The organism is Pseudomonas sp. 2(2015) (assembly GCF_000955865.1).
Taxonomy (GTDB): domain Bacteria; phylum Pseudomonadota; class Gammaproteobacteria; order Pseudomonadales; family Pseudomonadaceae; genus Aquipseudomonas.
Map to the genome: position 1 here is coordinate 279,200 of NZ_JYOF01000011.1, position 57,216 is coordinate 336,415.

At 64.7% G+C, this 57,216-nt stretch carries 48 protein-coding genes (1 of these 48 running past the window's edge); 20 read left to right on the forward strand and 28 right to left on the reverse strand.

Translation table 11 applies throughout. The features are described 5' to 3' along the window. Positions 1-100: 100 nt before the first annotated feature. The 11 genes from UB48_RS16290 to leuA form a co-directional block, all read right to left on the reverse strand. Positions 101-2,488, reverse strand: a complete 2,388-nt coding sequence (locus tag UB48_RS16290) for a DUF3772 domain-containing protein (RefSeq protein WP_045198873.1) — start codon at positions 2,486-2,488, stop codon at positions 101-103. 147 nt (positions 2,489-2,635) lie between these two features. Further along, complete coding sequence (locus UB48_RS16295; RefSeq protein ID WP_045198875.1) at positions 2,636-3,103, reverse strand: SRPBCC family protein; 468 nt, start codon at positions 3,101-3,103, stop codon at positions 2,636-2,638. Between the two features lie 19 nt (positions 3,104-3,122). Next, positions 3,123-6,590, reverse strand: coding sequence for an amino acid adenylation domain-containing protein (locus UB48_RS16300; protein ID WP_045198877.1), 3,468 nt, complete (start codon positions 6,588-6,590; stop codon positions 3,123-3,125). Positions 6,591-6,610: 20 nt separating this feature from the next. Beyond that, positions 6,611-7,540 (reverse strand): diiron oxygenase, encoded by a 930-nt coding sequence (locus tag UB48_RS16305; protein ID WP_045198880.1) that lies wholly within the window; start codon positions 7,538-7,540, stop codon positions 6,611-6,613. Between the two features lie 17 nt (positions 7,541-7,557). Then, on the reverse strand, positions 7,558-7,905 hold the full coding sequence (locus UB48_RS16310) for a DUF4437 domain-containing protein (protein ID WP_045198882.1): 348 nt from the start codon (positions 7,903-7,905) through the stop codon (positions 7,558-7,560). Next, entirely contained in the window at positions 7,902-8,678 is a 777-nt protein-coding gene (locus UB48_RS16315; protein ID WP_045198884.1) for a DUF3050 domain-containing protein, read from the reverse strand. The genes UB48_RS16310 and UB48_RS16315 overlap by 4 nt, the downstream gene beginning before the upstream one ends. A 370-nt stretch (positions 8,679-9,048) precedes the next feature. Next, positions 9,049-10,563 (reverse strand): DHA2 family efflux MFS transporter permease subunit, encoded by a 1,515-nt coding sequence (locus UB48_RS16320; RefSeq protein ID WP_045198886.1) that lies wholly within the window; start codon positions 10,561-10,563, stop codon positions 9,049-9,051. Then, positions 10,553-11,707 carry an HlyD family secretion protein gene (locus tag UB48_RS16325; RefSeq protein WP_045198888.1) on the reverse strand — a complete coding sequence of 385 codons (1,155 nt, stop codon included), beginning with the start codon at positions 11,705-11,707 and terminating at the stop codon, positions 10,553-10,555. The genes UB48_RS16320 and UB48_RS16325 overlap by 11 nt, the downstream gene beginning before the upstream one ends. Then, positions 11,704-13,197, reverse strand: a complete 1,494-nt coding sequence (locus tag UB48_RS16330) for an efflux transporter outer membrane subunit (protein WP_045198890.1) — start codon at positions 13,195-13,197, stop codon at positions 11,704-11,706. The genes UB48_RS16325 and UB48_RS16330 overlap by 4 nt, the downstream gene beginning before the upstream one ends. A 143-nt stretch (positions 13,198-13,340) precedes the next feature. Continuing rightward, positions 13,341-14,075: a helix-turn-helix transcriptional regulator gene (locus UB48_RS16335; RefSeq protein WP_045198892.1), complete on the reverse strand. Its 735-nt coding sequence runs from the start codon at positions 14,073-14,075 to the stop codon at positions 13,341-13,343. A gap of 10 nt (positions 14,076-14,085) precedes the next feature. Then, on the reverse strand, positions 14,086-15,783 hold the full coding sequence (leuA, locus tag UB48_RS16340) for a 2-isopropylmalate synthase (protein WP_045198894.1): 1,698 nt from the start codon (positions 15,781-15,783) through the stop codon (positions 14,086-14,088). A 390-nt stretch (positions 15,784-16,173) separates the two neighbouring features. On the opposite strand from leuA, the gene UB48_RS16345 reads away from it, so the two are divergent. Further along, complete coding sequence (locus UB48_RS16345) at positions 16,174-16,584, forward strand: hypothetical protein (protein ID WP_045198895.1); 411 nt, start codon at positions 16,174-16,176, stop codon at positions 16,582-16,584. 19 nt (positions 16,585-16,603) lie between these two features. Beyond that, the gene (locus UB48_RS16350; RefSeq protein ID WP_045198897.1) at positions 16,604-17,710 is read left to right on the forward strand and encodes an alkene reductase; all 1,107 of its coding nucleotides are present in this window, start codon (positions 16,604-16,606) and stop codon (positions 17,708-17,710) included. Here UB48_RS16350 and UB48_RS27735 read toward each other — a convergent pair. The 3 genes from UB48_RS27735 to UB48_RS16360 form a co-directional block, all read right to left on the reverse strand. Further along, positions 17,694-17,894: a hypothetical protein gene (locus UB48_RS27735; protein ID WP_143013286.1), complete on the reverse strand. Its 201-nt coding sequence runs from the start codon at positions 17,892-17,894 to the stop codon at positions 17,694-17,696. The two genes, UB48_RS16350 and UB48_RS27735, sit on opposite strands and share 17 nt — an antisense overlap. A 186-nt stretch (positions 17,895-18,080) precedes the next feature. Beyond that, positions 18,081-19,382: an MFS transporter gene (locus UB48_RS16355; protein ID WP_045198899.1), complete on the reverse strand. Its 1,302-nt coding sequence runs from the start codon at positions 19,380-19,382 to the stop codon at positions 18,081-18,083. Between the two features lie 67 nt (positions 19,383-19,449). Beyond that, complete coding sequence (locus UB48_RS16360; RefSeq protein ID WP_045198901.1) at positions 19,450-20,763, reverse strand: L-fuconate dehydratase; 1,314 nt, start codon at positions 20,761-20,763, stop codon at positions 19,450-19,452. 101 nt (positions 20,764-20,864) lie between these two features. On the opposite strand from UB48_RS16360, the gene UB48_RS16365 reads away from it, so the two are divergent. The 5 genes from UB48_RS16365 (at position 20,865) to UB48_RS16385 (ending at position 27,439) form a co-directional block, all read left to right on the forward strand. After that, the gene (locus tag UB48_RS16365) at positions 20,865-21,812 is read left to right on the forward strand and encodes a LysR substrate-binding domain-containing protein (protein ID WP_045198903.1); all 948 of its coding nucleotides are present in this window, start codon (positions 20,865-20,867) and stop codon (positions 21,810-21,812) included. 34 nt (positions 21,813-21,846) lie between these two features. After that, positions 21,847-22,812 (forward strand): LysR family transcriptional regulator, encoded by a 966-nt coding sequence (locus UB48_RS16370; protein ID WP_045198905.1) that lies wholly within the window; start codon positions 21,847-21,849, stop codon positions 22,810-22,812. Positions 22,813-22,977: 165 nt separating this feature from the next. After that, a complete protein-coding gene (locus UB48_RS16375) occupies positions 22,978-24,525 on the forward strand; it encodes a UxaA family hydrolase (RefSeq protein WP_045198906.1) in 1,548 nt (515 codons plus the stop codon). 33 nt (positions 24,526-24,558) lie between these two features. Beyond that, positions 24,559-26,145, forward strand: coding sequence for an aldehyde dehydrogenase (NADP(+)) (locus tag UB48_RS16380; protein WP_045198907.1), 1,587 nt, complete (start codon positions 24,559-24,561; stop codon positions 26,143-26,145). Positions 26,146-26,221: 76 nt separating this feature from the next. Beyond that, positions 26,222-27,439: a fumarylacetoacetate hydrolase family protein gene (locus tag UB48_RS16385; protein WP_045198908.1), complete on the forward strand. Its 1,218-nt coding sequence runs from the start codon at positions 26,222-26,224 to the stop codon at positions 27,437-27,439. A 146-nt stretch (positions 27,440-27,585) separates the two neighbouring features. Here UB48_RS16385 and UB48_RS16390 read toward each other — a convergent pair whose 3' ends face one another. The 6 genes from UB48_RS16390 to UB48_RS16415 all read right to left on the reverse strand — a co-directional run bounded on the left by UB48_RS16390 (position 27,586) and on the right by UB48_RS16415 (position 34,069). Beyond that, positions 27,586-28,512, reverse strand: a complete 927-nt coding sequence (locus UB48_RS16390; RefSeq protein WP_230090851.1) for a class I SAM-dependent methyltransferase — start codon at positions 28,510-28,512, stop codon at positions 27,586-27,588. A gap of 100 nt (positions 28,513-28,612) precedes the next feature. Further along, entirely contained in the window at positions 28,613-29,866 is a 1,254-nt protein-coding gene (locus UB48_RS16395) for an OprD family porin (protein ID WP_045198910.1), read from the reverse strand. 85 nt (positions 29,867-29,951) lie between these two features. After that, positions 29,952-31,340, reverse strand: a complete 1,389-nt coding sequence (locus UB48_RS16400) for a tripartite tricarboxylate transporter permease (protein WP_045198912.1) — start codon at positions 31,338-31,340, stop codon at positions 29,952-29,954. After that, positions 31,337-31,813: a hypothetical protein gene (locus tag UB48_RS16405; protein ID WP_045198914.1), complete on the reverse strand. Its 477-nt coding sequence runs from the start codon at positions 31,811-31,813 to the stop codon at positions 31,337-31,339. Before UB48_RS16405 ends, UB48_RS16400 begins: the two co-directional genes overlap by 4 nt. A 58-nt stretch (positions 31,814-31,871) precedes the next feature. Then, positions 31,872-32,783 carry a hydroxymethylglutaryl-CoA lyase gene (locus UB48_RS16410; protein WP_045198915.1) on the reverse strand — a complete coding sequence of 304 codons (912 nt, stop codon included), beginning with the start codon at positions 32,781-32,783 and terminating at the stop codon, positions 31,872-31,874. Next, the gene (locus UB48_RS16415) at positions 32,783-34,069 is read right to left on the reverse strand and encodes a hydroxymethylglutaryl-CoA reductase, degradative (RefSeq protein WP_045198916.1); all 1,287 of its coding nucleotides are present in this window, start codon (positions 34,067-34,069) and stop codon (positions 32,783-32,785) included. The genes UB48_RS16410 and UB48_RS16415 overlap by 1 nt, the downstream gene beginning before the upstream one ends. A 138-nt stretch (positions 34,070-34,207) precedes the next feature. On the opposite strand from UB48_RS16415, the gene UB48_RS16420 reads away from it, so the two are divergent. Both UB48_RS16420 and UB48_RS16425 read left to right on the forward strand, forming a co-directional pair. Further along, positions 34,208-35,578 carry a PLP-dependent aminotransferase family protein gene (locus UB48_RS16420; RefSeq protein WP_045198917.1) on the forward strand — a complete coding sequence of 457 codons (1,371 nt, stop codon included), beginning with the start codon at positions 34,208-34,210 and terminating at the stop codon, positions 35,576-35,578. Further along, positions 35,579-35,911 (forward strand): hypothetical protein, encoded by a 333-nt coding sequence (locus tag UB48_RS16425; protein ID WP_045198918.1) that lies wholly within the window; start codon positions 35,579-35,581, stop codon positions 35,909-35,911. It abuts the gene before it with no gap. A gap of 33 nt (positions 35,912-35,944) precedes the next feature. On the opposite strand, the gene UB48_RS16430 is transcribed toward UB48_RS16425, so the two are convergent. Further along, positions 35,945-36,829, reverse strand: a complete 885-nt coding sequence (locus tag UB48_RS16430; protein ID WP_045198920.1) for a LysR family transcriptional regulator — start codon at positions 36,827-36,829, stop codon at positions 35,945-35,947. A 124-nt stretch (positions 36,830-36,953) separates the two neighbouring features. Here UB48_RS16430 and UB48_RS16435 point away from each other — a divergent pair, with 124 nt between their 5' ends. From UB48_RS16435 to UB48_RS16485, 11 genes are all read left to right on the forward strand, one after another. Continuing rightward, entirely contained in the window at positions 36,954-37,859 is a 906-nt protein-coding gene (locus tag UB48_RS16435; RefSeq protein WP_045198922.1) for an amidohydrolase, read from the forward strand. 9 nt (positions 37,860-37,868) lie between these two features. Next, positions 37,869-38,756 (forward strand): oxaloacetate decarboxylase, encoded by an 888-nt coding sequence (locus UB48_RS16440; RefSeq protein WP_045198924.1) that lies wholly within the window; start codon positions 37,869-37,871, stop codon positions 38,754-38,756. A 238-nt stretch (positions 38,757-38,994) separates the two neighbouring features. Continuing rightward, positions 38,995-40,332, forward strand: coding sequence for a KamA family radical SAM protein (locus tag UB48_RS16445; RefSeq protein ID WP_045198925.1), 1,338 nt, complete (start codon positions 38,995-38,997; stop codon positions 40,330-40,332). Next, positions 40,329-41,465 carry an FAD-binding oxidoreductase gene (locus tag UB48_RS16450; RefSeq protein WP_052676531.1) on the forward strand — a complete coding sequence of 379 codons (1,137 nt, stop codon included), beginning with the start codon at positions 40,329-40,331 and terminating at the stop codon, positions 41,463-41,465. The genes UB48_RS16445 and UB48_RS16450 overlap by 4 nt, the downstream gene beginning before the upstream one ends. A gap of 52 nt (positions 41,466-41,517) precedes the next feature. Beyond that, positions 41,518-42,876 (forward strand): lysine N(6)-hydroxylase/L-ornithine N(5)-oxygenase family protein, encoded by a 1,359-nt coding sequence (locus UB48_RS16455; RefSeq protein ID WP_045198927.1) that lies wholly within the window; start codon positions 41,518-41,520, stop codon positions 42,874-42,876. A gap of 11 nt (positions 42,877-42,887) precedes the next feature. Further along, positions 42,888-44,177 carry an acetyl-CoA carboxylase biotin carboxylase subunit family protein gene (locus tag UB48_RS16460; RefSeq protein ID WP_045199087.1) on the forward strand — a complete coding sequence of 430 codons (1,290 nt, stop codon included), beginning with the start codon at positions 42,888-42,890 and terminating at the stop codon, positions 44,175-44,177. After that, positions 44,170-45,714: a methionine--tRNA ligase gene (locus tag UB48_RS16465; protein WP_052676532.1), complete on the forward strand. Its 1,545-nt coding sequence runs from the start codon at positions 44,170-44,172 to the stop codon at positions 45,712-45,714. Before UB48_RS16460 ends, UB48_RS16465 begins: the two co-directional genes overlap by 8 nt. Further along, positions 45,711-46,880 carry a CaiB/BaiF CoA-transferase family protein gene (locus UB48_RS16470; protein ID WP_045198930.1) on the forward strand — a complete coding sequence of 390 codons (1,170 nt, stop codon included), beginning with the start codon at positions 45,711-45,713 and terminating at the stop codon, positions 46,878-46,880. Before UB48_RS16465 ends, UB48_RS16470 begins: the two co-directional genes overlap by 4 nt. Then, on the forward strand, positions 46,877-47,227 hold the full coding sequence (locus UB48_RS16475; RefSeq protein ID WP_052676533.1) for a cupin domain-containing protein: 351 nt from the start codon (positions 46,877-46,879) through the stop codon (positions 47,225-47,227). Before UB48_RS16470 ends, UB48_RS16475 begins: the two co-directional genes overlap by 4 nt. Beyond that, positions 47,217-48,269, forward strand: coding sequence for an FAD-binding oxidoreductase (locus UB48_RS16480; RefSeq protein WP_045198933.1), 1,053 nt, complete (start codon positions 47,217-47,219; stop codon positions 48,267-48,269). Before UB48_RS16475 ends, UB48_RS16480 begins: the two co-directional genes overlap by 11 nt. Before the next feature lie 5 nt (positions 48,270-48,274). Further along, positions 48,275-49,204 carry an AEC family transporter gene (locus UB48_RS16485; RefSeq protein ID WP_045198935.1) on the forward strand — a complete coding sequence of 310 codons (930 nt, stop codon included), beginning with the start codon at positions 48,275-48,277 and terminating at the stop codon, positions 49,202-49,204. On the opposite strand, the gene UB48_RS16490 is transcribed toward UB48_RS16485, so the two are convergent. The 7 genes from UB48_RS16490 to UB48_RS16520 form a co-directional block, all read right to left on the reverse strand. Continuing rightward, positions 49,105-49,884: a YcxB family protein gene (locus UB48_RS16490; protein WP_275559977.1), complete on the reverse strand. Its 780-nt coding sequence runs from the start codon at positions 49,882-49,884 to the stop codon at positions 49,105-49,107. The genes UB48_RS16485 and UB48_RS16490 overlap by 100 nt on opposite strands. 73 nt (positions 49,885-49,957) lie before the next feature. Further along, positions 49,958-50,683 (reverse strand): hypothetical protein, encoded by a 726-nt coding sequence (locus tag UB48_RS16495; protein WP_045198937.1) that lies wholly within the window; start codon positions 50,681-50,683, stop codon positions 49,958-49,960. Between the two features lie 42 nt (positions 50,684-50,725). Next, a complete protein-coding gene (locus tag UB48_RS16500) occupies positions 50,726-51,757 on the reverse strand; it encodes a hypothetical protein (RefSeq protein ID WP_045198938.1) in 1,032 nt (343 codons plus the stop codon). Positions 51,758-51,866: 109 nt separating this feature from the next. Beyond that, the gene (locus UB48_RS16505) at positions 51,867-52,169 is read right to left on the reverse strand and encodes a DUF3077 domain-containing protein (protein ID WP_052676534.1); all 303 of its coding nucleotides are present in this window, start codon (positions 52,167-52,169) and stop codon (positions 51,867-51,869) included. A gap of 360 nt (positions 52,170-52,529) precedes the next feature. Beyond that, entirely contained in the window at positions 52,530-53,318 is a 789-nt protein-coding gene (locus UB48_RS16510) for an SDR family NAD(P)-dependent oxidoreductase (protein ID WP_045198941.1), read from the reverse strand. 31 nt (positions 53,319-53,349) lie between these two features. Further along, positions 53,350-55,461 carry a 3-hydroxyacyl-CoA dehydrogenase NAD-binding domain-containing protein gene (locus UB48_RS16515; protein WP_045198943.1) on the reverse strand — a complete coding sequence of 704 codons (2,112 nt, stop codon included), beginning with the start codon at positions 55,459-55,461 and terminating at the stop codon, positions 53,350-53,352. A 40-nt stretch (positions 55,462-55,501) separates the two neighbouring features. Further along, positions 55,502-57,216 carry the 3' portion of an acyl-CoA dehydrogenase gene (locus tag UB48_RS16520; RefSeq protein ID WP_045198945.1) on the reverse strand. 88 nt of this gene lie beyond the right edge of the window, so the window shows 1,715 of its 1,803 coding nt (coding positions 89-1,803); the start codon falls outside the window, past its right edge — the gene reads right to left on this strand; it ends in the stop codon at positions 55,502-55,504.

Here is a 57,216-nt window from a genome sequence, read left to right on the forward strand (position 1 = left end):
GAAGGCGCCGGCAGCGCCTCATCATCAAATGGATCAACTCAAAAACAGCCTGGCCGCCCCAACACTTGTAAGCCTTCCAAGGCAGTTGCTCCCACAATGTTCAGCTTGCCGGCGCCGCCGGCTTGGCCAGTTCGATACCCGCCGCGCCCAGGCGCTTGAGGATCTCGAACAGCAGGTCGCTCTTGGTGGTACCGACAATCCGCGGGCTGCTGACGTAACCGGTCACGGTCAGGGTGATGCCGTCGGCCGTGAGCTTGCTGAAGCGCACGAACGGCGCCGGTTTGTCGAGGATGGTTTCGTGCTCGCAGTAGGTATCGTAAAGCAAGGTCTGCACCTGCTCGGGGTCGATATCCAGCGGGAACACCAGCTCCAGGCTCGCCACGCCCTGGGCGCTGCCACCGAGGGTGACGTTGCGCAGGTTCTGCGAGATCAGTTGCGAGTTGGGCACGATGACGATCGAGCGGTCGCTGAGCTGGATCTCGGTGGCGCGCACATTGATGCGGCGGATATCACCCTCGACCCCGCTGATGCTGATCAGGTCGCCGACCTTGACCGGGCGCTCGGTGAGCAGGATCAGCCCGGAGACGAAGTTCTTGACGATTTCCTGCAGGCCGAAGCCGATACCCACCGACAGCGCACTGACGATCCAGGCCAGGTTGGTCCACTTCACCCCTAGCGACGACAGGGTCAGGAGGATCACCAGGGCATAGCCGATGTTGGCGAACAGGGTGCTGAGCGAGGCGCACATGCCCGGGTCCATGTCGGTCTTGGGCAGGAACTCGTTGTCCAGCCAGCGGCGCAGCGTGCGGATCAGGTAGATGCCCAGCACCAGCGCCAGCACAGCATTGAACAGGTGCCCGGGGATGATGTTGAACTGGCGCAAACCGGCGCCGCCCAGAAACGCCGCGATATTGCTGATCAACTGCCCCAGGGTGGTGCCGATGCCGCCAACGAACAGGGTGATTACCGCCAGCAGCAGCAGCGCGGCGCGGCCGAAGCCGGAGACCAGGGTCTCGATCTGGTCCAGGCGCCGGTCGCCGATGCCCAGCAGTTCCTTGAGCGCCTTGCCGCTGGCCTGACGCGGTGAGAAGACATATTCGCAGCCGTCCTTGAACACCTGGATGAGCACATAGAAGCCGGCCAGCAGGATGAACACCCAGACCACCTCGTAGGTCACAAAGCGCGCCAGCGACACGTAGCCGGTCAGCAGGGCAATCACCGAGATGACCATGGCCATGCTGGCGATGCTGTAGATCAGCCCGGCCATGGTCGAGGCGGCTTCCGGTGCATCGCCGGCGGCGGCCATGACCCGGCGCGCGCGGCTGGTGCGCACCAACAGGGCGATGATCAGGGCGCTGATCACCAGCGCGGCGATTCCCCGCCCGGCGATCACCAGCTGGCTGCTCATGCCGGCGGCGTTGGAGATCTGCACCAGGGCCACCAATACCAGCAAGGTACTGGCCAGCCAGCGGGCGAAGGGCTGCAAGGCCAGCGCCACCGGGTCGGCGATGTCCGGCAGCCGCCAGGACGGATGCGAGGTCGACAGCAGTGCGCGGCTCAAGCCGGTGATCAGCACGCAGGTATAGGCAAGCTTTTCGAACTCTTCAGAAAACGTCGCCAGCATCGACGGCAACGGCAGGTGGTGGGTGCAGGCGTAAAACAGCAGCTCCAGGGCTACCCCGGTGGCCAGCAGGGTGGCCATTACCGAGGCCAGAGCCAGCGAGCTACGGCGCAGGCGGCCTTCAGGCACGCGGTTCATGCATAACCAGGCCAGCCAGCGCTCCAGCAGCCGGCGGCCGAGGGTCCAGGCCAGTATGGCAAGCAGCACCAGCAGCAGGGTGGCGAAGCGCTGGCCGGGCTGCCAGACCGCGTTGGCGGTATCGTTGACCTCGTCGAAGAACGCCTGCAAGCGCTGGCGGTCGTCTGCCGAAGGGGTGAGCACCGGCGACCAGAATGCCGGGTTGAGCAAGCTGTGGGTGCTCAGGGTCAGCTCGCTTTCGAGCATGGTGCGGCGAATGGCGGAAATCTGCGTCAGCAGGTTGCTGGCGTTTTCCTTGAGCGCCGCCAGGGCTTTGAGGGTGGTGTCGAGGCTGTTTTTCTGCTCGGTAAGCGCCGTGCGTTGCGCGGCGATGTCCGAGGTGCCCGGCACCAGGGCTTCGACCGGCGCCGGGCCGAGCACTTCCAGTTGTGCGCGCAACTGCGCCTGTTCGGGCAACAGCGCCGCGCTCAGCCGGTCGATATCGACGATCAGCGCCTGCAAGCGGTCTTGCGGGCCTTCGAGCTGGTTGTAGTTGTTGGCCTGGGAAATCTGCTGCTTGAGGCTGTCCAGGCGCAGTTGCAGGGCTTGCAGGTCTTGCTGGGTGACCTTGACCACAGGCGCGGCAGCACTGGCGGGTGCTGGCGCAGGGGGTTGTGCGGCCTGCCCGGGAGGGCTGGACAGCAGCAGGGTGAGGGCAATGAAGCCGATGATCTGCAAAGCACTGCGCATGGTTATGCCCGGTTCGGTTATTGATCTCCCAGCTTATGAGGGTAGGACATCGGCGGGCATTTGCCCGGCTGCGCTTGTGCGTTGTGTAGTGAACCGCGAGGCAAAGCCCGCGCCTACCGGGCGGTGGGAGCGGGCTTGCGCTGCGGCTTAAGCGAACATCTGCTTGACGTTGTTCATGGCGCCATCGGCAAAGCCCTGGAGGAACGCCTGGAACGCCGGCAGGTCTTGCGCGCCGCCGGTCTGCGGCTCGCCAATGATGGTCCAGGTGGCCAGTGACTGATTGGCGCCCTGGGCCTTGACCTCCATGCGCGCCCAGAGGTTGCCGATGTTCAGCGAGGTGTAGATCAACGACCAGGTCATGACCATCTGCTGGTCATCATGGCTATTGAGTTGCTCCATCACCACGTTGCCATCCTTGAACAGCTTCTTGCGCACCGAGCGCACGCCGCTGCCGGTCATTTCAATGTGCGACAGCGCCGGGATAAACAGCGGAAAACCGGCGAAGTTGCCGACGATGTTCCACACGCTGCGGGCGTCGGCATTGACGGCCACCGTGGCAACCACGGGCTCGCCAACAGGGTTTTTGATCAGGGTATCGGGTTCCAGATGTGACATGTCGAGCTCCTTTGAGGGGTTAGATGAAGTCGATTTCTTTGAGGAATTCACAACCCCGGCGCAGCAGGGTCGGGCTTTTGGCGGGGTACTCCTCGCCCATGTTGTCGATGCCGTGACGGGCATTGCCGTGCTCGATCATCGAGATGTCGCCGATGTCTTCCTCAAAACCGTTGAGGTAGAAACCGACTACGCCGAACAGGGCGTTGTCGCTGCCGATGGTCGACAGCCGCTGCTGCCAGCGGCTGACCGGCACCAGCTGGAAGTCGTGGCCCATGTGGCGGAACGCCTCGACGTAGTTGTCCCAGCTCAGCGGCGTCGGGTTGTGCAGGTTGAACACCGCGCGGTTGATGGTGTGGCGGCTGGCATGAAAACCGATGAAGCGCGCGAGGAAATCCACCGGCATCAGGTCGAAGTTCAGCGACAGTTGCGGCACTTCCTTCAGTTGCAGCGAGCCCTTGAGCATCAGCATCAGGCGGTTCTGGTGCGGTTGGCAGACGCCGGTGCGGGTATTGAAGGCAATGTTCCCGGGGCGATAGATATTGACCCGCACGCCACGCTCGCAGGCGTTCCAGAGAATCCGCTCACCGACCCACTTGGACAGGTTGTAGCCATTGCGGATGTAGATCGGCGGCGTCGCCGCGGGCGGGGTTTCCAGCACCCGGCCCTGGGCATCGATGCTGCTGGAGGCCGACAGGGTGGAGATGAAGTTGAAGATCTTCTTGCTGCGCCCCTCGCACAGTTTCAGGCATTCAAGCAGCGGCGCCACGTTGTCCTTGATCAGCGACTCGTAGTCGAGCACGTGGTTGACGTTGGCCGCGTTGTAGATCAGCGCGCCGTAGTCGCGGTCCAGGTGTTCGTACTCTTCGGCGCTCAGGCCCAGCAGCGGCTGGCTGATGTCGGCGGCCAGCACCCGCACACGGCTCATGTCCAGGTGTTCGAGGCGGTTGTCGACCAGGGCCTGGGCAAAACGCTGCTGCGCCGATTGCCCGGGGGATGCGCGAACCAGGCAGGCGACTTCGCTGGAGCCCAGTTCGAGCAGTGCCTCGACCAGGTGCACACCAAGAAAGCCATTGGCGCCGGTGACGATGACCTTGTGCACGTCACCCTGGCGGCTGAGCGGCAGCACCTCAAGGTCGACACTGAGGTTGGCGTCGGCCAGGGCCCGGGCGCTGACCACGGCATCGGCGGTGTCGTCCTGCTCGAGCAGGCGCGCCAGGTTGGTCAGGGTTGGCTGCTCGATGAAGCGGTTGATCGACACGCCCTTGGCGAAGGTCTCGCGAATGTCCATGAGCATGCGCGAGAGCAGGATCGAATGGCCGCCGAGGTTGAAGAAGCTCTCGTCCAGGCCGATGTCGTCGGCGTCGATTTCCAGCAGCTTGGCCCAAATCGCCAGCAGGCTTTGCGTGGCCGCGCTCAGCGGCTGGGCGCGCACCTGGCGTTGACGGCTGTCGTCGGGCATCAGGCGCAGGGCCTTGCGATCGATCTTGCCGTTGGTGGTCGCGGGCAGGGTCTCGAGCAGGCGCCAGCGGGCAGGGCGCATGTAGTCCGGCAGGTGCTGCTGGGCATGGGCCTTCAAGGCTTCGGTGGCGCTGTGCGCATCACCGTTGCGCGGTTCGGCGAAGAACGCCAGGATGCGCCGCTGCTCATCGATCACCACGGCCTGCTGGCCGAACAGGTTGCTGCTGCGCAGCACGTGCTCGATCTCTTCGGGCTCGACCCGAAAGCCGCGGATCTTCACCTGATTGTCCAGGCGGCCGATGATTTCCACGCCGGCGCGGCCCCAGCGCGCCAGGTCGCCGGTGCGGTACAGGCGCTCGCCGTGCAGGCCGCCGCTGCCGTTCAGGTAGCGCTCGGCGCTGGCGGCGGGGTTGTGCAGGTAGCCGGCACCGACGCCGGGCCCGGCGATGTAGATCTCGCCGCTCTGGCCTTCGGACACCGGCAGGCCTTGCTCGTCGAGCAGGTACAGGCGGGTATTGGCGATCGGCAGGCCGAGCAGGCGGTTGGAGTCTCCGGCGCGCATCACCCGGCTGGTGGCCAGCACCGTGGTTTCGGTGGGGCCGTAGATGTTGTGCAGATGGCAGTGCTCGGCCAGGGCGTCGATCACGTGAGGCTCGCACACATCGCCACCGGTGATCAGGTGGGTCATGCCGCGCAGGCTGTGCAGCGGCAGGATGCTCAGCAGCGCCGGTGGCAGGAAGGCATGGCTGACTTCGGCCTGGACCACCAGTTGCGCCAGGGCCAGCGGGTCGCGGCGCTGGTCCTCGTTGGGCACCACCAGGCAACCGCCTTCGAGCAGGGTCGGGAAGATGTCCAGCAGCGAAGCATCGAAGTTGATGGTCGAGAACTGCAAGGCGCGGGTCTTGGGCCCGACCTCGACATGCTCGGCGTACCAGGCACAGAAGTGGCTGAGGTTGGCAACGGTCAACTGCACGCCTTTGGGCGTTCCGGTGGTGCCCGAGGTGTAGATCGCCACGCACGGCCGCGCACCTTCCCAGGTGCCGCGCAGCAGCGACTGATGCTGGGCCAGGGCAATGCCCTGGTGGCCATCGGCGCCCTGGTGCACGGCGCTCAGGTGGCTGACATCCAGGCCGATGCAGCCGGCGGGGATGGCCAGGTTATCGTCGTGGATGACGATCCGCGCCCGGGCATGTTCGACGATCAGCGCCCGGCGTTCGGCAGGGTGGCTGGGGTCCAGCGGCAGGTACAGGGCGCCGCAGCCGAGCACAGCAAGGATCGAGGCGTAGAGGGCCACGCCTTTGCCCAGGGCGATGGCCACCACCGGCTGCTGCCGGTCTTCACCCAGCAGCGGCACCAGGCGCTCCTGGATCGCCACGCTCAGGGCATGCAGCTCGCCATAGCTGACGCTGCGGCCTTCGACCAGCAAGGCCGGGGCGTCATGGTGCTGGCGCAGGCTGGCGGCCAGGCGCTGGATGAACGGCACGCTGGCCGCCTCGCTAATGGCCGGCGCTGCCGTGCGGTTGCAACGGTGGGCGAAGGCCAGGGTGTCGAGCACGCCCAGCCCGGCGCTGGGCACCTGGCCCAGGGCCTGGAAGCGGTACTGGCTGAAGTAGTCGTCATGGCGCGAGTAGCCGCTGACATGCGCCGCTGCCGCCTCGACCAGTTCCTGCACGGCCCTGTTCACCAGGTCGGCGCCGTTGCCCGAGGCCTCTGCAGGTACATCCTGGCGTTCCAGGCATTGCCAGGGCTGGCTGCCCTGGCGGCCCAGCAGGTGCAGTTGCAGGTCTTGCAGCGGGTCGCTGAGGTCGCTGCCGCTGACCTGCAACGAGACTTGCCAGGTGTTGCCCGTTTCCGGCCACGGCGCCAGGGTCGCGTCGTCGATGACCAGGTCCGAGGCGTGGAGTTGCCAGTGATCGTAACTGGCCGGCGTGTCGAGCAAATGGGCACCATGGCCCATTCGCCGCAACTCGTCCGCCAGGCAGGCCAGCCCGCGGCTGCTCCCGCACAGCAGAATTTCAAGACGTCTCATCGGCATTGATTCCTTTGATGTCAGATCAGGTAGGCGGCCAGGGAAGACTGCACGGCCGGATCTTCGAGCATTGCGCTGGCGCGGAAAAACCGCATGATGTTGCCCACCAGGGGATGCCCCGGGGTGATCGGGAAGTCCATGGCTTCAACTTCCAGGCGCAGCGCTGCCTTGACCTGCTCACTGGTGTCCAGGTGGGCAATCAGCGCCAGGTCGAAGGCTTTCTGGATGTCGTTGGTCAGGTAGTGGCTGAGGAACACCGGCATGATCGAAGCGAGGATCTGCCGGTCTTCAGCCGGCGCCGCACTCCAGTAGATGCGCGTCAGCCGCGCCCAGAAGCTCGAATGCCGGCCTTCGTCGGCCAGGTGGTCAGCCATCAGGCCCTTGACCGATTCCTTGACCGTGTCGTCGCGGGCGAAGGCGGCGACATCATTGGTCAGGGTGTTCTCGGCAACCGCCACGCATATCAGCTCGACCGCCGCTTTCAGGTGTTCGGGGGCCATCTCCATGGCTTTGGGGATCGAGCGGCTGAGCTCGATTTCCCGCGGCAGGGCGATGGGCTCGATACCGGTCAGCTCGATGGTCTGCTGCAGGTAGTCCATGGCCACCAGGGCGTGGTAGTCCTCATCCACCACCACGGTCATGGCGTCGTAGCGGCAGGCAAACGGAAAGCGGATCGCAAAGCTGTCCTTGGCAATGCTGCGTGCGGTTTTGTCGACAATCTCGGTTTCGAAGATCACCACGTCATTAATGAACTTGTAGAGACTTTGCACCAAAGCAAAGTCTGTCAAGTGCGGGCACTGTTCCATAAAGACGGCGCTGGTCACCAGGGGTTGACGGCTGGTCGGGTAAATCAACTTGCCGTCATCTTCCACAGTGCGCCGCGGACGCGTGCGAATGGTCGCTCGCCGCTCCCAGGAGTCGGCGAAAGACTGATACTCATGTGCGTTCATTTAACCTTGCCCACCGTTCAATAGTAATGAACTTCAAATAACAGGCAGCCCTGCTCCGAATGAAACGGACCATGTTCCGTGTGCGCCGCGCGAAAGAAGTAACTGCCTTGCCCGTAGGTCTTTTGTGCACGTCCCGGCGCGGCCTGTTCGGTTTGATCACCTTCGATCAAATACACTTCTTCGTGGTAATCATGGGTATAGATTTCACGCGTGCCGCCGCCGGGGTTAAAGCGCACCAGGCGTGTGCGGATACCGGTACGGGTGTTGGCATCGAGGGTGTCCTTGAACACCGTGAGGGTGATGCCGCGCTCGCTGCTGACCGCTTGCCAGGTGGCCTGGTCGTGCTCGATGACTTCGAACTTCATGCGACACACTCGGCGATCTGCACGGCCATTTCGGCGCGCAGTTCGTCCCACAGCACGCGGCGGCTTTCGACTGCGGCAATGGCGGCGGCGTAGACTTCCTGCTGGCGCTGCGGGTCGCCCTGGACCAGGCGATCGAGCAGTTTTTCGGCGGCCGGGCCATGGTCGTCCGAGTCAACGTCGATATGGCGCTGCAGGTAGTAGCGGAAGGTCGGGGCCTGGTCGGTACCGATGTCCCAGTCATCGAGAATGGTCTGGAACATCCGTGGGATCACGCTTTCACGCCCGTGCAGAAAGGCTGCGGCGACTTCATGAGGCTTGGCGTTGATGGCGGTGTCGAGGGTGTTGCTGACAAACCGCACCGCTGCCGGCGAGGCATGGCAGTGCTGCAGGGCTTCGTCAAGCTCGACGCCGCCGCGCAGCAGACGGACAAAATGCTCGATACGGTCGGTGCTCGCGCCAATCTCGCGCATGGCGTGCAGGTACAGTTCGAAGTGGCTGTAGTGGCCGCCTTGCAGGTTCTGGTCGGACTCTTCACCGAGGACGATTTCGTTGATCAGGTGGGCGGCGGCGGGGTCCAGCGGTGGTAGCCACGGCAGGCGGGTGCAGGTCAGTTCCTGCTGCAGGCGCTTGGTCAGCGACATGAAGTCCCAGACCGCAAAAACATGGGTCTCCATGAACGTGCGCAATACCTGCAAAGAACCGATTTCAGCGAAGATCGGGTGGTTGCCAAGTTCGGTTTTGTTGTGTTCAAGAACGGCTTTTTGATTGTGCATGTTTTCCTCGGTTATCAGGTTTTTTGTCGGGATATAAAACAGCGTTATCGTTTTTAGGGCAGCCGCACAGGTGGCCAGAAACTGGCCTGTTGGCGCGTTTGCGTCATGCAGTGGCCGGAACCGTTATGGCGTCAGGCAACGGAAAGCTAAGACATAAGAAGTTACAAATCAAGACTTCGCAAACATAAAATTTATCCGCCGATTAATAAGTTGCAGGCACGCGAAAAAGGCAACTTCATTGCTGAAGTTGCCAAGCGGCAAGAGACTGTTAATAGCGATTTTTATCGCTATTTAATTGGGTTTAGTGCATGCCATGTCATTGAACTCCCTGTTCGCTTATACCGTTATAACTATTAATTACATGTAAACTTCAGGCCGCCCGCTGGGTGCGCAGCACCAGCGCTGCTACTGCGCAGCCAATCAGGGCCAGGCAGGCGACATAAAACGCATCGCTGTAGGCCATCAGGTACGCCTCGCGGCGTATGGTTGCAGCCAGACCCTCCAGTATCTGCTGCTGTTGCGGCAGCCAGGTGTGCACCGCCTGGTTGAGGCGCTCCTGCAAACCTGGCGAAAACACCGTGACATGTTCGTGAATACGCTCGCTGTGGTAGCGCTCGCGGGTGGCAACGATCTGCGTCAGCCCGGCGGTACCGATGGCGCCACCGAGGTTGCGCAGCATGGAAAACACCGCCGATGCCGAGCCCGCTTCGCGCTTGTCCAGGCCCGCCACCGCCAGCACCGACAGCGCCACCATGATGAACGGCTGGCCGATGCCGCGAACCACGGTGGAGGGGATGATGACGTTGTCGGCGCTGTCGACATTGAGGCTGGCGCCCAGCCAGCAGCCCAGGGCCATGATCAGAAAGCCGCTGGCAACCATGAACTTGGCGCTGGTCCAGGCCATTAACCGCGGCATCAGCGGCGCCAGCAGCAATTGCACCAGGCCATAGGCGATCAGGCTGACGCCGACATCGCGGGCGCTGAAACCCTGCAACTGCGAGAGGTAGTTGGGCACCAGGAACACCAGGCCGAAGGTGGCGCCGCCAAAGATGAACATGGCGACGCTGGCCACGCCAAAGTTGTAGCGCCCGAGCAGGCGCAGGTTGATGAAGGCGCGGCTGCCGTACAGCTGGGTGACCACAAACACCACCAGGGCGATGCCGGCGGCCACCGACATGCCGAGGATATAGCCCGAGCCGAACCAGTCCAGGCGCCCACCTTCCTCGAGCACGATCTGCAGGCCGCCCAGGCCCACGACCATGGCGAAGATCCCCAGCCAGTCGCCGCGGCGCAGCAGTTCAAGCTTCATCGGCTTGGCCTCGATCGACCAGGCGATGGCAATCAATAGCGCCACCCCGGGGAACAGCTGCAGGTAGAAAATCCAGCGCCAGGAGTAGGCATCGGTCAACCAGCCGCCAATCGACGGCCCCGCGGCCTGGGCGACACTGTTGGCGAGGCTGAACAGGGCCATGCCCATGGCCATCTTGCTGGCCGGCAGTTCGGTGATGATCAGCTGGAACGACAGCGGGATCAGCACCGCGCCGGCGGCGCCCTGGATCACCCGGATGATGATCATCGCCTCGAGGTTGGGCGCCCAGGAGCAGGCGATCGAGGCCAGCAGGAAGATGAACGAGCCGGTCCACATCACCCGGCGCATGGAGAATACTTCGACCAGCCAGGCCGTGAGCGGAATCATGACGATCTCCGCCACCAGGTAGGCGGTGGAGATCCACGAGCCTTCCTCGAAACTGGCGCCCAGCGAACCGCGGATTTCCGGCAGCGCAGCGCTGGTGACGTGGACGTTCATGCCGGCCATGAAACAGCCGAACAAGCCGCCGATCACGGCCACCCAGGCCCGCAACGAGACCGGCTGTTCACTGCTCATCGGCAGGCTCCCCACGGGTGTCGACGGTGGTTACCACCGACATTCCCGGCAGCACCTGCACGCCTCCCTCGGCCTGGTCGAGCAGGATGCGCACGGGAAAACGCTGGACGATCTTGGTGAAGTTGCCGGTGGCGTTGTCCGAGGGCAGCAGGGCAAAGACGTTGCCCGAAGCCGGCGAGAAGCTGGCCACCCGGCCGCGCAGGTGCTGGCTTGAGAAACTGTCGATGCTGATCTCTACCGGCTGCCCCGGGCGCATGTGGGCCAGCTGGGTTTCTTTGTAGTTGGCGACCACGTAGGTCTGGTGCAGCGGCACCACCGCCAGCAGCGGCTGGCCGGGCACCACGTATTGCCCGGCGCGCACCCGGCGCTGGCCGACCACGCCATCGATAGGGGCGCGGATCACCGTGTCCTGGGTGTCCTGGTCGGCCAGGGCGTGGCGGGCCTTGGCGCTGGCCAGGGCTGCCGAACGTTGTTTGATCTGCGCCTCGGCCAGCAGCGCCTGGGCCTTGGCCATTGCCAGTTGCGACTGCTGCTCGCGCTGGCGGGCCTGGGCGCTCTGCAAGGCGGCGCGGGCCTGGATGGCATTGGCGTTGGCCGATTCCAGGCGCTGCACGGTGGCGGCGTTGTCGCGCACCAGGCCCTGGTAGCGCTGCATGTCCAGTTCGCTGCGGCGCCGCTCGGCCTCGGCGCTGTGCACGGCCGATTCGGCCTGGAGTATGGCTTGCTGCTGCTGGTTGATGCGCTCCACTGCCACCTGCTGGCTGGCCTGGGCGGCGGTCAGCGCCGCCTGGGCCTCGGCCACCCCGGCTTCGGCCTGGTCGCGGCGGGCCTGGTAGTCGCGGTTTTGCAGGCGTACCAGCACGTCGCCAGCTTTTACCGCCTGGTCGTCATCGACTTCAACCTGGGCGACATAGCCGGCCACGCGCGGGCTCAAGGCCACCCAGTCGGCGCGCACGTAGGCGTCATCGGTGGTCTCCAGAAAGCGCCCGGTGCTAAACCAGTAGCCGCCGAACACCAGCACCGCCACCACGCTCAGGCCGCCTGTGGCGTACAGCGCCAGGCGCCGCCGGGTGAGGGTGGGCAAAGGGGCTTTGCGCTGCTGCTGATCGGCAGCCAGCGGTGGTTTTTCAACGGCAATATTCATGGTTGGATTCCAGTGTCGGTAGGTGCGCTCTGCACCAGGGTCGCGGCCGCGGCCGGTGGCGTTTGCCAGCTGCCGCCCAGGGCCCGGAACAGATTGATTTGTGCCCGCGCCAGGCGTCCCTGGGCCTCGACGTGGCGAGCGCGGACGCTGATCAGGTCGCGCTCGCTGTCGAGCACCTCGAGGGCATCGACGGTGCCGGCGCGGTAGTTGTCCTGGGCCAGGGCAAAGCCGCGCTGGCTGTGCGCCAGGGCCGCATCCAGGGCTTGCGCCCGCTGGCGTTCGCCGTCGTAGCCGGCCAGGGCCTGGCGCACATCCTTGAGCGCGCCTAGGGCCACGCCGCGGTAGTGGGCGATCTGCGCTTGCTGCAGGGCCCGGGCCTTGCTGACCCGGGCGCGGTTGGCCTTGATGTTGGGGAACTCCCAGCTGATCAGCGGGCCGACGGCGAACATCACCGCCTGGCTGTCACCGAGGTTGGACAGGTGATGGTCCGAGGACGTCAGCGAGGCGCCGAAGCTGACCTTCGGGTACAGGTCGGCCTTGACGATGTCGACTTCAAGGTCGGCGGCGCGCAGGTCGCGCTCGGCCTTGCGCACATCCGGGCGGCGGGCCAGCAGTTGCCAGCCATCGCCGCCAGGCAACGCTGCTTTCAGGGTCGGGATGCTTCGGCAGCTGGCGGCACCGGCGCTGATTGCCGCAGGCGGCTGGCCACTGAGCACGCTGAGTTCGAACAGCGCCATTTGCCGCCGCGCTTCAAGCATCGGCAGTTGCGCGCGGACCTGCTCGCGCAGCCCGCGCAGGCGCACCGCATCGAGTTCGGTGGCGATCCCGGCCTGGCGCTGGCGGTCACTGAGCTGCACGCTGCGCTCCAGGGTCTGCAGGGATTGTTCGGTTTCCTGCAGGCGCGCGCCGTAAACGCACTGGTCGATGTAAGCGCGGCTGGTCTGGGTCACCACCTGCAAACGCACCAGCTCCATGGCCTCGCGGGAGGCGTCGGCCTGGGCCCGGGCGCGCTCGATGGCAGCCCGCACCTGGCCCCAGACATCGACCTGATAGGCCAGCTCGATGCCCGGGTTGAATTCCCATTGCGACGGCGCATGGCTGTCGGTGGCCTGGGCCAGGGTCTGGTCGTCGGCACTTTTGCCGTAGCTGGCACCGAACTCGACGCTGGTCGAGGGCCAGCGTCTGGCGTCGTACTCGCCGATACCGGCTAGCATGGCCTGCACGTTGGCCTCGGCCTGGGCCAGGTCCTGGTTATGCGCCAGGGCTTGCTGGACCCAGGTGTTGAGCTGCGGGTCCTGGTACAGCTCCCACCAGCGCTCGGGCAAGGCCTGCTGGCTGACGCCGGCGGGCAGGCTGGCCAGTGGATCGGCTTGCAGTGCCAATGGCGCCGGGGTCGTTACGGATTGGCCGCTGCAAGCGCAGAGCACAGCCAGGAGGCTGGTGGCGGCGAGAAGCCGGGCGGGGAACGGCGGGGATCGAAGTGCACGCATCACGAAAGTCACATCTAGGGTCGTGATGCCAGATTAACGAGGGGAGGGCAGCGCTTCTGCCGCGAGCGGGACAACCATGGCCGTGACCGGGACAACCTGGCCCGGCAGCGAGGAGGGCGTGGCCGCCATCCTCGCTGCGGGTCTCAGTGGCTGCGTGTGGCGCTGCCTTCCAGGGCGCTGACCTGCCAGTCGCGTGGGGTGTAGCCGAGGATGCGCTTGAACATCGCGGCAAAGGCGCTGGCACTCTGGTAGCCGTGTTCGAGCGCCACGTGCAGGATCGGCATGCCACCGGCCAGGCGCTGCTGGCTGAGAATCATGCGCGTGCGGGTGCGCCATTCACCGTAGGACATCCCCACCTCGCGCTGGAACAATCGCGCCACGGTGCGCGCACTCATGTTCAACTGCGCGCCGCATTGCTCCAGGGTGAGGTCTTGCGCAGGGTCTTCGAGAAAGCGCTCGCACCAGGCCCGCAGGCGTGGATGCTGCGGCACCGGCACATGCGCCTCGATGCGTTCGGCCGCCTCCAGCTCGCGGTGAATCAGCGCGCGCACATGCTCGCCCAACGACTCGTCGCGCTGCTCCTGCATGCGTGATGAGGCCAGGATCAGCTCGCGCAGCAGCCCCGAGACCACGATCACCTGACAGCGGTCGACGTGGGCGCTGAGCAACAAGGTGCGCATGCTCACTTCGCCGCTCATGCGCACCTCGTGGCTGACCCCTGCCGGCACCCAGAGGGCGTGCCCGCAGGGGATCACCCAGTTGCCTTCGTCGCTGCACACGCGCATGACCCCGCTGGTAGCGTAGATCAACTGGTCCTCGGCATGGCAGTGGCTGCCCACGACCTCGCCATGTTCATAGTCCATCGCTAATGGTTCCATGCCTTTCTCCTCAGGCAGAAACGCTGGCGGCGTGCAGGGGTTTGAGCAAGCCCTGGCGGGTGGCCCGCGACACGGCACCGACCACGGCCTTGAGCGATGCCTGGAGGATGCTGTTGTCTTTGCCGACGCCGAACAGCAGCTGGCTGTTGACGCGGATTTCGACATAGGCGATGGCTTCGGCCTGGGCACCGTCACGAATGGCGTGCTCGTGATAGTCGGCGATATCGAAGTTCAGGCCCTGCTGGGCGAAGGCATTGACCAGCGCCGCCAACGGCCCGTTACCTTCGCCGCTGAGCGCCAGGCGCGCGCCGGCGATGTCCAGCTGGGCATCGAGGTAGGTGCAGCTGTCTTCGCTGGCAAGCCGAGGTTGCTGCAGGGTGTAGGGCTTGCCTTGCTCAAGGTAGTTGTCGGTGAAGCACGACAGGATCATGTCGCTGGTGATCTCCTGGCCGGCCTCGTCGGCCACTTGTTGCACCAGGCCACTGAACTCCATCTGCAGGCGCCGCGGCAGGACAATGCCGTGTTGCTCGAGCAGATAGGCAACACCGCCTTTGCCGGACTGGCTGTTGACCCGGATCACTGCCTCGTAGCTGCGGCCCATGTCGGCCGGATCGATCGGCAGGTAAGGGATCTGCCAGTAGCCCTCGGGGTTGTTGCGCCGGTGGGCGAAGCCTTTCTTGATGGCGTCCTGGTGCGAGCCGGAAAACGCCGTGAACACCAGTTCGCCGGCATACGGGTGGCGCGGGTGGGTCGGCAACTGGTTGCAGAACTCGACTTCGCGCTGCACGTGGATGATGTCCGAGAAGTCCAGCTGCGGGCTGATACCGCTGGTGTAGAGGTTCATCGCCAGGGTCAGGATATCGACGTTGCCGGTGCGCTCACCGTTGCCGAACAAGGTGCCCTCGACCCGCTCGGCGCCCGCCAGGCAGGCCTGCTCGGCGGTCGACACGCCGGTACCGCGATCATTGTGTGGGTGCACGCTGATGACCACGCTGTCGCGGCAGCTCAAGTGGCGGCAGAACCACTCGATCTGGTCGGCGAAGACGTTGGCGGTCGAGACCTCGACGGTGGTCGGCAGGTTGAGGATCATTTTGTTGCTTGGCGAGGGCTGGAACACCTCGGTCACCGCCTCGCAGATCTCCAGGGCGAAATCCAGCTCGGTAAAGCAGAAGGTCTCGGGCGAGTACTGGTAGGTCCACTGGGTGTGCGGGTTGGCCTGCATGTGGGCCTTGATCTCGCGGGTGGCCTGGGTGGCGATCTCGATGCAGCCGGCGCGGTCGACCCCGAACACCACCTCGCGAAACACCGGCGCGGTGGCGTTGTAGACGTGGACAATCGCCCGGGGCACGCCCTTGAGGGCTTCGAAGGTGCGCTCGATCAGGTGGCTGCGGGCCTGGGTCATCACCTGGATGGTAACGTCGTCAGGGATCGCGCCGCTCTCGACCAGCTCGCGCACGTAATCGAAGTCGGTTTGCGACGCCGCCGGGAAACCCACCTCGATCTGCTTGAAGCCGACCTTGACCAGCAGGTCGAAGAAGCGCCGCTTGCGCTCGGCGTTCATCGGTTCGATCAGCGCCTGGTTACCGTCGCGCATGTCCACACTGCACCAGGTCGGGGCGACCTGCTGGACCCGGTTCGGCCACTGGCGGTCCGGCAGGTCGACGGTGGTGAAGTGACGGTACTTGGTAGAAGGATCCTTCAACATCATGGCGGCGTTCTCCTGTGCCTACGGTTTTGCGCAGCGCCGGTTGCCCGCAAGCAACCGATGCCAATCGCAGATGGGATCCAATTCTAGCGCTGTTACATCTAGAAATAATTGCTAATTTTGCCAGTGACTGGTGAAGAAGCCTTTGCTGATCGCCTTAAAGTTGAAATTATTGGTGATTTATTGCGATTAAGGATTTTTATAAGCATATTCTCACCATTTGAACGCCTGCCTGCGACGCTCAGCCGCAAATTGCACCTGGCCTCAGCCGGCACCTAGTGGCGGGTTTCAACTCATCTATAAAAATTGCTAACAAGTCATTGCAGTCCAGCCCTGTTTATCAGCGACTTTCAATCAAACATCATGCTGACACCCCACACAGAGGTGCTCAGCATGACCCTTGACCTGCAGTTCGATCACCTGGCCTTCACCACCGCCGCCGACGGCGAGCTTCAGGCTGCGCTGCAAACCCTGCTGGGCGTCGAGCCCGGGCCGAGGCCGGCGTTTCCATTTCCCGGGCAATGGCTGTACCAGGGCGACCAGGCCCTGGTGCATCTGATCCAGGGGCCGCACACCGAGCTCAGCCATCTGGCCCTGCGTACCCGACAGCCGGCGTCGGCAGTGCTCGAACGCGTCCGCGCCAGTGGCCTGGCCTACCAGGTCGCGCTGGTACCGGAGCAACGCATCTGCCAACTGTTTGTCAGCCTGCCCGGCGGCCTGGTCCTGGAACTGGACTGCCCGCTCGATCGCGACGACCTCGGCATTACCCACGACTACCAGCAGTGCGACCACGCACCTGTCTGACTTCAGGAGAGCCACACGCATGTCTACTTCAGCTTCGTTGTTCACACCCTTTGAACTGGGCCCACTGCAGTTGCCCAACCGTATCGTCATGGCGCCGATGACCCGCTCGCGCAGCAGCCAGCCCGGTGATGTGCCCAACGCCATGATGGCGGCCTATTACGCCCAGCGCGCCAGTGCCGGCCTGATCATCAGTGAAGCCACGCAGATCAGCCCGCAGGGCAAGGGCTATAGCTTCACCCCTGGCATCTACAGTGCCGGGCAGGTAGCCGGCTGGCGTCAGGTGACCGACGCCGTGCATGGCCAAGGCGGGCGGATTTTCCTGCAGTTGTGGCATGTCGGGCGCATGTCCCATGCGAGCTTCCATGCCGATGGCCAGCCGGTTGCGCCGTCAGCGCTGCGTGCCGATGCCCAGGTGTGGGTGGTGGGCGATGATGGCGTCGGGCGCATGGTCGAGGTCAGCCCGCCACGGGCCCTGAGCCAGGCAGACATTCAAGCGGTGATCGAGGATTATCGGCTTGCCGCCCGGCATGCCCGCGAGGCGGGTTTTGATGGCGTCGAGATTCACGCGGGCAACGGTTACCTGATCGACCAGTTCTTGCGCACCACCTCCAACCTGCGCAATGACGCCTACGGCGGCAGCCGCGAAAACCGTACCCGCTTTCTGCTGGAAGTGGCCGCGGCGGTGGCCGACGAAATCGGTGCACAGCGCACCGGCGTGCGCCTTGCGCCCTACATCACCGCCCGCGGCATGGACTGCACGGACGTCATCCCGACCATCCTCCAGGCCGCCAAGGCCCTGGGCGCCCAAGGCATTGCCTACCTGCACCTGGCCGAAGCCGACTGGGACGATGCCCCGCAGATCCCCGAGCCGTTCCGCCATGAGCTGCGCCAGGTGTTTGCCGGCGCCATCATCGTTGCCGGGCGCTACGACGAGGATCGCGCGCAGGCCTTGCTCGAGGCCGGGCTGGTCGACCTGATTGCCTTCGGCCGGCCCTTTGTCGCCAACCCGGACTTGCCGGCGCGGCTGGCAAACGGCTGGCCGATGGCGCAATTCGATGGCAGCCGCTTGTTTGGCGGAGATGAGCTGGGCTACAGCGATTATCCAGCCTTTATGACAGGCAAGTGAAGTGGCTGGGTTCCTGGGCTGCAAGCATCAGCTCCAGCGGTACCGGGACTACCCCGTCAAGGCCGGCGGGGGCCTGCAAGCCCACCACCAGCAGCGCCGGGCGCTCGCTCGGTTCGCTCGTGCCGGCGGCCACGGCGTTGATCATTCTGGCGTGGTTGGCTGCAATTTCAGTGAGGGTAGACACGTGACTTCTCCGGTGACCGAGCAAGGCGATTGCTGGCGTCCATAAGCGTTGGGGGGCTGGCCGTCGCGTCAGTATTACGTCACTGCCCGACGGTGATTGCCAGCCTCTGCAATCCGCAGGCCAAGCCTTGTCAAAAAATGGACAGGCCTGGCCGGTTTGCGATGGACGGAGTCACCTCGGGCTGTGCTAGGGCTCCTGACCCTGGCGCAAGCGCGTGCTGATCAGCGCCGCCAGCACCAGCAGCGCGGCGATCAGCCACAGGCCGTTGCGGGTATTGCCGGTGGTCTGTTCGATCAGGCCCATCACCGACGGCCCGACAAAACCGCCGAGCAGCCCGCAGGTGGTGACGAAGGCCAGGCCCGCCGCCAGGGCATTGCCGCTGAGGCGGCTGGAGGGGAAGACGAAGATGATCGACTGCACCACGAACAGCATCAGCGCGGTCAGCGAGAAACCGATCAGGCCGATGAACGAGTTCGACAACGACGCCAGCAGCAAGCCGGCGGCCATGGTCAGCAAACCGAAGAACAGCAGGGTGCGGCAGCGCCCCGGCGAAGTGGCCAGGCGCGGCAGGGTGGCGGCGCCGATGGCGGCGGCAATCCACGGCACCGAGGTCAGCAGGCCGATCTGCAACGGGGTCAGGGCGGCGTAGGTGCCAATGATGCCCGGCAGGAAGAAGATCACTGTATAGATGGTGATCTGGTGCACGAAGTACACCGCGATCGCCAGCCAGATCTGTTTGTCGGCGAACATCTGGCTGAGCCGGCTCTGTTGCGGCGCCAAGGCTTTTTCGGCGTTCAGGCGCTGCTCGATGTCGCGGGCATCGGCCGCCGACAGCCAGGGCGCGGAAGCGGGCCCGTCCGGCAGTTTCTTCCACACCACATAGGCCAGGGCCACCGCCGGCAGACCTTCGATGACGAACAGCCACTGCCAGCCGTGCCAGCCCAGCAAGCCGTCGAGTTCGAGCAAGGCGCCGCCCAGTGGGCCGCTGAGAATATTCGCCAGGCACACCCCGAGCAGAAAATAGCCGGTAGCCCGCGCCCGTTGCTCGCGGTCGAACCAGTAGGTCAGGTAGAGCATCACCCCGGGGAACAACCCGGCCTCGGCCACGCCCAGCAGCAGGCGCATGATGTAGAACGAGGTTTCGCCCTGGACGAAGGCCATGCCCGCCGACAGCAGGCCCCAGGTGATCATGATGCGGGTGATCCAGAAACGCGCGCCGACCCGGTGCATGATCAGGTTGCTCGGCACTTCGGCCAGCGCGTAGGTCAGGAAGAACAGCCCGGCACCCAGGCCATAGGCTGCGGCCGAAAGGCCCAGGTCGATGCCCATGCTGGCCTTGGCCAGGGCAATGTTGGTGCGGTCCAGAAAACTCATTACATAGACCACGATCAGCAGCGGCATCAGCTTGCGCAGCAGCAGACGGTTCAGGCGCTGGTCGTCGGCGACGGCAGGCGCGGCGGCCGCTGTCGCGTTAGTGAGGATTGTCATTGTTTTTTCCCCGTTCAAATGTACGTACTGCGCGCCGCAAGTGCTGCGGCGCGCAGGCTCAGGTCAGTCAGTCACGGTTGATGTCCAGCCACACGGCGCCATCGGGATACTGGTAGCGCTCCAGGGTTTGCGCGTGCATTTCGATGCTGTAGCCAGGGCGTTGCGGCGGCATGTAGCGACCGCGGCGGATCACCACCGGGTCGATGAAGTGTTCGTGCAGGTGGTCGACGTACTCCAGCACGCGGTTGTGCAACGAGGCCGAGACGGCGATGTAGTCGAACAGGGCGATGTTCTGCACATATTCGCACAGGCCGACGCCGCCGCCATGGGGGCACACCGGCACATCGTACTTGGCCGCCATCAGCAGCACGATCAGCACCTCGTTGAGGCCACCCAGGCGCGCGGCATCGAGCTGGCAGAAATCCAGCGCGCCGGCCTGGAACATCTGCTTGAACATCACCCGGTTATGGCAATGCTCGCCAGTGGCGACGCCGATCGGCGCGATGCGCTGGCGAATCGCGGCGTGGCCGAGAATATCGTCGGGGCTGGTTGGCTCTTCGATCCACAGCGGCTCGAAGACCGCCAGGCGGCGCATGTTGGCCACCGACTCATCGACGCTCCAGACCTGGTTGGCGTCCATCATCAGCGTGCGCTCCCAGCCCATTTCGTCGCGCAGGATGCTGGCGCGGCGCATGTCGTCTTCAAGGTTGGCGCCGATTTTCTGCTTGATGTGGGTCCAGCCGTCAGCGATAGCCTCGCGGGTCAGCTGGCGCATTTTCTCTTCGCTGTAGCCGAGCCAGCCGGGCGCGGTGGTGTAGCCGGGGTAGCCTTCGCGCAGCATCTGCGCCTCGCGCTCGGCCTTGCCTGGCACCTGACGGCGCAGCAGGGCGATGGCTTCTTCGGGGGTGAGCACGTCGGTGACGTAGCTGAAGTCCAGGCAGCCCACGAGCTGTTCGGGGCTCATGTCGGCGAGCAGTTTCCACACCGGCTTGCCTTCGTGCTTGGCCCACAGGTCCCAGACCGCATTGACGATGGCGGCGGTGGCCAGGTGAATCACGCCTTTTTCCGGGCCGAGCCAGCGCAACTGGCTGTCGCCTGCGGTAAAGCGGTGCCAGAAACCGCCCATGTCGGCGGTGATGTCTTCAAGGGTCAGGCCGACAATCAGTGGCGCCAGCGATTGCACGGCGGCGGCGCAGATCTCGTTGCCGCGCCCGATAGTGAAGGTCAGGCCGTGGCCTTCGAGGCTGTCGGCATCGGTGTGCAGCACGACATAGGAGGCCGAATAGTCCGGGGCGCTGTTCATCGCGTCGGAGCCGTCCAGCGACAGCGAAGTAGGGAAGCGGATGTCGCGAACACTCAAGTGGGTAATACGTATGCTCATGGCGGGCTCTTGTTCTGGGGTGGCACAGGGAGGCCTGACTGTAGGTTGTCGAGCGATACAGGCATAATCGCCAATTCCTAAGTAGGGATACCGGATTTGATATGCCTCCTAAGCCCGACGTCGCGCTACCGACCCCTGCCAGCCTGGGGGCGCTGAAGATCTCCAGCCGGCAGATCACCTTGCTCAACGCCCTGGGCGAGTTCGGCAATTTGCGCCGCGCCGCGGCGGCGATGCACACCACGCAACCTGCGGCCAGCCTGTTGCTGCAGCAACTGGAAGAGCGCCTTGGCGTGCGCCTGTTCGAACGTTTGCCCCGGGGCATGCAGCCGACCCTGTATGGCGAGGTGATGATCCGCTACGCCCAGGGCGCCCTGCACGAATTCGAGCACGCCCAGGCGCAGATCGCTGAACTGGCCCGCGGCGCCTCCGGCCTGGTGCGGGTCGGTAGCGTCATGGGCCCGGTGCCGGGGCTGCTGACCCAGGCGGTGCTGGCTTACAAGCGCGAGCACCCCAAGGTACGCATTTCGCTGGAGGTCGGTACCAGCGACACCTTGCTGCCGTCGCTGCTGCGCGGCGATTTCGACCTGGTGGTCGGGCGCCTGCCGGATCAGAGCGACAGTCACGAGCTGAACATCGAACTGTTCGACAGCGACGAGCAGATGCGCGTGGTCGCCCGTGCCGGGCATCCACTGGCCAGCGCCGCACGCCTTGCGCTGGCCGACCTGGCCGAGCTGACCTGGATCCTCCACCCGATCGGCAGCCCCATGCGCCGGCGGGTCGAGAACGCTCTGCAGGCAGCCGGCATGGTGCAGTCGCTGGACATCGTCGAGACCGCCTCGATCCTCGCCACCACGGCCATGCTTGAGGCCTCGGACATGATTGCAGTGGTGCCCAAAGACGTCGCCGAGCATTATGCCCGTTACGCCATGGTTGCCATTCTGCCGGTGGAACTGCCGATCTCGATGGTCAACCTGGGGCTGCTGACCTTGCGTTCGCGGCCGCGCTCGGTGGCCCTGGAAACCCTGTTGCACTACCTGCGGGCGCAGTAGCCCCGCGTATTCATCGGCAAGAGGCAGTTCGTTGATGGCTTCAGACATTACCCACGCCAGTTTCTGCAACTGGATCCGCTTCAAACACCTGGTGCTGATCGACACCCTGGCGCGCACGCGCAACATGCACGCCACCGCCACGCGCATGAACCTCAGCCAGCCGGCCTTGAGCAAGATGCTGCGCGACCTTGAAGAGCAGTTCGGCTTTGCCCTGTTCGAGCGCCTGCCGCGCAGCATGCCGCCCACCGAACTCGGTGAGTACGTGGTGCGTTATGCGCAAGGGGCGCTGGCCGAGTCGCAGCAGTTCGTCGACCAGGTCAACCGCCTGCGCAAGGGCGGCCATGGCTTTATTCGCGTCGGCGGGATTTTTGCCGCAACGCCCCTGGTGCTGCCCCAGGCGATTGCCGCGATCAAGGCGCGCAGCCCGCTGCTGTCGATCGAAGTGGTCGAGCAATCCAGCGACCATCTGCTGGCCATGCTTGAGCAGAACAAGCTCGACCTGATGATCGGCCGCTTCACCGAGGAGCGCTTCAGCCAGCTGTTCGACTTCCAGGCCCTGGAGCCGGAACCCTTCAGCCTGGTGGTCAACAAGCACCACCCGCTTATTCAGCAAGGCGAGACGCCACTGGCGGCCCTGGGCGACTGGCCGTGGGTGCTGTACCCGGTCGGCACACCGCTGCGCGAGCGTCTGGAACAAGCCTTCAGGGCGGTCGGCATCGCCACCCCGGCTGACAGCGTCGATACCATCTCGATGCCGATGTTCCTGCATTTGCTCGAGTCCGGGCCGATGATTGCCATGTTGCCGCGCTCGATGGTCGCTGCGCAGTTGAGCAGCGGCCAGTTCTGCGAGCTGCAGTCGCCGTTGCAACTGGCACCGCTGGAGTACGGGGTGATCACCCGCAAGGACGAACCCTTGAGCGCCTCGGCGCAGGCGTTCGTCGAGCTGTTGCTGGCGTTCGCCCGCCAGCGACGGGCAGAGCAGGGCAGTGCTGGCGATTGATAAAAACGGCTGACTGACAGCTTGCGATAACCCTGGGTTATCGCTTGATCGGATCATCTCATTGGGAATGTTGCGCCGGGCTCCTTAGAGTTATCGCAGATTCGCCCGGCACAGCACGGGCGGCGCCATAACAAGAAGCCGGCCGCATCCGCCCTGAGAGGTCCCATGCAACTGATTGCCAGCACCCGCAGCGGCGACCCTGCCGTTATCCGCTTGAACCCCCTGGACAATGTACTGATTGCCCGCCAGGCCCTGGTTGAAGGCCAGCACCTGGACGCCGAAGCCATCACCGTGCGCCAGGCGGTCCCGTCCGGGCATAAAGTCGCCACCGAGCGCGTCGAGCAAGGCCAGCCGCTGCGCCGCTACGGGCAGATCATCGGTTTTGCCTCGCAAGTGATCGAGGCCGGCGAGCATGTGCACGTGCACAACGTCGAGATGGGCGATTTTGCCCGCGACTATGCCTTCGGCGTCGATGCCAGGCCAACGCCTGCCAGCGAGGCGCAGTTCCAGGGCATCGTGCGTGCCGACGGCCGGGTCGCGACCCGCAACTACATCGGCATTCTGACTTCGGTGAACTGCTCGGCCACCGTCGCCCGCGCCGTGGCCGACCACTTTCGCCGCGACATCCACCCCGAGGCGCTCGCCGCCTACCCGAACATCGACGGCGTGGTCGCTTTGACCCACGGCGCCGGTTGCGCGGTAGACCCCAGCGGCGAAGCCCTGGGCCTTCTGCGCCGGACCCTGGGCGGCTACGCCATCCACCCCAACTTTGCCGCCGTGCTGATCATCGGCCTGGGTTGCGAGACCAACCAGATCGAAAGCCTGCTGCAAACCCAGCAGCTGCAAACCGGTGATCAGCTGCGCGCCTTTACCATCCAGGGCATCGGTGGCACCTCGAAGACCATCGCCGCCGGCATCGCGCAGGTCAAGGCGCTGCTGGCCGAGGCCAACCGGGTCAAGCGTGAGCCGGTCAGCGCCCGCCATCTGGTCGTCGGCCTGCAATGCGGCGGCTCCGACGGCTACTCGGGGATCACCGCCAACCCGGCCCTGGGCAATGCCGTTGACCGTCTGGTGGCAGCTGGCGGCACCGCAATCCTCTCGGAAACCCCGGAGATCTACGGCGCCGAGCACTTGCTCACGCGCCGCGCGGTCAGCCGTGAAGTGGGCGAGAAGCTCATCGCCCGCATCCATTGGTGGGAAGACTACTGCCAGCGCATGAACGCCGCGCTGAACAACAACCCCTCGGCCGGCAACAAGGCCGGCGGCCTGACCACGATTCTGGAGAAATCCCTCGGTGCAGTGGCCAAGGCCGGCTCCAGCAACCTGGTGGACGTCTACCAGTACGCCGAAGCGGTGCGCGCCAAAGGCCTGGTGTTCATGGACACCCCGGGCTACGACCCGGTCTCGGCCACCGGCCAGGTCGCCGGCGGCGCCAACCTGATTGCCTTTACCACCGGCCGCGGTTCGGCCTACGGCTGCGCGCCGGCGCCGTCGATCAAGCTGGCCACCAACAACCGGGTGTTCGAGCACCAGCTTGAAGACATGGATGTGAACTGCGGCGGCATCGCCGACGGCAGCACCAGCATCGAAGAACGCGGCGCCTACATCTTCGAGCAGATGCTGCGCATCGCCTCCGGTGAGCGCAGCAAGAGTGAACAGCACGGCTACGGGCAGAACGAATTCGTGCCCTGGCAGATCGGTGCCGTGACCTGATTGACAGCCCTGCAACCTTCTTGACGAGGCGACATGCACATGAGCTTTAGCGGATACAACTTCATTGGCGGCCAGCGCAGTGCCCTGGGCGACACCTTGGTCTACAGCGTCGATGCCCACACCGGCGAGCGCCTGCCGGGCGCCTTTCACCAGGCCAGCCTGGACGAAGTCGATAATGCCGTGGATGCGGCCAGCGCCGCGTTCCCGGCCTATCGCAAACTCTCGGCCGAGCGCCGGGCGCAGTTTCTCGAGGCCATCGCCGACGAGCTCGACGGCCTGGGCGAGGACTTTATCGCCGTGACCTGCCAGGAAACCGCGCTGCCCAGTGCGCGCATTGTCGGTGAGCGCGCACGTACCAGCGGCCAGATGCGCCTGTTTGCCCAGGTGCTGCGCCGGGGCGATTTTTATGGCGCGCGCATCGACCGCGCCTTGCCAGCGCGCACGCCATTGCCGCGCCCGGACCTGCGCCAGTACCGTATTGGTGTCGGCCCGGTGGCGGTGTTCGGTGCCAGCAACTTCCCCCTGGCGTTCTCCACCGCCGGCGGTGATACCGCCGCCGCCCTGGCTGCCGGTTGCCCGGTGGTGTTCAAGGCCCACAGCGGCCACATGGCCACGGCCGAGCGGGTCGCCGAGGCGCTGCTGCGCGCTGCCGAGCGCACGGGCATGCCGGCGGGTGTGTTCAACATGATCTTTGGTGGCGGTGTCGGCGAGGCGCTGGTCAAGCACCCGGGCATCCAGGCCGTGGGCTTTACCGGCTCGCTCAAGGGCGGCCGCGCCCTGTGCGACATGGCCGCCGCGCGGGCGCAGCCGATCCCGGTATTCGCCGAGATGTCGAGCATCAACCCGGTGCTGGTTTTGCCCCAGGCCCTGGCCAGTCGCAGTGCGCAGTTGGCCAAGGACTTGAGCGCCTCGGTGGTGCAGGGTTGTGGCCAGTTCTGCACTAATCCGGGCCTGGTGCTGGGCATTCGCTCGCCGGCCTTCAATGCCTTTATCGAGCAGCTCAGCGGCCATATGGCCGAACAGGCGCCGCAGACCATGCTCAATGCCGGCACCCTGGCAAGCTACGGCAAGGGTATCCAGGCGCTGCTGGCCCACCCGGGGGTAGAAAAACTCAGCGGCCTGGCGCAATCCGGCAAGCAGGCGCAGCCGCAGCTGTTCAAGGCCGATGTCAGCCTGCTGCTGGAACAGGACGAGCTGTTGCAGGAAGAAGTCTTCGGCCCGTGCACGGTGGTGGTCGAGGTCAATGATCAGGCCCAGCTGTTGCACGCGGTCAACGCCCTGCATGGCCAGCTGACCGCCACCTTGCTGGCCGACAGCGACGACCTGGCCGCCTTTGGCCAACTGTTCGAGGTGCTCGAAGTCAAGGTCGGGCGGGTGCTGCTCAATGGCTACCCGACCGGCGTCGAGGTCTGCGATGCGATGGTCCATGGTGGCCCGTACCCGGCCACCTCCGATGCCCGCGGCACCTCGGTCGGCACCCTGGCGATCGATCGCTTTCTGCGCCCGGTGTGCTACCAGAACGTGCCCGATGCCTTGCTCCCCGAAGCGCTGCGCGATGCCAACCCGCTGGGTATCCCGCGCCTGGTCGATGGCAAGCCAAGCAACGCGGCCCTGAACTGATCACGGAGCAACTATTGCTCGCCGGACAACTGCAGTGCCCGAGACTTTCGCATTAACCGACAACAAGAGCGCTGACATGACAGACCTCGCGAACACCCAAACACCGCTACACCTGAGCAAAGACGCTGCGCTATTCAACACCGGTACCTGGATCGGCCGCGTCTGGCTGGCACAGCAGGGCCCGGCCGTGGTGCTGGTCAAAGCCGGCGCCGTGCACGATATCAGCGCCCATGTGGCGACCGTGTCGGCCTTGCTCGAAGTAGCTGAGCCGGTGGCCTACCTGCGTTCGCTGCCGTTGGGCGAGGCGCTGATCGAGTTGCCGGCGCTGCTGGCCAACAGCGACCCGAATCATCGCGATCCGGCCTTGCCCTGGCTGCTGGCGCCGATCGACCTGCAGGCGGTCAAGGCCGCCGGCGTGACCTTCGCCGCCAGCCTGCTGGAGCGGGTGGTCGAGGAGCAGGCCAAGGGCGACCCGGCCAAGGCCGACGCGATCAGGGCGACGCTAGCCAGCCGCATCGGCGCCGACCTGTCGCAGATCGTTCCGGGCTCGGCGCAGGCTGAAGCCTTGCGCAAGGTCCTGGTCGAGCAGGGGCTGTGGTCGCAGTACCTGGAAGTGGGCATCGGCCCGGACGCCGAGGTCTTCACCAAGGCGCAGCCGTTGTCGGCGGTCGGCCATGGCGCCGATATCGGCATTCACCCGAAGTCGAGCTGGAACAACCCCGAGCCGGAAGTGGTGCTGGCGGTGTCGAGCAACGGCACGGTGCAGGGCGCCACCCTCGGCAACGACGTCAACCTGCGCGACTTCGAAGGGCGCAGCGCCTTGCTGCTGTCCAAGGCCAAGGACAACAACGCCTCGACCGCACTGGGGCCGCTGCTGCGGCTGTTCGACGAGACCTTCAGCCTTGAGGATGTGCGCAGCGCCGAGGTCGACTTGCGGGTCGAAGGCCTGGACGGCTTTGTGCTCCAGGGCCGCAGCTCGATGCGCCAGATCAGCCGCGACCCGCTCGACCTGGTGCAGCAGACCCTGAACGAGAACCACCAGTACCCCGACGGCCTGGTGCTGTTTCTCGGCACCCTGTTCGCGCCCAAGCAGGACCGCGACCAGCCGGGCAACGGCTTTACCCACAAACCCGGCGATGTGGTGACCATCAGCAACGGGCAGCTGGGCAGCCTGTGCAACCGGGTAACCACCAGCGACCTGGCGCCGCAGTGGGACTTCGGCGTGCGCGCGCTGATCGACAGCCTTGCCCGGCGCGGCCTGCTCGATGCCGCTGTGAGCGCCCGCCAGCGCTGATTGAAAGACGTTCCAGGGATGAGTGTGTGACAGCCTGAAGGATCGCCCCGGCGATAAAACCGCTGCAACAATAAACCTGTTCAGGCACCGCAGTACCAAGGGGCAGGGTGCAGGGGGCGATGATTGATCACGCCGCCCTGCGACTGTTACTGCACCGGGTTGATGAACGGCCCACCGGTGACCTGGACGAACAGCTTGCGAAACTCTTCGTTCTCAGGGGTAAGGATCAGTGCCTGACGCAGGAACTCCACGCCCTCGCGGGCATTGTCCAGCTGGCAATTGAGGGCGAAGGCCAGGTACAGGTTCTGGGCATTGAAGAAATCGTACGACAGCGCGACCTTCACCAGGTGCAGCGCACCGTTCAGGTCCTGGGCCTGAAAGCGTGCGTTGAACTCCTGGTTGAACTGACTGGCGTCGCTGGCGCTCAAGGCCGACAGCCCGGGTTGCTTGCGCAACACCACGGTGTGGCCATTGCCGACTTTCGAATCGGTCTCTTCGATGGTTTCGATCAGCCAGTGCCCCAGGCCTACCGAGTTGATCATGTTGATCGCCCGCAGCATGCTCTGTAGCGAGAACACATGGTAGTGCCCGCGCCAGTTGTATTCAGGCATCACGCTCATGTCGACGCGTTTTTCGAACGCATCGATCATCGACTCCAGGGTGGTCAGGGCGCGTACCCGGTCATTGGGGTCGGCGTTTCTTTTCGGGAAGATGCAAAAGAACACGCCATCGTCCTTGATCACCCGCGCGGCCTCGACATAGGCGGCAAACAGGTTGGGCACGTGTTCGATGACGTGCGAGCTGATCAGGTAGTCGAAGGTTTGATCGGCGAACGGTATGTCGGTGAAATCGCCCAGGGCGTCGATCCGGGCAGGCGGGACCTGGTAGTTGGCCTGTTCGTTCTTGTAGAGGTTGAAGTCTTGCAAGTCCAGCGGGTACAGAAACGACTCACCGTCACAGGGGCCCAGATTGAGGCAGTCTGGCAAGTAAAAAGCGTTATGGCTGGCAGCGCCAATCTCCAGACCGGCACCCTGGCAATACTTGTTGGCCAACGCCATACCCATCTCGTTCATATCGAATCCTGTCTGCCCCTGAAAATAGATGTCAGGCCGAGTATACGGCCTGACACAGTGGTTATCGGCAGGGGCGGCAGATTGTTGAGGGCGCCTGGGATTAAAGAAACTTGATCGGGTAATTGACGATCAGGCGGTTCTCATCGATGTCGTAGCTGCTGAAGTCCCGGCGCAGGGTCGAATTGCGCCAGCGCAGCGACAGGTCCTTGAGCGGGCCGCTCTGGAACACATAGCCCAGCTCCGTCTCGCGGCCCCATTCCTTGCCGTTGCTGGTGGCGCTGGTGTGTACATGATCACCCGACAGGTAGCGGTTCATCAGGGTCAGGCCCGGCACGCCGAGGGCAACGAAGTCATAGTCGTGGCGCAACTGCCAGGAGCGCTCGCGGGCGCTGTCGTAGCTTGAGTTGTAGGTGTCGTTGGCCAGCGGGTAGCCGGCGGTGCCGTTGACCCGCATCCAGCCGGTCTCGCCATACACCCGCTGCAGGCCGAGGGAGAAGGTGTGTGCGCCGGTTTTGGCAGACAGCATCAGCGTTGCGGTTTTGTTGTCCAGCTGGCCTGCCTTGGCCGCGCCGTCTTCATCGCCCAGAAACAGGCCAAGGTTGGCGCCCAGCTTCCAGCTACCCACAGCCTGGCTGTGGATCAGGTTCAGGTACTGCTGCTGGTAGATGTCCTCGAGCTGGGCATACCACAGGCCCACCTGGGTGGCCTTGTCGTTGAACAGGTACTCGCCGCCGGCAAAGTTGAAACGGTCCGAGGTGGCATCGGGCCGGCCGGTCATGAACATGCGTTCCATGCTGGCGTCGTTGCGCGGGCTGTTGCCGCGAAACTGGCCGGTGTAGAGGGTCAGGTTGTCGATCTCCCGCGAAGTCAGCTGGGCGCCGCGAAAAGTCTGTGGCAGTGAGCGGCCATCATCGGAACGCAAGATCGGCAACAGCGAAACCCATTCACCGACTTTCAGTTCCGTCTTCGAATAGCGGGCCTTGAGCGCAACCCCCAGGCGGCCAAAGTCGTCGGCCGGGCGGCCGTCATCGTGCACTGGCAGCAGTTGCGTACCGGCCGTGCCGCGGCCGCCATCGAGCTTGACCGAGTACAGCCCCAGCAGGTCGACGCCAAAGCCTAGCGTACCCTGGGTAAAGCCCGAACGCAGGTCGAAGATGAAGCTCTGGGTCCATTCCTCGGCCTTGCCCTGGGGGTAGGCCGGGTTTACGAAGTTGCGGTTGTGGTAGAAGTTGCGCAGGTTCAGCGACGCCGTGGTGTCGTCGACCAGGCCGGCTGCCGAGGCGCCAAGCGAGGCTGTCGAGCAGATCAACAGTGACGCAAGGTTTGCGGTTTTGGTGCGTGCAAGGATCTTCATTATTGTTATTTCCTTTCTAGTGAGCGCAGCAAGCCCTCGCAGCGCAAAGGCTGCGAAAAATGGCGGTTACAGGAGGGAGTGGGGGTCAGGCGCCGATCAGGGCAACCAGGGCGGGCACGGTGAGCACGGCGGTGTAGTAGCCCATGAACTGCACGCCGATGTTGAAGCCCAGAAAGCGCGATAGAAATCCGCCCAGCAGGCCAATGGTGACAATCACCAGCAAACCGAGCAGGCCGCCTTCCCAGATGCCGATCACCAGGATCAGGCCGACAAAGGTCGCGATCACCGCTTCATGGCTGATTTTGCGCGACACGTAGGAGGCTGCCCGGTGCGCGTAGTTCATGGTGAAGGGGTAGGCGATCAGGATGGCGACGATCACCGCCAGCATGCCGTAGCCGAGAAACTCCCAGGTGCTGAGCAGCGAGTGCAGGTTGTTGACCTGGCCGCTGGCGGCATCGACGCTAAAGCGCGGTGGCGCGTTGAACAGCGGCGCAGCTGGGCCGGCGGCGACCGGGCTCAGCGGCAGGCCGAAGGCGATCAGCGGAATCAGCGCTTCGGCGATGTAGGTGGACTCGGTGACGCCGTTGCGCGCGGTGATCACTGTGGTCAGGCGATGGTAGACGTGCTTGACCCGCGAACCGACCGCCTCGCCGAGAATCACGGTCATGGCCACCGGGCTGAACACGAAGGTGGCGCTGGAGACCACCGCAGTAACGGCCGTCCACAGGCTCTGCTTGCTGTCGAGCACGCGCAGCGGGTTGGGAAAGAAACCGCCCCAGCTTTTGACGTCAGGCGACAACGAGAAGGTCCGCGGTTGCTGGCGACGCATGCTGGCGCGCTCGGCCGGCGCCAGCAGAGAGAACAGCGCGGCGATCAACGGGCCGATGGCAATGCCGAGGAAGTAGCTGACGCTGAGCTTGACCCCATGCTGCGCGGTCAGGGTCTGCAGGCCGATAATCACCATGACGAACGGGATCAGGGTCAGCACCGCTGCCAGGCGGCCTTTGGAGAACCAGGCGATGGCCACCGCCGCCAACAGGAATACCCACGGCGCGGCATGCTTGATCATGTCGCCGAACGGCGCCAGCATTACCGCGAACAACACCGCCATGGGCACGGCGATCAGGGCGGCAATCACCGCGCCGGAAATCATCTTGCGCAGGGCAATGTGCGGAACCCCGAGGTTGCGCAAAAAGTTCGCTTCGCGCATCAACGGCGTGGCCATGGTATCGCCCGGGATGCCGAGCAAGGCGGTCGGCACCGCATGGGTCATGTGCTTGGCCACGGCGCCGGCCAGAAAGAAGGTCAGCACGCCGGGGGCGGGCACACCCAGCAGTACCACCAACAGTGTCAGCGGCGCGAGGGTGGTGGTTTCATCGCTGCCGGAGATCAGGCCGATACCGGCAAAGATCACCGCGCCAAGAACCCCCATGCCCAGGGCGATCAGAAACTGATCCATCAACAGGGCAATCATGACCGGCCTCCGGCGGCGCTGGCTGCGCGGACCACCACGGCAGGTGTCACGTCAGGGTTGTCCGGGGGTGAGCGCAGGCCTTTTTCGTAGTCGGCGAACAGGTCATACAGGTCCATCTCGCGCAGTTCGGCAATCGTCGCCGCAGGCAGGTCGCTCAAGCTGCCGAGCGGGCCGAATTCGTTTTGCAGCTCGACAAGGATTTTCGCCCGCCAGGCCGGATCTGCCAGGTGCTCGACAACGATGCGCTTGGGCTTGAACAGCGCTGCGCTGATGGCGCCGCCGGCCAGGCAGCCGACAATACCGACCAGCATGGCGTAGGCGCGGGCCATTTGCAGCGACTCCACCCAGCCCGTCAGCAGGTGCTGGGCGGTGAAATACGCGCCGAGGCTGACGCTGGCGCCAATGGCGATGGAACAGATCAGGTGACGACCGTCGACGGTGTCGCCCCAGACTTCGAACAGTTCGGCTTTCATCGGGATTCTCCCACTGCCCTTGCGGGCTTTTATTGTTATGAAGGTGAAGAGATAACGCTTATTGCATTGCACACAGGCGGCGTTGGGCGAGCAGGGCACGGGCGACCCTGGAGCCGGTCGGCCTGCCGAGTTCGGCACTGATGAACTCACCGGCATCGATCAGGGCGCCAAGATCGACGCCATGGTTCACGCCCAGGCCGTCGAGCAGGTACACCAGCTCTTCGCTGGCGACATTGCCAGTGGCGCCGGGCGAATACGGGCAGCCACCCAGGCCTGCGACCGAACTGTCGAACACCCGTACATCGGCTTCCAGCGCCGCATGGATATTGGCGATGGCCATACCGTAAGTATCGTGGAAATGCCCGGCCAGCGCGCTGACCGGCACCACTTGGCGACAGGCCGCGAGCAGTGCCCGGGTCGCCGCCGGCGTACCGGTGCCGAGGGTGTCGCCGAGACTGATTTCGTAGCAGCCCATGCCGAACAATGCAGCGCTGACTGCAGCCACGGCTTCAGGATTTACTGCACCGGTGAACGGGCAACCCATGACGCACGACACGTAGCCGCGCACGCGGATGCCGGCGTCACGGGCGCGGACCATGACCTGCTGGTACTGGCGCAGGCTTTGTTCGATCGAGCAGTTGAGGTTTTTTTGCGAGAATGCCTCGGAGGCGGCGGCGAACACCGCGACCTCCTGGCAACCCGCGGCGATTGCCGCCTGCAGCCCTTTGAGGTTGGGCACAAGCGCCGTCCAGGTTACCCCCGGGCGCACAGGCAACGCCTTGAACACCTCATCGGACCCGGCCATCTGCGGCACCCAGCGCGGCGAGACAAACGCCCCGGCTTCCAGGGTTTGCAACCCGGCGTCGGCCAGGCGCTGGAGCAATTGCACGCGAATCTGCGGCGACAGCGTCAGCTTTTCATTTTGCAGGCCATCTCTGGCGCCGACTTCGACCAGCCGTACCGCGTCCATTACTGCGCCCGCTTGTGCTTGAGCAGTTCTGCCGCCTTGTCGGCGCGCACATCGCGGGCCTCGACCATCTGCTTGACCAGCCAGTTGAGCTCATCGCCGCGGGCCCCGGCCGCCAGGGCAATGTTACGTGCGTGCAAGGCCATGTGCCCGCGCTGAATGCCTTCTGTCGACAGTGCCCGCAGCGCCCCGAGGTTTTGCGCCAGGCCCACGGCGACGGCGATTTCGGCCAGTTCCTGGGCAGTATTCACCCCGAGGATGCGCAGCGACAGTTGCGCCAACGGGTGGGTCTTGGTGGCGCCGCCGACCAGGCCGACCGGCATCGGCATCTCCAGAGTACCGACCAGATGGCCCTGGCGGTCCTTTTCCCAGGTGGTCAGCGAGCCGTAGTGGCCGTTGCGGCAGGCATAGGCATGGGCGCCGGCTTCCACTGCGCGCCAGTCGTTGCCGGTGGCGACGATCAACGGGTCGATGCCGTTCATGATGCCCTTGTTGTGGGTGGCGGCCCGGTAGGGATCGACCACGGCAAAATTGTAGGCATCGAGGATGCCCTCGATGACCTCTTCACCGCTGTAGGCGCCCGTGCCCAGGTGCTCGGGAGCGATGCGCAACTGGGCCCTGGCCAGGCGCAGGTCGGCGAGGTTGGAAAGGATGCGCAGGCGCACCTTGCCGCCGGTGATTTCCTCCAGCAGCGGCGCCACCGCCTCGGCCATGGTGTTGACGGTGTTGGCGCCCATGGCGTCGCGCACGTCGACGATCAGGTGGGCGACCAGCATCGGCCCGCGCGGGCTCTGGGCGAAGGTGTGTACTTCGATGTCGCGGCAGCCGCCACCGAGGCTGTTGAGCAACTGGTCCTTGCGGTTGGCCAGCTCGATAATCTCGTCCTTGCGGCGCATCAGGCTCAGGCGGGCATTGTAGGGGTCGTCGATCTCGACGATCTGCACCTGGGCACGCATCAGCGGCAGCGAACTGGAGGTCTGGAAGCCACCGGCCTCGCGGGCCAGCTTGGCCATGAACGAGGCGGCGGCGACCACCGAAGGCTCTTCGACCACCAGCGGCACGATGACGTCGCGGCCGTTGATCTGGAAGTTGCTGGCCACGGCGTAGGGCAATTCGAAGGTGCCGAGGACGTTCTCGATCATGCCGTCGGCGATTTCCAGCGCCAGGGCGCCGGCGTCGCGAAGCAGGGCGAGGTCCTGCTCGGGCAGTTCGAGCACTGCTTGCAAGTGGCTCAAGCGTTCGGCAGGCGACATGGCGCGGAACATGGGCAGGCGGGAGTCGATGCTCATGGGGAGGGCTCTCTTGCAGTTATTGTTGTGAGATGGCGCCACCCTAGTCCGAACTGTTGTGCTAAAGAAGGTACAGTTTGGACAGACAGTACCCAAACTGTACCCTCAGTGGACAAAAGGCATTCAGGACACCTGACGATGGCGCGGCTGACACTCGCAGAACAACTGGCGGCATCCCTGGCCGGGCAGATCGGCAATGGCACCTACCGGGTTGGCGAACGCTTGCCGTCGCTGCGCGAGTGCATGCGCCTGTTCGGCCATTCGAAAAACACCGTGATCAACGCCTATGAAGCGCTGGCTGCCCAGGGGCTGGTCGAGGCTCGCCACGGGCAGGGCTTTTTCGTCAAGCAAGGCGCACCCAACGGCCACGAAGCCGAAGAACCGATGCCCTACGAGCGGGCGATGGACACCATCTGGCTGATGCGCCAGCAGTTCGTCCGCGAGCCCGGCCACTCACCGCTGGGCGAGGGCTTCCCGCCGGTCGAGTGGCTAATGGACATGCGCCTGGACAAGTTCACCCGGCAGATCATGCGCACCGGGGTGACCACGCTGTTCCGCTATGGCAACCGCCTGGGCAACGCCAGCCTGCGCCAGCACCTGGTGCAGAAGCTCGCCAGTTATGCAATCAGCGCCAGCCCCCGGCAAATCGTCACCACCCATGGCGCCAACCATGCTCTGGACCTGATCATCCGCCGCTTCGTCGCCCCGGGCGACAGCGTGCTGGTCGAAGACCCGGGCTATTACCCGCTATTCGGCAAGCTGCAACTGCAAGGTGCGCGGATGCTCGCGGTGCCGCGTTTAGCGGATGGCCCGGACATCGAGGTGCTGGAGCAGCACCTGCGCGAGCACAGGCCCAAGCTGTTTTTCATTCAGTCGGTGGGCCACAACCCGACCGGCTCGGACATTTCCCCAAGCAAGGCCCATCGGTTGGTGCAACTGGTCGCAGAACATCAGTTCATCCTGGTGGACGACGACGCCCTGGCCGATTTCAAACCGGCCTCGGCGATCAAGGTCTCGGCGCTCGACCAGTTGCAGCGCTCGCTGTATGTCGGCAGTTTCTCCAAGTCGGTGTCGGCGGCGCTGCGGGTCGGCTTCATTGCCGGCAGCAAGGAGGTTATCGACGAGCTGGGCGACCTGAAGATGCTCCTGCACACCAGCAGCTCGGAGCTGTGCGAGCGCACCGTTGACGTGATCCTCACCGAAGGGCATTTTCTGCGCCACCTGATCCGCCTGCAGGAGCGCCTGAAAGCCGCCACCACGGCGGGCCTGCAGATGCTCGACGAGATCGGTGCCGAGGTGTTCGTGCGGCCAGAGCAGAGCCTGTACCTGTGGGCGCGGTTTCCTGGGGTCGAGGATGCCAAAGCGCTGACCCGCCAGCTATTGCCCAAGGGCTTCATGATTGCCCCCGGGCATATCTTTTCGCCCGAGCAGGCCCGGGTGAATCCGTGGACGCGGTTAAACGTGGCGTATTTGAATGATGCGCTGCTCAAGGCGATGGTGAGGGACTGAATGAGCGAAGACTACGCAGTATGGGATATCGATCAGATTCTTGAGGCTTACAGCCATGAGCCTGAACTCAGGGCGGGTGTCGAAGCCGGCCTGACAGCGTTGCTGGTTTTTCTCGAAAAGCATCAGCTTCTGACCTGTCGGGTAACCGATGCGCAAGGCAAGCTGTTCAAACGCGCGCTCATGGCCAGCGAGATAAGCGGGGAGGGCAAGCTGCTTACCCATGGCCGCAACAATCCGGTGCAGCGCTGGCTGGGCTCCAAAGGCGGGCAAAAGAATCCGCCGGACATGAAACTGCTGGAAAAAGCCCTGGCCACGATTCGTAAAGCGCAGTGAAGGGGGGTGGAACCTGGTTTCACCTGCCAGCGCTTAGCGGGCAAACAACAGCTCGGCGAAGCGGTCGGCCATGGTCGGCTTGGACTGGGCAGGCCAGATGGCACTGAGCTCGAAGTGCGGCAAGTCGGCGCCATCGCGGATCTCGCTGTACTTCATGCCTTCGAATTGCAGGGCCTGCACCGTTGCCGGCAACAGCGAAACCCCCCGGCCGGCGGCAACGTAGGCGACGACCGTCAGGGTGCGGTTGGCCTCCTGGATAATCTCGATCGGGTGCCCGAGGCGGCGAAACGTGCCGACAATGGCATTGCGAATCAACGGCAACTGCTGTTCGGGAAACCATACCAGCCCGGTGGCGGCCAGTTGCTCCATGCCCACCTTGCCGTCTTCGCCCAGCGCGTAGCCACTGGGTAGCACGGCAATCAGCGGGTCCTGGCTGATGAGCTTTTCGCGCATGTTGCCCTGGATCGACACCGGCGTGTGCAGCAGGCCGATATCGATCTCGCCCCGTTGCAGGGCCAGGCCCTGCTCGGCGTTGCTCATCTCGCGCAGCACCACTTCTACACCCGGGTAGTTTGCCTGCATGCGGTCCAGTGCCCGGGGCAGGGCGCCGAACAATGCCGTGGAGACGAAGCCGATGATCAGCCGGCCGGCCCGCTTGGCGCCGATGGCGCGGGCACGCTGGGTGGCGGCGTCAATCCTGGCCAGGCTGACGCGGATGTCATCGATGATCGCGGTAGCCGCAGGGGTCAGCACGGCGCCGCGCCGCGACCGCTCGAACAGCTTGACCCCCAGCTCGTTTTCCATCCGCACCAGGGCCTGGCTCAACGCCGGCTGGGCAATCCCCAGGTGTTCTGCGGCGCGGGTGATGCTGCCGGTGTCGGCGATTGCCAGGAAGTAACGCAGGTGACGGTTTTCCATAAGCCCACGGTATGAATATTGATCGTTGACATAATAGATATCAATCCAAGATTTTCATAGGATGGCACCAAGGATCGGATCCAATAAAGCCTTGCAGACCGGCAGGCAATAACAAGGAAGCGCAATGACCCAGGATGGCGAAAGGACGATCAGCCAGGCACACACCGCCGAAGGGTTTGCCGATCGTTGGTGCGCACAAGGCGCAGCGGTGATCAGCGCGATAGACAGCCACGCTCACGTTTTCGTCCAGGGCTTGCGCCTGGCTCCAGAGCGGCGACACACGCCGGACTACAACGCCTGCGTGGATGATTACGCCCGCCACCTGGCAGCCAACCGGATTTCCCATGGCGTGCTGGTACAGCCGAGTTTTCTTGGCACCGACAATACCTTTCTGCTGGCCGCGCTCGAACGCTATCCGTCGCGCTTTCGTGGTGTGGTGGTGGTCGCGCCGGATATCGACGAGCCACAGTTGCAAGCGCTGGCGCTGCAGGGTGTGGTCGGCGTCCGGCTGAACCTGATCGGTGTCCCCCTGCCGGCGCTGCGCAGCCTGCTGTGGCAAGGTTTTCTGGCACGCATCAAGGCCCTGGACTGGCACGTCGAGGTGCAGTGCCAGGCCCAGGACCTGCCGGGCCTGCTCAGCGTACTGCTGGCCAGCGGCTGCAAGGTAGTGGTCGACCACTTTGGCCGCCCGGACCCACGCCAGGCCGAGGCCGACCCGGGCTTTGAGTATTTGCTGCGCCAGGGCGACAGCGCCCGGCTGTGGGTCAAGTTGTCGGCTGCCTATCGCTGTGCGCAGCCGGCTGCCGACCCCGGCGGCCGGGCCTTTGGGCGACGGGCCACGCGGCTTTTGATGCAGGCCTTTACCAGTGAGCGGCTGCTCTGGGGCAGTGACTGGCCTCATACCCAGCACCGCCAATGGGTCGATTACGCCGCGGCGAAGTCGGCGCTGGCCGACTGGGTGCCTGACCCGCTCGAGCGCCACGACGTGGTGTGCCAAACCCCGAAGAGACTGTTCAAGTTCAATCCATAAGGAGTTTCCATGAGCCTTTCAAGCTTGCAGCGCAGAGCCGCTTTTCGTCGCCAGGTCGAAGCCCGCCAGGGGCTGCTGGTCGCCGGTGTATTCAATGCCCTGAGCGCACGGATTGCTGCCGATATCGGTTTTCAGGCCTTGTACCTGAGCGGCGCAGGGGTGACCAACATGGCGCTCGGCCTGCCGGACCTTGGTTTCGTCGGGCTGGACGAGATGGCTGCCCATGCCGCCCGGGTTCGCGATACCACCGACTTGGCGCTGATCGTCGATGCCGACACCGGCTTCGGCAATGCCCTGAACGTGCGCCACTCGGTACGGGTGCTGGAGCGCAGCGGGGCAGATGCCATCCAGTTCGAGGACCAGGTGCTGCCGAAGAAGTGCGGGCATTTCAATGGCAAGGAAGTGATCAGTTGCGCCGAGATGGTCGGCAAGCTCAAGGCGGCGGTCGATGCCCGCCAGGACCCGAACCTGCTGATCATCGCCCGCACCGATGCCTGCGCGGTAGAAGGCATGGAGGCGGCCATCGAGCGCGCCCACCGTTATGTGCAGGCGGGTGCCGATATCCTGTTCATCGAGGCCACCGAAAGCCTCGAGGACATCAGGCGCCTGCCGGCGCTGTTCAGCACGCCGAACCTGATCAACATCGTCATCGGTGGCAAGACCCCGACCTTGAGCCGCGATGAGCTGGCAGCGCTCGGCTACGGCATCGTGCTCTACGCCAATGCCGGCCTGCAGAGCGCCTCACTGGGCATGCAACGCGCCTTGGCTACGCTGCTGCGCGACGGCCGCCTGGACGAAGATCCGTCGCTGGTGGTGCCGTTCGCCGAGCGCCAGCGCCTGGTGAACAAGACGATGTTTGATCAACTTGAGCGTCACTACGCTGCGCCTGACAGGTAATTGAACTGCGGCGCCTGCCGCGTATCAACGTCCTTGCGTGCATCTGAATAACAACGTGTGAAACACCGAGACCCTGAAGTTTCGGTGGCGGTTTCCTTCGTCTGAAAACTGACTCAATACAATATTTAATAATCTGAGGTCGGAAGTGGTTATGGATAACCTGATTACGAAAGTTTCAGCAAGTAACACCTGTAACGTGAGCACTAGTGCACGTCGAACGCAGTTGGCGTCGCCGCCCATGCGTGTATTCAGCCATCAGCGCCTCGGGCAGATCCCGCAACTGGTCAGGCATGCGCCCCACCTGATGGAATCCATCAGCCTGGTGGCACGTGTACTGCCGTTCAAAGTCAACGATTACGTGGTCAACAAACTGATCGACTGGACGGATGTGCCAAACGATCCGATCTTTCGCCTGACCTTTCCCCAGGCGCAAATGCTTGACGCCGAAGACCTCGAACAACTGGCGTATTGCGTACGCAACGAGGTCGGTGAACAGCAACTTAACGCGCTCATCCAGCGCGTGCGCGACGGCATGAACCCGCACCCGGCGCACCAGCAGTTGAACGCGCCTTCCCTGGACGGGCAACTGCTGCAAGGGGTGCAGCACAAGTACGCGCAAACGGTGCTGTTCTTTCCCAGCCACGGTCAGACCTGTCACAGTTACTGCACTTTCTGTTTTCGCTGGCCGCAGTTCATTGGCGACAAGTCGCTGAAGTTTGCTTCAAACGATGGCGAACAGTTGCACCGCTACCTGGCGCGCCACCCTGAGGTGACCGACGTGCTGTTCACCGGCGGCGACCCCATGGTGATGACGGCCGCGCACCTGACGCGCTACCTGGAACCGTTTCTGCAGCCGGCGCTGAGCCATGTCACCACCATCAGGATCGGCACCAAGGCACTGAGCTACTGGCCGTACCGTTTCGTCAGCGACACCGATACGCCGCAGCTGATGGCGCTGTTGCGCCGCCTGGTGGACAGCGGCAAGAACGTCGCGCTCATGGCCCATTTGAACCATTGGCGGGAACTGACCACGCCAGTCGCCGAGGAAGCAGTGTTTGCCCTGCAGCAACTGGGCATCGTGATCCGTGCCCAGGGGCCGGTACTCAGGCACATCAACGACAGTGCCAGCACCTGGAAACGCAACTGGGAGCAGCAAGTGCGCCTGGGCATCGTGCCCTACTACATGTTCGTGGAGCGCGATACCGGCCCGCAGGACTACTTCCAGGTACCCCTGGCGCGGGCCCTGTCGATTTACAACGAGGCCATCGAATCCGTCTCGGGCCTGGCGAAAACCGCGCGGGGCCCCTCGATGAGCGCCGGGCCGGGCAAGGTCGAGGTCAGCGGAACCCTCGACCTGCAAGGGCAACGCTATTTCCTGCTGAAGTTTATTCAGGCGCGCGATACCCGCTGGCTCGGCAAGCCGTTCCTGGCCAGGTACAGCGAGACCGCCTGCTGGCTCGATCAACTGCAACCGCCGCAGGGGCAGTCGGAGTTTTTCTTCGAGGCCCAATACCGCCGGTTCGTCGAGCAAGGAGCACAACAAGCTACGCAAGCGCTCGTACGGGGTGAGGCATGAAGGCGCTGGCCTGCGAAATGGCCATCATCGGCGCCGGCTACTGTGGCTTGAGTGCGGCAATCGAGCTGGCTGGCCGGGGCTTTGGCGTACGCGTCTTCGAACGCGGCGAATGGGCGGGCAACGCCAGCGCCTTCAATTTCGGCTCGGTAGCGGCCATGCCCCCGGCCTTGCCCAATCGCGACGCGCAAGGCTCCCAAGGCGCCGATGCGCAGCAGCGCCTGCGCGCGGTGCTGGAGCCGATCAGCGAACTCAAGCGCCAGATCGACACCTTCGAATACGACTGCCAGTGGCGTCAGCCCGGGCACATTACCCTGGCAATGGATGATGATGCGGCGCGCACGCTCAAGCAGCGTCATGCCGAGGCGAGCACGCTGTTTGGCGGCGGTGTGCATTGGCTGGACGCCCGTCAGGTCAGTGCACAAACCGCTGCGCAAGGGGTGGTGGCGGGGCTGCTCAATGAGCACTTTGCCTTGATTGATCCCGCCGGTCTGCTGCTTGCCATGCGCAATCACGCCCAGGCCCTTGGCGTGCGCATCGACTACTCAAGCCCGGTGCTTGCGCTCGATCCGCAGGCAGACTCGGTCAACCTGCAGTTGCCTGCGGCGCGGGTCAACGCGGCGCGGGTACTGATCGCCAGCGAGGAAGCCTGGGGCCTCTGCACAGAGGCTGCGTTGCAACCGCTGACGATGTTCCAGACCCACCTGTGCGAAAGCCAGGTGCTCGGCGCGCGGGATTTGCAGCTGATATCCCGGCGTGCCCGCGTCTATGGCACCGCCACCGCCGACAAGGATTACTTTCGCGTGCACCACGGCCGCTTGTTGTTCGGCAGTCGCCTGGGCCTGGTACCGCTGGATGCCAGCCCCCAGGCCGTGGTCGTCGCCTTGCAGGCGCGGCTGGCGGGCTATTTCCCGTCTCTTGCGGCAATCCCGGTGGCCAGGGTGTGGTCGGGCAGCCTCGGCTTTACCGACAACGGCCTGCCGCGCCTGGGGGCCAGCGGCCCGGTGGCCTGGGGCGGTGGGTACTGCGGCAGTGGCATTGCCACGGCCGTGCAGTGCGGGCGGCAGTTGGCAAGGATGGCGACCGAGGCCGGTGTCACCACGGGCTCGCAACCGATGCAATCACACCAGCGCTGAGCCCGCCCGGGCGCGCTGCGGTTTCCTGAAGCATGCAGGGAGTGTGTTATCCATGAATACCTATGAAATCCCGTCGGTAGGCGCCAAGGGCGTGTCGCGTCACGGCGAGCGCTTCGACGTCATCGGCCTGGGCATCGGCCCGGCCAACCTGAGCCTGGCGGCGTTGCTGGAGCCTTGCAAAGGCTTCAAGAGCATGTTCTTCGAGCGCCGTGCCGACTTTCGCTGGCACGAGGGCATGATGCATGTGAACTCTTCGCTGACCACCAGCTTTCTCAAGGACCTGGTAACCCCGGCTGATCCTTGCAGCCCGTATTCGTTCATCGCGTTCCTGAAGAATACCGAGCGGTTCTACTCGTTCCTTAACGCGCGCTTTCCCACGGTGCGCCGCAAGGAGTTCGAGCAGTACATGGTCTGGGTCTGCCGGTCGCTGCACAACCTGACGTTCGACAGTGAGGTGCTGCGGGTGTCCAGGGATGGCAACGAGTGGGTGATCAACCACGCCAAGGGCACGGCGAGGACCGCCAACCTGGTGGTCGGTGCCGGCCAGCGGCCGTTCATTCCCAAGTGTGCGCAAGCCTGCCTGGGGCCGGCGGTGATGCATTCCTCACAGTTCGTGGTCAAGGCCCCGCAGGTGAGCGGCAAGCGCGTGGTGGTCATCGGTGGCGGCCAGAGCGGGGCGGAACTGATGCAGATGATGCTCAACCTGCCAGAAGCGAGCGCACCGGCGTCGCTGGTGTGGATCAGCCGGCGCAGCAACTTTTTGCCGATGGACGACTCGCCCTTTGTCAATGAGTGGTTTGTCCCCGGCTACAGCGATCACTTTTTCGGCTTGCCCGCCGAGCAACGGCAAGGCGCACTCGCCCAGCAGCACATGGCCAGTGACGGGGTGGTCCAGGCCTTGCTCGAAAGCATCTACCGGCGCCTTTACGAGGTGACCTACATCGAGGGGCGCAATCAATTCTGCCGGCTGCTGCCCGGGTCCACCCTGGAGTCGCTGCGCACGGTCGACGACGGGCTGGCGCTGCGTATCGGCAATGCCACCGGCACGCGCAACCTGGGTGCCGACCTGGTGCTGCTGGCGACCGGTTCCGAGTTTCAGATGCCGGCAGCGCTGCAGCCGCTGCGTTTCGAGATGGCAACGAAAAATGGCCTGCCCGAGCTCAGCGCAGACTATTCGGTGAAATGGTCGCGAGCCGACCACCCACGGCTGTTCTTCCAGAACGCCGCGCGTCACCTGCGCGGCATCGCCGACCCGAACCTGAGCCTGGCCGCCTGGCGCAGCGCCAAGATCGCCAATGCCGTGCTCGGCAAGCCGCACTACGACGTCGGCACGCCGCCGGGGCTGGTCGAGTGGGGCGCAGAAGCGGCGCCGCCGACGTTCCTGATGCAAGACCAACAACTGACTGAATGAAGGACCACATCATGTCTGAAGCACCTTACATCCTCTATCTCGACACCCGTGCCCTGGCCGGCGAAAGGATCGCCGAAATCGCCGCGGGCCATGCGCTTGGCTTCAAAGTGCTGGTTGCCACGCCCACGCCAGAGGTGTTCAAGTCCATGGGTTGCGCAGGGCTGATCGCCACTCGCCTGGGCGACTATGACGCCGCTCAGGAGGCGATTCTTGGCTACCTCGACGAGCAGCGCATCACGCTCTCAGGCATCGTTGCCTGGAAGGACCTGGAGGTCGAACTGGCCAGCCGCCTGAGCCAGCGCCTGGGCCTGGTGGGGAGCTCGGCCGAGGCCGCTGCCAATGTGCGTGACAAGGCGCGCACGCGCCGCTGCCTGGACGCGGTGGCCAACGCCAACCCCCGTTACGCCGTGGTCAGCGACGAACAGGCGTTCCTTGACGGCCTGCAAAGCGTCGGCCTGCCAGCCTTGCTCAAGCCTGCCGGCAACTCGGGCAGCCGCGGCATCTTTGTGCTCGACCAAGGCTGCGATGCGCTGCAGGTGTACCGCGCCTTCCGTGCCTACAACACTGCGGACAAAGGCGAGATGTACGCGCTGTATGGCGAGCATGCGCTGCTTGAGGAACAACTGGTCGGCAGCGAGCACTCGGTGTCGGGGCTGGTCGCCGACGGCCGGGTGGTGATCAACGCAATCATCGACAAGACATTCGACCGCTCGATCCCGATCCAGTACGAAAACACCACACCTTCGCAGCTCGACGGCGCGCTGCAGGAACGTATCTGCGCCATGGTTCGCGCGGCGGTCGCGGCCACCGGCATTGACTGGTGCGGCTTTCATGTCGACCTGATGGTCACCGCCCAAGGGCCGAAGATCCTCGAGATCGGCGGGCGCCTGGGCGGCGAGTTCATCAACTCGCACCTGCTGCCCAACAGCCTGCTGGGCTACTCCCCGTATCAGGCCGTGCTGCAACTGGCGTGCGGGGTGATCCCGGACGGCTGCGTGGATCGCATCGCCAGCGCCGCTACCCGCGCCGGGCAACGGGTGATCATGCCGCCGCGCACCGGCCAGGTGACCCGGGTCGAAGGCTACGAACGCCTGTGGAAACGCAGCGAGATGCGCTTTCTTCAGGTGGTGGCCGGCGAGGGCGCGCAAATGGCCTTGCCCGCCGAGCGCTTCAAGGCCTACGAAATTGCCTATCTGATTGCCCAGTGCGCCTTGGAGGACGATATCCACGCGGTGCTCGGGCAGTTGGCCAGCGAAGTCAAGGTGGACATTGTTCAGCAACGGGAGGCGTCACATGTCTGAGGTCACGGCAAAACAATACCTGCTGGTACCGGCGATGCCGGCGCCGAACGGCCGGCTGCACCTTGGCCACGTCGCCGGCCCGTACCTGAACCTGGACATACTGGCGCGCCACCTGCGCCGCGAAGGCCACCGGGCCAGCATCGTCTGCGCCAGCGACCCCTTCGACTCCTACATTCCGCTGCGCGCCCAGCAGGCGGACGTCGATCCCGCGTCGCTGGCCCAGGAAAGCTGCGCAGGGATCATCAACGACCTGGCCTACATGAACATCCAGGTCGACCTGTTCGTCGATCCGCTCGACCCCGAGCACCGCGAGCAATACCTGGCCGCGCATGTCGACCTGGTCGATCGCTTGAGCGCCCAGGGCCAGGTGAGCTGCGTCGAAGAACAAATGCCGTGGTCCACCGCCAGGCAGACGTTTGTCAGTGGCAGCTTTCTGACCGGGCACTGCCCGCAGTGCGATCAGGCCATTTCCGGGTTCTTCTGTGAAGACTGCGGCGCACATTTCGAGCCGGACCAGGTGCGCGCGCCACGTGCACGCTGGGGCGAAGAGGTGCCCGCGCGGGCACTGGACAACCTGTTCTTCCAGATCCGCGAGCCGCAGGCGCTGCTCGCGCAGTTGCAGGCCACCCAGACCCCAGACCCATTCATCGACATCGCCCGGCGCCATCTAAGCCGGCTGCCAGCCCGGGTACGGGTCACCAACCATGCCGGATGGGGCTTGCCCTATCAGCTGGACGGCCAGGCGCGGACGCTGTTTGGCCATGGCCTGCTGTTTGGCGCGGTGCGTTTTGTCGGCGACTGCTTTGCCCGGGCGACGGGCCTGGCGCAAAACCCGTTCGATCGCGACTCGCCGGTCATCACGGTCAATGGTTTTGGCATCGACAACAGTGTTTCGCACCTGGTCAGCATCCAGGCGATGGCCATGGCCGACGGCCTTTCCAAGCCGTTCGAGCACTTTCTCATCAACCACTTCTACACGCTGGAGGGGCGCAAGTTTTCCACCAGCCTCGGCTGGGCGGTGTGGGTCGAGGACATGGCCCGCGAAGGGCGGGTACCTTGCGATGCCCTGAGGTACTTCCTGGCCAGCACCAGCCCGATTCACCAGCGCACGGATTTCACCCGGCAAGACTTCGAGCAGTTCCTCAATGGCCGCTACGCGGGCCTGATCGAGCGGGTGAACACGGCACTCGGCGGTGCCGCCAAGGCTGCGGCGGTCGATGCGCCGGTGATGGCTGCATTCGATGCAGCCTACGCCGAGCAGGCCCAGGCCCTGACCTTCGCCAGCTTCGATCCGCAGGCGGTGAGCCGCAGCATCGCCGGCTGGGAGGCGCTGTTCGCCAGCCTGGCTGACGACAACAGTCGGTACTGGTGGCTCAAGGGCCTGGCGGTGCTGGCCTGTCCGTTGCTGCCGACGCTGGCGCAGGCGATCTGGCACAGGCTAGGGCAGCCGGGTGAGGTCAGCGTGCAGGCGTTCAAGCAGCAACGCCGCGCTGCAACCCGAGCCGTCGCCAACGGCCAACTGGAGGCCAGCTCATGAAACCTGCCCTTGAAGGATTGCTCATCGTCGACCTGACCCGGGTACTGGCGGGCCCGTTCTGTACCATGCTGCTGGCCGACCATGGGGCGCGGGTCATCAAGGTCGAGCAGCCGGGCAAGGGCGACGACGCCCGCGCCTATGGCCCGTGGTTTGGCAATAAGTCTGCCTATTTCTCGTCGCTCAATCGCGGCAAGCAAAGCATCGCCCTGGACCTGAAGAAGGCCGAAGACCGGCAGATCTTCGAAGACCTGCTGGAGCACGCCGATGTGCTGACCGAGAACTTTCGCCCAGGCACCATGGAAAAGCTCGGTTATGGCTGGGATACCCTGCATGCGCGCTACCCGCGGCTGATCTACGGCGCCGCCTCGGGGTTCGGGCACACCGGTTCGTCATCCCAGCGGCGCGCCTACGACATGATCGTCCAGGGCATGGGCGGGATCATGAGCGTCACCGGTGAACCAGGACGCACCCCGGTGCGCGTCGGGGTGTCGATCGGCGATATCAGCGCTGGCCTGTTTCTTACCTGCGGGCTGCTGATGGCCTTGCTCAAGCGCCAGCACAGCGGGCATGGCGCGAAGGTCGATATCGCCATGTTCGATTGCCAGCTGGCCCTGATGGAATACTTCATCGGGCGCTATTTCGCCACTGGCGAGGTGACCGGGCCGGTGGGCAGCTACCGGCCGGCGATCGCCCCACCGTTTGGCGTGTACCAGGCGCTCGATGGCGGGCTGATCATCGCGGCCGGCAACGACAAGCTGTTTGCCGTGCTGTGCGAGGCCATTGAGCGCCCGGACATGCTGCTCGATCCGCGCTTCTCGAGCGCCGAAGCACGCAAGGACAACGAGGCACTGCTGGCACAGACGCTCAATGCCGCCCTGGCGGCAAAACCGGTCAGCGCCTGGACCGAGCACTTCGCTGCGGCCGGGCTGCCCGCTGGCCCGATCAACCGCGTCGACCAGGCCGTCGCCCATCCGCAGGTGGCCGAGCGCAACATGCTCATCGACATCGACGACCCGCAAGTGGGGCGCTACCGCCTGGTGGGTTCGCCGATCAAGATTTCTGACGCGCCTGACCCACGCAAGCGTCGCGCCGCACCGGCACTGGACCAGGATCGCGAGGCGATCCTCAAGCAACTGTCACGCTCCATTCGGGAGGTAAAAGCATGAACGGCATTGCCAACCCCAAGGTCAAGCCACTGCCCGCCGAGTCGCATGTACCGGGTGTGGTGCTGCGCCAGGCGGACTTCGCCGGACTGGGCGCAGGGGTCACGCCGTTCAGGGGCGGGCTGTTTACCGTGGCGCCCCAGTGCACCTCGCGCCCGGACAAGCACGCAGTACGCGAATGCTGGATGATCGCCAACGGCGGCGGGGTGCTGGAATACCAGGGCAGCACGCTGCGGGTCGAGCAGGGCGATGTGCTGCTGTTCGAGCCGCATCACCAGCACCAGATTCACAATGATGGTGTGCAACCGCTGGTCATCAGCACCGTTTGGTGGAATGTCCATGCAGGCTGACCTGGTGGTGGTCGGCGCCGGCATTGTCGGCGCGACCCTGGTGGCCCGGGTACGCCAGTGCTTGCCCGGTTTGTCACTGATGCTGGTCGATGACGGCCAGCGCGCCAGTGCCTCGGCGCTGTCGGCGGGCCTGGTGACGCCGTTTTGCGGCGCGGGCAGCCGGCGCCGGCGCTCGGAGCTGGCCTTCGCCCATTACCAGGCACTGAGCCAGCGCTGGCCGGGGGTCGACAAGGTTGCGTTCAGCTTTGTCGCCAGCGAGGGGCAAAGGCCGCTGTTGTTCGACGCCAAGCCACTCGAAGGCCGCCTGGCAGCGCTCATGCACCAGTACCGCGGCGCCTCGGCCAAGCCGGCCTTGTTCCAGGCCGGGCATGCCTTTGTCATCGATGTTCCGGGCCTGGTGAGCGCTTACCTGGCACCTGGCGAGGGTCGCCTGACCCGGCTTGCCGCCCGGGTTGAGCGACTGGACGGCGATGGCCGTGCCTGGTGCCTGCAGACCAGCGCCGGCGCGGTGACAGCGCGGCGCGTGATCTTCGCCAGCGGTGCCCGCAGCAACGCGTTGCTGGGGGCAATCCCGGGCAGCCTGATCAAGAAGATCGTGGCGTTCGACCTGCAAGCTGCACAGCTACCGGACCCAACGCAAGGGGTCATCTACATGCCAGCGCGCAAGGCCTTTGTGATGCCCAACCAGCGCCGCGATGGCTGGCTGTTAAGCATCACCTCTGCCGACTGGCGCGCTGTCGCTGACGGTCGCGTCGAAGCCTTGCCCGACGAAGCGCGCGAAGCGCAGAGCATTCTCCAACAAGAGCTGCCCGGCCTGCCCATCCGTTCGCTGCGCGCGCGCGCGGCATTTGACAGCTACTGCGCCGATGGCGAACCCAGGGTCGTGTGCCTGCCCGGCGGGCCTGGCGCCTGTGCGTTGGTCGGTGCTTCCGGCTCGGGGGTGCGTTTTGCCCCGGCGCTGGCAAACGAAGCGCTGGTGGCGGTCGGGCTGCTGGCCGATGCCAGCGCCCCGGGCTTTATCAATCATTGCAAGGAAACCTGAGCATCATGCATGCAGCAACAGCGCTGGCGGCCATTGCGCCGTCATTCATATTGATCCTGATCGGTGTCGTGCTCAGGCGTGGCGAGTGGCTGGACAGCGGCTTCTGGAAGGGCGCCGAGAAGCTCACCCACTGGCTGTTCTTTCCGGCGTACCTGGTGCATACCATCGCCACCGCCGGCACCATGGGCAGCACGGCCAAATCGACGGTGCTGATCCTCGGTGCGGTCACCCTGGTGATTACCTTGGGCGTACTGCTGGGCTGTCGCTACCTGCGCGTGGTGCATGCAACCTTCACCTCGATCATGCAGGGCTCGGTGCGCTTCAACAGTTTCATCTTCCTGTCGGTGGCCTCGCAGTTGCTCACGCCCGAGGACTACGGCGTTGCAGCGGTGGTGGTTGCCTACATGGTGGCGATTTCCAATACCGTGGTATTGCTGGCGTTCGGCAGCAGGGACGGCTCGGTGTGGGGGATTGTCCTGAAGGTTTGCCTCAACCCGCTGATCCTCGCCAGTGGCGCGGGGCTTGCCCTCAACCTGAGCGGCGTGCTGCTGCCGCAAGCGCTTGCCCAGCCGCTGAGCGCACTGGGTGCACCGGCCTTGCCGTTGAGCCTGATCTGCGTCGGGGCGGCCTTGCAGATACCCAGCGGCGAGTTTGCCCGCTTGTGCAAGACCGGCTTGCTCACCGCCAGCATCCGCCTGGGGCTGTTCCCGCTGCTGGCCTATGCGCTGATCAGCGCCTGGCCCGTGCCGCCCTTGGTCGCGACGCTGGTGCTGCTGTACTCGGTAGCGCCCTGTGCGAGCAATTCATATGTGCTGGCAACCCAGTATGGTGGCGATCATCGGCTGATGGCGTTCGTCGTGGCGGTGTCCACGGTGCTGTCGTTCGTGCCGATGTTCCTGCTGGCCGGCTCGCTATCAGTGATGGCCGTACCCTGATCGGTGTGCCCGGTGGCCTCAACGATTGTCGAGGGCGCCACCGGGCAGTGGCCGAGGAACGCACGCAAGCCTTGCTGGTATTGCTCAGGCGGCATCAGCTCGCTGTCTTTGACAATCACCAAGGACTGGCCCTGGCTCACCATCGGCGCGCTGGCCACGAGGTAGCAGTACGGCGACTCCTGCACCTGCACGATCTGCTCCCAGGCCAGGACGCTGGTGCCGACGCCGGCTTTGTCGAGGCTAAAGCCCTGCTCGTCGAAGCGCAGGCAATAGCTGCCTTCGATCGATTTCAGCGGCGCGCGCAAGCGGGCTTCGATCAGCCGCTGATTGAGCCCGCGCAACGGTGCCCGGGGCTTGGCGTGGTTGGCGGCGATGCGTGCTTGCAGGTGCTTGATCCAGCGCCCGGAAAAACGCCACCAGAGCGGGATGAACAGCAGCACGAACAGCCCCAGGGTGATGACTTTTTGCGGGGTGAAGCGTCGTTCGGGGAAATAGATCGCCAGCAGGCCGCCGACCAGGCACAGGGTGAACATCAGCGGGCCGACCAGGCGGCTTTGCCAACGGGCAAAGGTGGCCATGGCCCGCGCTTGTTGCTGGTCCTGCTTGAGCAATTCATGCTCGAGCCGTTCGGCCATCCAGGTGTGAAGATGGGCGGCGGTGATGCTGAAGTGCAGTTCCATGGCGGCGTTGATCCGAGGTCCGTGTTCGGTGGGGGCGGCAGTCTACCGGCTTTTGCAGCCTGACGACCCCGTTTCAGGCGGGGAACTGCTCGATATGGCGCTCTACCCACGCGTACAGGCACTCATCGAGGTGCGCGCGCTGCTCACTGAAGCGCTGCTGGCAGGTGTTGAACAGCGCATCCTGGTTGACCCGAACGGCAAGCTCTGCGGCGCTTTCGCCCCCGGCATGGGCTGCCCGCAGTTGTTGCTGGCGTTGCTCGGCCTGGTCCAGGGTATCGGCCAGCGCATCCCGCTGCAGGTGCCGAAGCTGGGCGATGGCCTGCGGCAAATGAAAGTGCAGGGCACAGTCAAAGCCTTCCCAGTCCTCGAAGGCCAGCCATTCGTGCAACACCATGAAGCAGCGGGTAGCCGGGGGCAGTTGCTCCAGCCGTGCGAAGTCCAGCCAGTACGGGCGCGGCAGTTGCTCGGCGGTTTCCAGCGCCTGGGCAATCAGGTCCAGGGCGCGGCCCTTGTCCTGGTGATGCTGGCGCAAGATGCGCTCGGTAAGGCTGTAGCGCATGTGCTCGATGGCGCTCAAGGCGCGGCTCAGGTCATAGCCTGCGCCATGCAGGTGCGCCCGGGCCTGATCGGCGGGCAGCCCGGACCTGTCCACCAGCATCTGCAGCAGCTCGGCCTTGTAGCACTCGGCGGCCTGCTGCGGGTCGCCTGCGCAGCGCTCCAGCAAGGCCAGGGCATGGCGCAGGCCGATGGGGATGGCGCTGCGCAGTTGCTGCAGGGCCTGGGTGTCGGTCGGGTCCATTGACTGGCTACCTCGGGGAGTTGTCTATGTTTGGCGAACCTGTCACGGCACCTGCAAGCTCGGCAGCGCGGCCCGACCCTGCGCCGAGAGCAGCGGCTGCAGTTGTTGCCAGGTGAAGCTCAGGTCGACATCACAGCCATCGCCGCTGGGCTGGTTGGCCAGGCGCAGGCCCTGGGTGTCGAAACTCAGGTCGTAGCTGCTGTAGCTGGCGACATCCGGGCAATCGCTGTCTGCGCTGGCCTGGGTCTGCAACCAGCTGGCGAATTTTTTCGGCAGTTCGACATGCCCGGTGTAGGGGCTGTCCCACGCAAAGCGCGTACCGATCCAGGTCCAGGGGTCGACGCTTTCGCCGGTTTGCAGGTTCCAGCTGTGCAGGCCCCAACTGATGCCGCCGCGACCATAGCCTGCGCTCCAGCGGTAGAACCTGACGGTGATCCACTGCGATGACCAATAGGTGGGTTCGACACTGATCTCGCTGGTTGCGGCGGAGCCGTTGCGGCCGAGGAATTCGCGGCGTTCGCTGAAGAACGTTTTCTGGCCCTCGGGGCTTGCGGCCAGGCGGGCCAGGTGTTGATTGATTTTATGGATGGCCGGGCTGTCGCCGTTGAGCTTCAAGGTGACCTGGGCGCCTTGGGTGCGTACTTGATAGGCGTGCGTACCGAAGGTCTTTTTCTCGACCTTGACCGGCAGCGGGGCTGCCTCCATCGGCTGGTTGAAGGCGTCGCCACCACAGCCTTCGGTGCTGGTGCGTGTCAGCGCCAGAGGTAGCGGCGTGGCGCCCGGGGCCTTGCGCCAGGTTCCGCTCAGGTGATCGCCCTGGGGTGCGTCCAGGTGCCAGAAACCCGTATTGCCGTGTTCGGCCCAGGGTTCGCCGGGGTTTTCCTGGGCTAGCGGGATCGGCGTGAGAAAGCGCTGGTAGTAGTAGCTACCGTTGCGCTCGGGGGCGGCGTTGAAACAGGCGGTGATTGGCGCTTTGCCCAGAGTGCCTTGCCAGACGCCGGCAAGGTCGCTGGATGCGGCACTGGCGTAGCCACACGCACCAGCGAGAGTCAGCAGGGCCAGGGGCTTGAGCATGAGGATCGGACTTCCGGTTGTCTGACGGGCAGGCATGATAGCCAATGATTGGCTCCTGGGGTATTGAGCCAATAGCTGCCCTTGCTCCACTCGCCCCTGATCCCACCGTCTAGCGGGGGCTAAAGACCCGGTTCACGCCCCCACCATCAAGCACGGCATCGATCAGCGCCCGCGCCGTCTCGATGTGCTGGCCGGCGCCGTACACCAGGGAGTGGTCGTTGAGCGTCAGGTGGTCGAGCGCGTCGCTGACCGTGGCCTCGGCGCATTCCAGCAACTGGCAGGCATGCAGCAGTGCTTCTTCGGCAGGAATACCGGCGCGAACAGTGAACATGTGATTGCTGCCAAACGGGGTGCTGGCGGTGGTTGCGGTGGAAAGGTCGAGGCTGGGGGGATCGGGGACTGGCTTTTTCATGGTTGACCTCTATGTAGGAGTGGAGCAACCACGACTCGCTGCTAAACGAAGGGTGGCAGCTGTACGCGGGTTAGCAGACCGGTCATAGAGGACCCCGGCGCACCCGAAGGCGCCCCACGTACAACCGCCATAACAGCGGTGTGCCGTCGACCTCATATGAATGTTCCGGACTGCTAAATCCGATCGTTGATTTTCCAACGACGGCAGCAGCCTAGGGCCATAAAAGGCTCGGCACAACAGCGCAACGGCGGCGGAAGTATGATTCAGAACGGTCTTACAGAAAACACCTACATAATCGCGATTTGTCGCCGATCACTGTGGGAACAATTGACTGTCACCGCCCGATTGAGCGTCACGCGCTTACAAACTCCCCACCAACTGCCCGCCATCTACCGCCAGCACCGCACCCGACATATAAGTGCCGGCCTGGCTGGCCAACAGCAGGAACGGCCCTTCAAGTTCCGCCAGTTGCCCCAGGCGACGCATGGGCACCGCGTCGCGAATGTAGGCCTGGCCCTTTGCACTGTCGAAATAGGCGTCGTTCATCTCGGTCTTGAAGTAGCCCGGTGCAATGGCGTTGACTCGTATCTCATAACGCGCAAGCTCAAGGGCCAATGACTTGGTCAACTGCACAACACCAGCCTTTGCGGCGCAGTAGTGGCTGTAGCCAGTACCCACGCGCACACCGAGCATGGAGGCGATGTTGACGATGCTACCGCCACGCCCGGCCTGCGCCAGGCGCTGGGCGGCGCATTGGGCCACGCGCCAGACGCCGTCGAGGTTGGTCGAGAGCATGGCGCGCCAGTCCTCTTCGCTGATCTCCAGCACCCGCTGGCCCTGGCCGATGCCGGCATTGTTGAGCAGCACATCCACCACCCCGAAGGCCGCCTGGGCGGCATCGAACGCGGCTTCGACGCTGGCCCGTTCGGTCACATCCATCGCTACGGCAATGGCCTGGCTACCGTCTTCACCGATGATTTGCGCCAGTTCCTGCAAGCGCTCGACCCGCCGCGCCGCGAGCACCACCCGGGCACCGGCGCGCCCGGCGACGCGGGCCAGGTGCGCGCCAATGCCACTGGAAGCGCCGGTTACCATCAGCGTACGGCCGGCAAGAGAGAAGGTGCAGCCAAGGTCTAGGTTTTGTTTCATCGAGCAGGTCCTGGTTGTCAAAGGGGCTGGCTCAGTAGCGTTCGATACGGGTTTTGCCGGCGGCTACCAGGCGCTCGAGCAACGGCGCCGGGGTGAACCACATCTGGCCATAGTCGCCCAGCGCCGTGCGATAGTGCTGGATACCGGCCAGGACCTTGTCCAGGCCGAACTGCTCGGCGTAGTGCATCGGGCCACCGAGATGGGCCGGGAAACCATAGCCGTTGATCCACACCAGGTCGATGTCGCCAGCGCGCAGGGCAATGCCTTCGTCGAGCAGTTGCATGCCTTCGTTGATCAACATGAACAGGCAGCGGGCATGTATCTCGCCGTCATCGATGCGCCGTCGGGGGATGTGCAGTTCACCGGCCAGGCGCTCGGCCAGGGCCACCACTTCGTAGTCGGCGTGGCGCTCGCGACCTTCATATTGATAGAAGCCGCGTCCGGTTTTCTGCCCATGGCGGCCCAGGCGGTAGAGCTCGTCACCGATGCGGCAGTAGCTGTCGTCATGGGCAATGGCCGCGCGGTTGGCATCACGTACCAGGAAGTTCACGTCGATACCGGCGAGGTCGAGCATGCTGAACACTCCCATGTTCAGGTCCAGGGCGCTGAGCACGCCGTCGACCTGGGCCGGGGTCGCGCCTTCGAGCACCAGGCGGTGGGCTTCGCGGGCGTAGGGTTCGAGCATGCGGTTGCCGATAAAACCGAAGCACACGCCCGACACCACCGGGATCTTGCCAATGATCCGGGCGATTTTCAGGGTGGTCGCCAGCACATCGCCAACAGTCCTGTCGGCGTTGACCACTTCCAGCAAGCGCATGACGTTGGCCGGGCTGAAGAAGTGCAGGCCGATAACGTCTTGCGGGCGCGAGGTCACGGCGGCGATCTGGTCGACGTCCAGCGACGAGGTGTTGGTCGCCAGAATCGTGCCCGGTTTGCACACCCGATCCAGCTGGCGGAACACCTCCTGCTTGACCTGCAGCTGCTCGAACACGGCCTCGATCACCAGGTCGGCATCGACCAGGTCGTCGTAGTCAAGGGTGCCGCTGAGCAGGGCCATGCGCTGTTCCCGTTGGGCTTCGCTCAAGCTGCCACGCTTGACGCTGATGCCGTAGGTCTGGCGGATCTGCGCCAGGCCGCGGTCCAGGGCGTCCCCTTGACGTTCCAGGAGCGTAACCGGGATACCGGCATTGGCGAAGTTCATGGCGATGCCGCCACCCATGGTGCCGGCACCGATCACCGCGACCCGGTTGATGGTGCGCAGCGGGGTATCGGCGCCGATGCCCGGGACTTTGCCAGCCTCGCGTTCGGCAAAGAACACATGGCGCAGTGCTTCAGACTGGCGCGAGGCCTCTGCCTGCTTGAACAACGCAAGCTCGCGCTGCAGGCCTTGGGCCAACGGCAGCGTGCAAGCGGCCTGGACCGCCGACACCACCAGGCGCGGTGCCAGGCGGGTTTTCCAGCGTGGCGCGTTGACGCTCAAGTAACTGTCGAAGTAGTCCGCCGCCAGCCCCTTGGCGGGTTCCGGGAAGGGGGCGGGCGGCTGGGCCGGTGCGTTGCCGGTGAGCAGTTCGCGGGCAAAGCTGCAGGCGTATTCGAGCAGTTGCTCCGGGCTGGGCGCGAGGCGGTCGAGGATACCCAGCTCATGGGCGCGTTGGGCAGGCAGCGGGGCGCCGTTGATCATCAGTTCCAGCGCCGGCTGTGCGCCGATCAGCCGCGGCAGGCGCTGGCTGCCACCGGCGCCGGGCAACAGGCCGAGGGTGATTTCCGGCAGGCCGACACGGGTCTGCGGTTCGCCAACGCGATAGCCGCAGGCCAGCGCCAGTTCCAGGCCGCCGCCCAGGGCCAGCTTGCCGATGGCCGCGACTATCGGCTTGTCGAGGTGGGTCAGGCGGGTGAGCAGGCCGGGCAGATCCGGCGTGGCGAAGGATGCCGGACTGCCGAACTCGCCGATGTCGGCGCCGGCGCTGAACAGCCCATTGGCGCCGAACAGCACGATGGCCTGTACCGCGTGGTCGGCACCGGCCTGTTCGCAGGCTTCAAGCAGGGCAGCGCGCAGTGGCTGGCCGAGGGCATTGACCGGTGGCCGGGCGAGGCCGATCAGGGCCAGGTTGTCTTGCAGGTGGTAGGTGACCAGCGGGTTCATGGTGACTCCTTGGCAAAGCGCTTGAACGTCAAAGTGGGGTTCAGAACCAGCGGTCCTGCATGTCGAGGCTTGTGCTGTTGGCGCTGGCCAGCAGTCGCGCCTGGGCGTCGATACCGGCAAGCTCCCAGTCCATGAAGTAGCGCGCCGCTTGCAACTTGCCGTGGTAGAAGTCCGCTTCGCTGTCGGCTGCCCCGGCGCCCAGGGCGCGGCTGGCGACCAGAGCCATGCGCAACCACAACCAGCCCACCAGCACCCGGCCGAACAGGTCGAGGTAAGAGGTGGCGTTGGCCAGGCCGCGCCTGGCGTCGGCGGCGACCTGGCCGAGCAGGCTGTCGGTGACCTGCTGCAAGCGCTCCAGTGCACCACTGAGCAGGTAGGCGATGGCGGCGCAGCGATCGTCAGTGCCGGCTGCGTCGAGGGTCAGACGCACCTGGGTGAGGAACGACTGGTAGCCGGCGCCGTGGTTTTGCTGAAGCTTGCGCCCGAGCAGATCGAGGCCGTGGATGCCTTCGGTGCCTTCATGGATTGGGTTGAGGCGGTTGTCGCGGTAGTACTGCTCCAGCGGATACTCGCGGATGTAGCCCGAGCCGCCGAGGATCTGTACGCCGATGTCCGAGGCGAGCACGCCATACTTCGACGGGTAGGACTTAACCATGGGAATCAGCAGGTCAAGCAGCTCCCCGGCCTCGCGGCGGGTTGCCGGGTCGGGCGCAGTATGGGCATCTTCGTACAGGCTGCTGGCGTACAGGCACAGCGCCAGGCTGCCCTCGGCGTAGGTCTTCTGTTGCAGCAGCATGCGCCGCACATCGGCGTGCTCGACGATGCGCACCTGTGGCGACAGCGGGTCTTTGGCCCCGGGCAAGCGGCCCTGGGGGCGTTCGCGGGCGTAGTCCAGGGCATGGATATAGCTCTGGTAGGCCAGCGCCGAAGCGCCGAGGGCCACGCCGATGCGCGCTTCGTTCATCATCTGGAACATGCAGGCCAGGCCCTGGTTGGCCTCGCCGACCAGGTAAGCGACGGCACCGGCCTGTTCGCCGAAATTCAGCACGGTCGAGGTGGTGTTGCGGTTACCCAGCTTGTGCAGCAGCCCGGCCAGGGCGACATCGTTGCGTGCGCCCAGGCTGCCATCCGGTTCAACCAGGAACTTGGGTACCAGGAACAATGAAATGCCACGGGTGCCGGCCGGCGCGCCCTCGATACGAGCCAGCACCATGTGCAGGATATTGGCGGTGAGGTCCTGGTCACCACCGGAAATGAACATCTTCTGGCCGAACAGGCGATAGCTGCCATCGCCCGCCGGGCGCGCCAGGGTGCGCAGGTCGCCAAGGGCCGAGCCCTGGCCGGGTTCGGTCAGGGCCATGGTGCCGCTGTAACGGCCGTCGAGCATCGGCGCCAAAAAGCGTTCGCGCAGGGAGGCGCTGGCGAAGCTCTTGACCAGGTTGGCAGCCCCGATGGTCAGGAACGAGTAGTTTACCGTGGCGATATTGGCGGCGTTGAAGTAGGCCATGCTGGCGCGCAGGATCACTTCCGGCAGTTGCAGGCCGCCATCGTCGACGTCGTGGTGGGCGGCGAGGAAGCCCGCCTCGGCGAAGGCGTCCCAGGCGGCCTTGGTTTCAGGGATCAGGCGCACGTTCTCGCCGTCGAAGGTCGGCTCGTTGGCGTCGCCTTTCTGGTTGTGCGGGGCGAAGTATTCGGCGGCGATACCCCGTGCGGTCTGCAAGGTGGCGTCAAACACCGCCCGGTCGTGCTCGGCGT

Excerpts from the sequence above, each read along its gene's own strand:
- UB48_RS16415 (WP_045198916.1), bottom strand. The coding sequence starts at position 34,069 with ATGAGCATCGACTCCCGCCTGCCCATGTTCCGCGCCATGTCGCCTGCC.
- UB48_RS16445 (WP_045198925.1), top strand. The coding sequence starts at position 38,995 with ATGCGTGTATTCAGCCATCAGCGCCTCGGGCAGATCCCGCAACTGGTC.
- UB48_RS16490 (WP_275559977.1), bottom strand. The coding sequence starts at position 49,884 with ATGGAACTGCACTTCAGCATCACCGCCGCCCATCTTCACACCTGGATG.
- UB48_RS16420 (WP_045198917.1), top strand. The coding sequence starts at position 34,208 with ATGGCGCGGCTGACACTCGCAGAACAACTGGCGGCATCCCTGGCCGGG.
- UB48_RS16390 (WP_230090851.1), bottom strand. The coding sequence starts at position 28,512 with ATGAACGAGATGGGTATGGCGTTGGCCAACAAGTATTGCCAGGGTGCC.
- UB48_RS16430 (WP_045198920.1), bottom strand. The coding sequence starts at position 36,829 with ATGGAAAACCGTCACCTGCGTTACTTCCTGGCAATCGCCGACACCGGC.
- UB48_RS16425 (WP_045198918.1), top strand. The coding sequence starts at position 35,579 with ATGAGCGAAGACTACGCAGTATGGGATATCGATCAGATTCTTGAGGCT.
- UB48_RS16485 (WP_045198935.1), top strand. The coding sequence starts at position 48,275 with ATGCATGCAGCAACAGCGCTGGCGGCCATTGCGCCGTCATTCATATTG.
- UB48_RS16410 (WP_045198915.1), bottom strand. The coding sequence starts at position 32,783 with ATGGACGCGGTACGGCTGGTCGAAGTCGGCGCCAGAGATGGCCTGCAA.
- UB48_RS16290 (WP_045198873.1), bottom strand. The coding sequence starts at position 2,488 with ATGCGCAGTGCTTTGCAGATCATCGGCTTCATTGCCCTCACCCTGCTG.
- UB48_RS16355 (WP_045198899.1), bottom strand. The coding sequence starts at position 19,382 with ATGACAATCCTCACTAACGCGACAGCGGCCGCCGCGCCTGCCGTCGCC.
- UB48_RS16510 (WP_045198941.1), bottom strand. The coding sequence starts at position 53,318 with ATGAAACAAAACCTAGACCTTGGCTGCACCTTCTCTCTTGCCGGCCGT.
- UB48_RS16325 (WP_045198888.1), bottom strand. The coding sequence starts at position 11,707 with ATGAATATTGCCGTTGAAAAACCACCGCTGGCTGCCGATCAGCAGCAG.
- UB48_RS16365 (WP_045198903.1), top strand. The coding sequence starts at position 20,865 with ATGCCTCCTAAGCCCGACGTCGCGCTACCGACCCCTGCCAGCCTGGGG.
- UB48_RS16350 (WP_045198897.1), top strand. The coding sequence starts at position 16,604 with ATGTCTACTTCAGCTTCGTTGTTCACACCCTTTGAACTGGGCCCACTG.
- UB48_RS16475 (WP_052676533.1), top strand. The coding sequence starts at position 46,877 with ATGAACGGCATTGCCAACCCCAAGGTCAAGCCACTGCCCGCCGAGTCG.
- UB48_RS16450 (WP_052676531.1), top strand. The coding sequence starts at position 40,329 with ATGAAGGCGCTGGCCTGCGAAATGGCCATCATCGGCGCCGGCTACTGT.
- UB48_RS16470 (WP_045198930.1), top strand. The coding sequence starts at position 45,711 with ATGAAACCTGCCCTTGAAGGATTGCTCATCGTCGACCTGACCCGGGTA.
- UB48_RS16505 (WP_052676534.1), bottom strand. The coding sequence starts at position 52,169 with ATGAAAAAGCCAGTCCCCGATCCCCCCAGCCTCGACCTTTCCACCGCA.
- UB48_RS16435 (WP_045198922.1), top strand. The coding sequence starts at position 36,954 with ATGACCCAGGATGGCGAAAGGACGATCAGCCAGGCACACACCGCCGAA.
- UB48_RS16370 (WP_045198905.1), top strand. The coding sequence starts at position 21,847 with ATGGCTTCAGACATTACCCACGCCAGTTTCTGCAACTGGATCCGCTTC.
- UB48_RS16335 (WP_045198892.1), bottom strand. The coding sequence starts at position 14,075 with ATGGAACCATTAGCGATGGACTATGAACATGGCGAGGTCGTGGGCAGC.
- UB48_RS16515 (WP_045198943.1), bottom strand. The coding sequence starts at position 55,461 with ATGAACCCGCTGGTCACCTACCACCTGCAAGACAACCTGGCCCTGATC.
- leuA (WP_045198894.1), bottom strand. The coding sequence starts at position 15,783 with ATGATGTTGAAGGATCCTTCTACCAAGTACCGTCACTTCACCACCGTC.
- UB48_RS16455 (WP_045198927.1), top strand. The coding sequence starts at position 41,518 with ATGAATACCTATGAAATCCCGTCGGTAGGCGCCAAGGGCGTGTCGCGT.
- UB48_RS16395 (WP_045198910.1), bottom strand. The coding sequence starts at position 29,866 with ATGAAGATCCTTGCACGCACCAAAACCGCAAACCTTGCGTCACTGTTG.
- UB48_RS16405 (WP_045198914.1), bottom strand. The coding sequence starts at position 31,813 with ATGAAAGCCGAACTGTTCGAAGTCTGGGGCGACACCGTCGACGGTCGT.
- UB48_RS16440 (WP_045198924.1), top strand. The coding sequence starts at position 37,869 with ATGAGCCTTTCAAGCTTGCAGCGCAGAGCCGCTTTTCGTCGCCAGGTC.
- UB48_RS16480 (WP_045198933.1), top strand. The coding sequence starts at position 47,217 with ATGCAGGCTGACCTGGTGGTGGTCGGCGCCGGCATTGTCGGCGCGACC.
- UB48_RS16315 (WP_045198884.1), bottom strand. The coding sequence starts at position 8,678 with ATGCACAATCAAAAAGCCGTTCTTGAACACAACAAAACCGAACTTGGC.
- UB48_RS16500 (WP_045198938.1), bottom strand. The coding sequence starts at position 51,757 with ATGCTCAAGCCCCTGGCCCTGCTGACTCTCGCTGGTGCGTGTGGCTAC.
- UB48_RS16330 (WP_045198890.1), bottom strand. The coding sequence starts at position 13,197 with ATGCGTGCACTTCGATCCCCGCCGTTCCCCGCCCGGCTTCTCGCCGCC.
- UB48_RS16375 (WP_045198906.1), top strand. The coding sequence starts at position 22,978 with ATGCAACTGATTGCCAGCACCCGCAGCGGCGACCCTGCCGTTATCCGC.
- UB48_RS16305 (WP_045198880.1), bottom strand. The coding sequence starts at position 7,540 with ATGAACGCACATGAGTATCAGTCTTTCGCCGACTCCTGGGAGCGGCGA.
- UB48_RS16360 (WP_045198901.1), bottom strand. The coding sequence starts at position 20,763 with ATGAGCATACGTATTACCCACTTGAGTGTTCGCGACATCCGCTTCCCT.
- UB48_RS16320 (WP_045198886.1), bottom strand. The coding sequence starts at position 10,563 with ATGAGCAGTGAACAGCCGGTCTCGTTGCGGGCCTGGGTGGCCGTGATC.
- UB48_RS16495 (WP_045198937.1), bottom strand. The coding sequence starts at position 50,683 with ATGGACCCGACCGACACCCAGGCCCTGCAGCAACTGCGCAGCGCCATC.
- UB48_RS16380 (WP_045198907.1), top strand. The coding sequence starts at position 24,559 with ATGCACATGAGCTTTAGCGGATACAACTTCATTGGCGGCCAGCGCAGT.
- UB48_RS16300 (WP_045198877.1), bottom strand. The coding sequence starts at position 6,590 with ATGAGACGTCTTGAAATTCTGCTGTGCGGGAGCAGCCGCGGGCTGGCC.
- UB48_RS16310 (WP_045198882.1), bottom strand. The coding sequence starts at position 7,905 with ATGAAGTTCGAAGTCATCGAGCACGACCAGGCCACCTGGCAAGCGGTC.
- UB48_RS16400 (WP_045198912.1), bottom strand. The coding sequence starts at position 31,340 with ATGATTGCCCTGTTGATGGATCAGTTTCTGATCGCCCTGGGCATGGGG.
- UB48_RS16385 (WP_045198908.1), top strand. The coding sequence starts at position 26,222 with ATGACAGACCTCGCGAACACCCAAACACCGCTACACCTGAGCAAAGAC.
- UB48_RS16460 (WP_045199087.1), top strand. The coding sequence starts at position 42,888 with ATGTCTGAAGCACCTTACATCCTCTATCTCGACACCCGTGCCCTGGCC.
- UB48_RS16465 (WP_052676532.1), top strand. The coding sequence starts at position 44,170 with ATGTCTGAGGTCACGGCAAAACAATACCTGCTGGTACCGGCGATGCCG.
- UB48_RS16295 (WP_045198875.1), bottom strand. The coding sequence starts at position 3,103 with ATGTCACATCTGGAACCCGATACCCTGATCAAAAACCCTGTTGGCGAG.
- UB48_RS16345 (WP_045198895.1), top strand. The coding sequence starts at position 16,174 with ATGACCCTTGACCTGCAGTTCGATCACCTGGCCTTCACCACCGCCGCC.